Source organism: Marinobacter sp. HL-58, from assembly GCF_001314605.1.
Lineage (GTDB): Bacteria > Pseudomonadota > Gammaproteobacteria > Pseudomonadales > Oleiphilaceae > Marinobacter.
The window spans coordinates 114,347-171,087 of the sequence record NZ_LIHP01000012.1 but is presented as its reverse complement, the minus strand read 5'-3'; the positions used below and the strand labels follow the sequence as shown (position 1 = coordinate 171,087).

Annotated in this window: 52 protein-coding genes (2 of these 52 running past the window's edge); 22 read left to right on the top strand and 30 right to left on the bottom strand. The window is 58.2% G+C overall.

The window, feature by feature from the left end; genetic code table 11:
* The 3 genes in view from eno to HLUCCO03_RS11325 are tightly spaced (at most 33 nt apart) and all read left to right on the top strand, a layout consistent with a single transcriptional unit that may run on beyond the window.
* Positions 1-403, top strand: the 3' portion of a protein-coding gene (gene eno, locus HLUCCO03_RS11335; protein ID WP_027832399.1) for a phosphopyruvate hydratase. The gene continues 899 nt to the left of window position 1, outside the view; the window shows 403 of its 1,302 coding nt (coding positions 900-1,302); its start codon lies off the left edge, out of view; the stop codon is at positions 401-403.
* Between the two features lie 33 nt (positions 404-436).
* Positions 437-1,234: a triose-phosphate isomerase gene (gene tpiA, locus HLUCCO03_RS11330; RefSeq protein WP_027832398.1), complete on the top strand. Its 798-nt coding sequence runs from the start codon at positions 437-439 to the stop codon at positions 1,232-1,234.
* 21 nt (positions 1,235-1,255) lie between these two features.
* The gene (locus HLUCCO03_RS11325; RefSeq protein WP_036197568.1) at positions 1,256-2,878 is read left to right on the top strand and encodes an NADP-dependent glyceraldehyde-3-phosphate dehydrogenase; all 1,623 of its coding nucleotides are present in this window, start codon (positions 1,256-1,258) and stop codon (positions 2,876-2,878) included.
* A gap of 6 nt (positions 2,879-2,884) precedes the next feature.
* Here HLUCCO03_RS11325 and HLUCCO03_RS11320 read toward each other — a convergent pair whose 3' ends face one another.
* From HLUCCO03_RS11320 to HLUCCO03_RS11310, 3 genes are all read right to left on the bottom strand, one after another.
* Positions 2,885-4,135, bottom strand: coding sequence for a substrate-binding protein (locus tag HLUCCO03_RS11320; protein WP_027832396.1), 1,251 nt, complete (start codon positions 4,133-4,135; stop codon positions 2,885-2,887).
* Positions 4,136-4,299: 164 nt separating this feature from the next.
* Complete coding sequence (locus HLUCCO03_RS11315) at positions 4,300-5,187, bottom strand: aldo/keto reductase (RefSeq protein WP_036197565.1); 888 nt, start codon at positions 5,185-5,187, stop codon at positions 4,300-4,302.
* Positions 5,188-5,189: 2 nt separating this feature from the next.
* Positions 5,190-7,016, bottom strand: a complete 1,827-nt coding sequence (locus tag HLUCCO03_RS11310) for an alpha-amylase (RefSeq protein WP_027832394.1) — start codon at positions 7,014-7,016, stop codon at positions 5,190-5,192.
* Between the two features lie 262 nt (positions 7,017-7,278).
* Here HLUCCO03_RS11310 and malE point away from each other — a divergent pair, with 262 nt between their 5' ends.
* The 3 genes from malE to malG all read left to right on the top strand — a co-directional run bounded on the left by malE (position 7,279) and on the right by malG (position 11,035).
* A complete protein-coding gene (gene malE, locus HLUCCO03_RS11305; protein WP_027832393.1) occupies positions 7,279-8,478 on the top strand; it encodes a maltose/maltodextrin ABC transporter substrate-binding protein MalE in 1,200 nt (399 codons plus the stop codon).
* 162 nt (positions 8,479-8,640) lie between these two features.
* On the top strand, positions 8,641-10,134 hold the full coding sequence (gene malF / locus HLUCCO03_RS11300; protein ID WP_081813566.1) for a maltose ABC transporter permease MalF: 1,494 nt from the start codon (positions 8,641-8,643) through the stop codon (positions 10,132-10,134).
* Between the two features lie 10 nt (positions 10,135-10,144).
* Positions 10,145-11,035 (top strand): maltose ABC transporter permease MalG, encoded by an 891-nt coding sequence (gene malG / locus HLUCCO03_RS11295; protein WP_027832391.1) that lies wholly within the window; start codon positions 10,145-10,147, stop codon positions 11,033-11,035.
* Positions 11,036-11,059: 24 nt separating this feature from the next.
* Here the strand turns inward: malG and HLUCCO03_RS11290 are convergent, their stop codons facing one another.
* Genes HLUCCO03_RS11290 through HLUCCO03_RS11280 form a run of 3 tightly spaced genes read right to left on the bottom strand, consistent with a single transcriptional unit; the run spans position 11,060 to position 13,205 of the window.
* Complete coding sequence (locus HLUCCO03_RS11290; protein WP_027832390.1) at positions 11,060-11,704, bottom strand: class I SAM-dependent methyltransferase; 645 nt, start codon at positions 11,702-11,704, stop codon at positions 11,060-11,062.
* Positions 11,685-12,536: a sterol desaturase family protein gene (locus HLUCCO03_RS11285; protein WP_027832389.1), complete on the bottom strand. Its 852-nt coding sequence runs from the start codon at positions 12,534-12,536 to the stop codon at positions 11,685-11,687. The genes HLUCCO03_RS11290 and HLUCCO03_RS11285 overlap by 20 nt, the downstream gene beginning before the upstream one ends.
* A gap of 12 nt (positions 12,537-12,548) precedes the next feature.
* Complete coding sequence (locus HLUCCO03_RS11280) at positions 12,549-13,205, bottom strand: metalloregulator ArsR/SmtB family transcription factor (protein WP_027832388.1); 657 nt, start codon at positions 13,203-13,205, stop codon at positions 12,549-12,551.
* 117 nt (positions 13,206-13,322) lie between these two features.
* On the opposite strand from HLUCCO03_RS11280, the gene HLUCCO03_RS11275 reads away from it, so the two are divergent.
* On the top strand, positions 13,323-13,667 hold the full coding sequence (locus HLUCCO03_RS11275) for a DsrE/DsrF/TusD sulfur relay family protein (RefSeq protein WP_027832387.1): 345 nt from the start codon (positions 13,323-13,325) through the stop codon (positions 13,665-13,667).
* A gap of 34 nt (positions 13,668-13,701) precedes the next feature.
* On the opposite strand, the gene malK is transcribed toward HLUCCO03_RS11275, so the two are convergent.
* The 4 genes from malK to HLUCCO03_RS11255 form a co-directional block, all read right to left on the bottom strand.
* Positions 13,702-14,817 (bottom strand): maltose/maltodextrin ABC transporter ATP-binding protein MalK, encoded by a 1,116-nt coding sequence (gene malK, locus HLUCCO03_RS11270; protein WP_027832386.1) that lies wholly within the window; start codon positions 14,815-14,817, stop codon positions 13,702-13,704.
* Between the two features lie 80 nt (positions 14,818-14,897).
* Positions 14,898-16,511 (bottom strand): alpha-glucosidase, encoded by a 1,614-nt coding sequence (locus HLUCCO03_RS11265; protein ID WP_051603984.1) that lies wholly within the window; start codon positions 16,509-16,511, stop codon positions 14,898-14,900.
* A gap of 249 nt (positions 16,512-16,760) precedes the next feature.
* Entirely contained in the window at positions 16,761-18,122 is a 1,362-nt protein-coding gene (locus HLUCCO03_RS11260; protein ID WP_027832384.1) for a sodium:solute symporter, read from the bottom strand.
* A 92-nt stretch (positions 18,123-18,214) separates the two neighbouring features.
* Positions 18,215-19,936, bottom strand: a complete 1,722-nt coding sequence (locus tag HLUCCO03_RS11255; RefSeq protein ID WP_027832383.1) for a diguanylate cyclase — start codon at positions 19,934-19,936, stop codon at positions 18,215-18,217.
* Positions 19,937-20,088: 152 nt separating this feature from the next.
* Between HLUCCO03_RS11255 and HLUCCO03_RS11250 the strand changes: the two genes are divergently transcribed.
* Both HLUCCO03_RS11250 and HLUCCO03_RS11245 read left to right on the top strand, forming a co-directional pair.
* A complete protein-coding gene (locus tag HLUCCO03_RS11250) occupies positions 20,089-20,409 on the top strand; it encodes a TraR/DksA family transcriptional regulator (RefSeq protein ID WP_027832382.1) in 321 nt (106 codons plus the stop codon).
* 20 nt (positions 20,410-20,429) lie between these two features.
* Positions 20,430-21,893, top strand: a complete 1,464-nt coding sequence (locus HLUCCO03_RS11245; protein WP_027832381.1) for a DASS family sodium-coupled anion symporter — start codon at positions 20,430-20,432, stop codon at positions 21,891-21,893.
* 26 nt (positions 21,894-21,919) lie between these two features.
* Here HLUCCO03_RS11245 and malT read toward each other — a convergent pair whose 3' ends face one another.
* Complete coding sequence (gene malT, locus HLUCCO03_RS11240) at positions 21,920-24,676, bottom strand: HTH-type transcriptional regulator MalT (RefSeq protein ID WP_027832380.1); 2,757 nt, start codon at positions 24,674-24,676, stop codon at positions 21,920-21,922.
* A 252-nt stretch (positions 24,677-24,928) separates the two neighbouring features.
* Here malT and HLUCCO03_RS11235 point away from each other — a divergent pair, with 252 nt between their 5' ends.
* The 4 genes from HLUCCO03_RS11235 to HLUCCO03_RS11220 are packed head-to-tail and all read left to right on the top strand — an operon-like array spanning position 24,929 to position 29,505.
* The gene (locus HLUCCO03_RS11235; RefSeq protein WP_027832379.1) at positions 24,929-25,729 is read left to right on the top strand and encodes a C39 family peptidase; all 801 of its coding nucleotides are present in this window, start codon (positions 24,929-24,931) and stop codon (positions 25,727-25,729) included.
* Between the two features lie 59 nt (positions 25,730-25,788).
* Positions 25,789-26,799: a hypothetical protein gene (locus HLUCCO03_RS11230; protein ID WP_027832378.1), complete on the top strand. Its 1,011-nt coding sequence runs from the start codon at positions 25,789-25,791 to the stop codon at positions 26,797-26,799.
* 37 nt (positions 26,800-26,836) lie between these two features.
* On the top strand, positions 26,837-28,462 hold the full coding sequence (locus HLUCCO03_RS11225; RefSeq protein WP_027832377.1) for an OmpP1/FadL family transporter: 1,626 nt from the start codon (positions 26,837-26,839) through the stop codon (positions 28,460-28,462).
* 35 nt (positions 28,463-28,497) lie between these two features.
* Positions 28,498-29,505, top strand: a complete 1,008-nt coding sequence (locus HLUCCO03_RS11220) for a MalM family protein (RefSeq protein WP_027832376.1) — start codon at positions 28,498-28,500, stop codon at positions 29,503-29,505.
* Here HLUCCO03_RS11220 and HLUCCO03_RS11215 read toward each other — a convergent pair.
* From HLUCCO03_RS11215 to HLUCCO03_RS11205, 3 genes are read right to left on the bottom strand one after another with little or no spacing between them, the layout of a single operon-like run.
* Positions 29,502-30,521: a polysaccharide deacetylase family protein gene (locus HLUCCO03_RS11215; protein WP_027832375.1), complete on the bottom strand. Its 1,020-nt coding sequence runs from the start codon at positions 30,519-30,521 to the stop codon at positions 29,502-29,504. The genes HLUCCO03_RS11220 and HLUCCO03_RS11215 overlap by 4 nt on opposite strands.
* 50 nt (positions 30,522-30,571) lie before the next feature.
* Positions 30,572-31,234 (bottom strand): DNA-J related domain-containing protein, encoded by a 663-nt coding sequence (locus HLUCCO03_RS11210; RefSeq protein WP_027832374.1) that lies wholly within the window; start codon positions 31,232-31,234, stop codon positions 30,572-30,574.
* A 27-nt stretch (positions 31,235-31,261) separates the two neighbouring features.
* On the bottom strand, positions 31,262-31,900 hold the full coding sequence (locus tag HLUCCO03_RS11205) for a TetR/AcrR family transcriptional regulator (protein WP_292016693.1): 639 nt from the start codon (positions 31,898-31,900) through the stop codon (positions 31,262-31,264).
* 80 nt (positions 31,901-31,980) lie between these two features.
* Here HLUCCO03_RS11205 and ttcA point away from each other — a divergent pair, with 80 nt between their 5' ends.
* Positions 31,981-32,892 (top strand): tRNA 2-thiocytidine(32) synthetase TtcA, encoded by a 912-nt coding sequence (ttcA, locus tag HLUCCO03_RS11200; RefSeq protein ID WP_027832372.1) that lies wholly within the window; start codon positions 31,981-31,983, stop codon positions 32,890-32,892.
* 21 nt (positions 32,893-32,913) lie between these two features.
* Here the strand turns inward: ttcA and HLUCCO03_RS11195 are convergent, their stop codons facing one another.
* The 9 genes from HLUCCO03_RS11195 to ccoN form a co-directional block, all read right to left on the bottom strand.
* Positions 32,914-33,612: a sulfite exporter TauE/SafE family protein gene (locus tag HLUCCO03_RS11195; protein WP_027832371.1), complete on the bottom strand. Its 699-nt coding sequence runs from the start codon at positions 33,610-33,612 to the stop codon at positions 32,914-32,916.
* Positions 33,612-33,866 carry a cbb3-type cytochrome oxidase assembly protein CcoS gene (gene ccoS, locus HLUCCO03_RS11190; protein ID WP_036197560.1) on the bottom strand — a complete coding sequence of 85 codons (255 nt, stop codon included), beginning with the start codon at positions 33,864-33,866 and terminating at the stop codon, positions 33,612-33,614. The genes HLUCCO03_RS11195 and ccoS overlap by 1 nt, the downstream gene beginning before the upstream one ends.
* 42 nt (positions 33,867-33,908) lie before the next feature.
* Entirely contained in the window at positions 33,909-36,356 is a 2,448-nt protein-coding gene (locus tag HLUCCO03_RS11185; RefSeq protein WP_027832370.1) for a heavy metal translocating P-type ATPase, read from the bottom strand.
* Complete coding sequence (locus HLUCCO03_RS11180) at positions 36,353-36,868, bottom strand: FixH family protein (protein ID WP_027832369.1); 516 nt, start codon at positions 36,866-36,868, stop codon at positions 36,353-36,355. Before HLUCCO03_RS11180 ends, HLUCCO03_RS11185 begins: the two co-directional genes overlap by 4 nt.
* Before the next feature lie 38 nt (positions 36,869-36,906).
* Entirely contained in the window at positions 36,907-38,340 is a 1,434-nt protein-coding gene (gene ccoG, locus HLUCCO03_RS11175) for a cytochrome c oxidase accessory protein CcoG (RefSeq protein WP_027832368.1), read from the bottom strand.
* Positions 38,341-38,472: 132 nt separating this feature from the next.
* Positions 38,473-39,363, bottom strand: coding sequence for a cytochrome-c oxidase, cbb3-type subunit III (gene ccoP, locus HLUCCO03_RS11170; RefSeq protein WP_027832367.1), 891 nt, complete (start codon positions 39,361-39,363; stop codon positions 38,473-38,475).
* On the bottom strand, positions 39,360-39,545 hold the full coding sequence (locus HLUCCO03_RS11165) for a CcoQ/FixQ family Cbb3-type cytochrome c oxidase assembly chaperone (RefSeq protein ID WP_027832366.1): 186 nt from the start codon (positions 39,543-39,545) through the stop codon (positions 39,360-39,362). Before HLUCCO03_RS11165 ends, ccoP begins: the two co-directional genes overlap by 4 nt.
* A gap of 5 nt (positions 39,546-39,550) precedes the next feature.
* Positions 39,551-40,159, bottom strand: coding sequence for a cytochrome-c oxidase, cbb3-type subunit II (ccoO, locus tag HLUCCO03_RS11160; RefSeq protein ID WP_027832365.1), 609 nt, complete (start codon positions 40,157-40,159; stop codon positions 39,551-39,553).
* 15 nt (positions 40,160-40,174) lie between these two features.
* On the bottom strand, positions 40,175-41,605 hold the full coding sequence (gene ccoN, locus HLUCCO03_RS11155) for a cytochrome-c oxidase, cbb3-type subunit I (protein WP_027832364.1): 1,431 nt from the start codon (positions 41,603-41,605) through the stop codon (positions 40,175-40,177).
* A 233-nt stretch (positions 41,606-41,838) separates the two neighbouring features.
* On the opposite strand from ccoN, the gene HLUCCO03_RS11150 reads away from it, so the two are divergent.
* On the top strand, positions 41,839-42,486 hold the full coding sequence (locus tag HLUCCO03_RS11150) for an alpha/beta fold hydrolase (protein ID WP_051603886.1): 648 nt from the start codon (positions 41,839-41,841) through the stop codon (positions 42,484-42,486).
* Between the two features lies 1 nt (position 42,487).
* Here the strand turns inward: HLUCCO03_RS11150 and HLUCCO03_RS11145 are convergent, their stop codons facing one another.
* Positions 42,488-44,326, bottom strand: coding sequence for a diguanylate cyclase (locus HLUCCO03_RS11145; protein WP_027832362.1), 1,839 nt, complete (start codon positions 44,324-44,326; stop codon positions 42,488-42,490).
* Between the two features lie 113 nt (positions 44,327-44,439).
* On the opposite strand from HLUCCO03_RS11145, the gene rlmM reads away from it, so the two are divergent.
* The gene (gene rlmM / locus HLUCCO03_RS11140; RefSeq protein ID WP_027832361.1) at positions 44,440-45,516 is read left to right on the top strand and encodes a 23S rRNA (cytidine(2498)-2'-O)-methyltransferase RlmM; all 1,077 of its coding nucleotides are present in this window, start codon (positions 44,440-44,442) and stop codon (positions 45,514-45,516) included.
* A gap of 8 nt (positions 45,517-45,524) precedes the next feature.
* Here rlmM and HLUCCO03_RS11135 read toward each other — a convergent pair whose 3' ends face one another.
* Positions 45,525-45,821 (bottom strand): antibiotic biosynthesis monooxygenase, encoded by a 297-nt coding sequence (locus tag HLUCCO03_RS11135; protein ID WP_027832360.1) that lies wholly within the window; start codon positions 45,819-45,821, stop codon positions 45,525-45,527.
* Between the two features lie 88 nt (positions 45,822-45,909).
* Between HLUCCO03_RS11135 and tusA the strand changes: the two genes are divergently transcribed.
* Positions 45,910-46,149 carry a sulfurtransferase TusA gene (tusA, locus tag HLUCCO03_RS11130; RefSeq protein ID WP_027832359.1) on the top strand — a complete coding sequence of 80 codons (240 nt, stop codon included), beginning with the start codon at positions 45,910-45,912 and terminating at the stop codon, positions 46,147-46,149.
* 8 nt (positions 46,150-46,157) lie between these two features.
* On the opposite strand, the gene dsbD is transcribed toward tusA, so the two are convergent.
* Positions 46,158-48,074, bottom strand: coding sequence for a protein-disulfide reductase DsbD (gene dsbD / locus HLUCCO03_RS11125; protein WP_027832358.1), 1,917 nt, complete (start codon positions 48,072-48,074; stop codon positions 46,158-46,160).
* A gap of 151 nt (positions 48,075-48,225) precedes the next feature.
* On the opposite strand from dsbD, the gene HLUCCO03_RS11120 reads away from it, so the two are divergent.
* The 3 genes from HLUCCO03_RS11120 to pdxB are packed head-to-tail and all read left to right on the top strand — an operon-like array spanning position 48,226 to position 51,271.
* A complete protein-coding gene (locus HLUCCO03_RS11120) occupies positions 48,226-48,804 on the top strand; it encodes an elongation factor P hydroxylase (RefSeq protein WP_027832357.1) in 579 nt (192 codons plus the stop codon).
* A gap of 6 nt (positions 48,805-48,810) precedes the next feature.
* On the top strand, positions 48,811-50,097 hold the full coding sequence (locus HLUCCO03_RS11115; protein ID WP_027832356.1) for a DEAD/DEAH box helicase: 1,287 nt from the start codon (positions 48,811-48,813) through the stop codon (positions 50,095-50,097).
* A gap of 19 nt (positions 50,098-50,116) precedes the next feature.
* Complete coding sequence (gene pdxB, locus HLUCCO03_RS11110) at positions 50,117-51,271, top strand: 4-phosphoerythronate dehydrogenase PdxB (RefSeq protein ID WP_027832355.1); 1,155 nt, start codon at positions 50,117-50,119, stop codon at positions 51,269-51,271.
* A gap of 7 nt (positions 51,272-51,278) precedes the next feature.
* Here the strand turns inward: pdxB and htpX are convergent, their stop codons facing one another.
* The 3 genes from htpX to HLUCCO03_RS11095 form a co-directional block, all read right to left on the bottom strand.
* On the bottom strand, positions 51,279-52,160 hold the full coding sequence (htpX, locus tag HLUCCO03_RS11105) for a protease HtpX (RefSeq protein WP_027832354.1): 882 nt from the start codon (positions 52,158-52,160) through the stop codon (positions 51,279-51,281).
* Positions 52,161-52,257: 97 nt separating this feature from the next.
* Complete coding sequence (locus HLUCCO03_RS11100) at positions 52,258-52,719, bottom strand: hypothetical protein (protein WP_027832353.1); 462 nt, start codon at positions 52,717-52,719, stop codon at positions 52,258-52,260.
* A 1-nt stretch (position 52,720) separates the two neighbouring features.
* Complete coding sequence (locus HLUCCO03_RS11095) at positions 52,721-53,935, bottom strand: pyridoxal phosphate-dependent aminotransferase (RefSeq protein ID WP_027832352.1); 1,215 nt, start codon at positions 53,933-53,935, stop codon at positions 52,721-52,723.
* A gap of 215 nt (positions 53,936-54,150) precedes the next feature.
* Here HLUCCO03_RS11095 and HLUCCO03_RS11090 point away from each other — a divergent pair, with 215 nt between their 5' ends.
* Entirely contained in the window at positions 54,151-54,636 is a 486-nt protein-coding gene (locus HLUCCO03_RS11090; protein ID WP_027832351.1) for a glutathione peroxidase, read from the top strand.
* 3 nt (positions 54,637-54,639) lie between these two features.
* Positions 54,640-55,110, top strand: coding sequence for a MarR family winged helix-turn-helix transcriptional regulator (locus HLUCCO03_RS11085; RefSeq protein WP_027832350.1), 471 nt, complete (start codon positions 54,640-54,642; stop codon positions 55,108-55,110).
* On the opposite strand, the gene HLUCCO03_RS11080 is transcribed toward HLUCCO03_RS11085, so the two are convergent.
* Positions 55,070-56,741, bottom strand: partial view of an ATP-binding protein gene (locus HLUCCO03_RS11080; protein WP_027832349.1) — the 3' portion only. It continues 659 nt past the right edge of the window; the window shows 1,672 of its 2,331 coding nt (coding positions 660-2,331); its start codon lies beyond the right edge, outside the window; it ends in the stop codon at positions 55,070-55,072. The genes HLUCCO03_RS11085 and HLUCCO03_RS11080 overlap by 41 nt on opposite strands.

Below are 56,741 nucleotides of genomic sequence, written 5' to 3'. Positions count from 1 at the left end.
GAAGCTGCTTACACACAAACTCGGAGAGCGCGTCCAGTTGGTGGGCGATGACCTGTTTGTGACCAATACGTCGTTGATCGCCGAGGGCATCCGCCAGGAGGTAGCCAATTCCGTGCTGATCAAGTTCAATCAGATCGGGACACTCACGGAAACCTTCGAGGCCATCGGCATGGCCCAGGATGCCGGATACACCGCTGTTATCTCCCACCGCAGTGGCGAAACCGAAGACACCTTTATTGCGGATCTCGCGGTTGCCACCAGGGCCGGCCAGATCAAGACCGGTTCGCTGTGCCGTTCCGACCGGGTGGCCAAGTACAACCGTCTGCTGCGTATCGAGCAGGACCTTGGTGCCCATGCCTTCTACCCGGGTGTTGGCGCGATCCGCTGCGCCCTGGATACCTGACACGGCGCCCCACGGAATTACGGGAGACAGATCATGAGAAAACCGATCCTGATTGCAAACTGGAAGATGAACGGCAGCCTGCATTCAAACCAGGCCCTGCTTGTGCGAATTCTCGCGAAGCTCAGGCCACTGCGGAAAACCATCGATATGGCCATCTGCCCGCCGTTTCCCTATCTGTTCCAGGTGCGGGATTTGCTGGGCTACACCGGGCTGTCACTCGGCGCCCAGAATGCCAGCGTTGCCGCATCCGGGGCGCATACCGGCGAGGTGAGCGCCACCATGCTGCGGGAAATGGGCTGCCGTTACGTTCTGGTCGGACATTCGGAGCGTCGGGCGCTGTACCACGAATCCGATCGCGATGTTGCTGCGCGTTTCCGGCAGGTGCTGTCCGCCGGGATGACACCGGTTCTCTGTGTGGGTGAAACCCTCGGGGAACGTGAGCAGGGCCAAACCATGGCCACCATCGAGCGCCAGTTGCAGGCGGTGATTGATGAGACCGGTATGGCGGACCTGGCTGCGAGCGTAATTGCCTATGAGCCAGTCTGGGCCATTGGTACCGGCAGAACAGCTACACCGGAACAGGTATCGGAAACCCACCGCACGATCCGGCAGTTCCTTGATGGATGCCAGGCCGGTGCCGGGGAGGCTTTGCGCATTGTATATGGCGGCAGTGTCAAGGCAAGCAACGCGGCTGCGCTGTTCCAGTCACCGGAGGTTGATGGTGGGCTGATCGGTGGCGCGTCACTTCAGGCAGACGAGTTCTCGGACATTGGTGCGGCCCTGGCAAGCACTCTTGCCGAGGCGGACTGCGAATGCGACACACTGGATTAACTGGAGGAATTGCTCTTGGATATGGCAACGCGTATGCGTGATTTTTTCCCGGTCATCGGGGATGTTCCGGAAAAATTCCGGCCAGGGAAGGGGCTCACCCTCGACCGCTATCTGGTGTCCGGCCACCTGAAACCCTGGCAGGGTGAGTTTGCCGATGTTGTCAGTCCGGTGTGCCTGCGGGGGGAGAGCCGCGAGCCGGAAACCCTGGTGATTGGTCGCACGCCACTGATGGACAGGAAACACGCACTATCCGCCCTGGATGCGGCGGTGGAGGCTTACGGCCAGGGTAATGGCTACTGGCCCAGGCTGTCCGTCGAGGAAAGAATCGGGCATGTGGACGCATTCCTGGCTGCCATGCGTGAGCAGCGCCGGGAAGTGGTTGAACTTCTCATGTGGGAAATCGGCAAGAGCTATAGCGATTCCTGCAAGGAGTTCGACCGAACCTGTGACTATATCGCCGATACCATTGCAGAACTGAAGGCCCTGGACCGTCGTTCCAACAGGTTCGAACTGGTGGGCGGAGTCGTGGCGCAGATTCGCCGCCTGCCCGTGGGTGTGGCCCTGTGTATGGGGCCGTTCAATTATCCCCTGAACGAGACTTTCACAACGCTGATTCCCGCACTGATCATGGGCAACACCGTGGTGTTCAAACCCGCCAAGTACGGTGTGCTATTGATGGGCCCGCTGCTGAAGGCGTTCCAGGAGTGCTTCCCGCCGGGTGTCATCAATATCATCTTCGGTCGTGGCAGGGACACCGTGGGCCCGCTCATGGAAAGTGGCAAGGTCGACATGTTTGCGTTCATTGGTACCCACCGCGGGGCGGCCGCCCTCAAGCAGATGCATCCCAAGCCGCATCGCCTGAAGGCGGTCCTGGGGCTGGACGCCAATAATCCGGGCATTGTCATGCCCGATGCCGACCTGGACGAGGCGGTCAGCGAGTGCGTTACCGGCGCGCTGTCTTTCAATGGCCAGCGCTGCACCGCGCTGAAACTGCTGTTTGTCCACGCCAGTGTGTCCGATGCCTTTGTCGAGAAGCTCGCGGTTGCCGTGGACGAACTGGTGTCCGGCATGCCCTGGGATCCAGATGTGAAACTGACGCCACTGCCGGAACCCGGCAAAACCGAATACCTTGGTGCCCTGGTGGAGGATGCGGTTGCCGGTGGGGCCAGAATCTGCAACCGGAACGGCGGTGAGGTCTGTGGCACCTATTTCCATCCGGCGGTGTTGTATCCGGTAAACGCCACCATGCGGGTTTTCCGGGAGGAGCAGTTCGGGCCGGTGGTGCCCGTAGTGCGCTACTCCAGCATCAACGAAGTGATTGATCATGTGCAGCAGTCCGACTTCGGGCAGCAATTGAGCATCTTCGGGACCGACCCGGAGCAGGTGGCTCAGCTGGTGGATGTGCTGGCCAACCAGGTAGGCCGGATCAATCTCAATACCCAGTGTCAGCGTGGGCCGGACACGCTTCCGTTCAACGGTCGCAAGGATTCCGCCGAAGGCACCCTGTCGGTCTCCGATGCCCTCAGGGTGTTTTCCATACGCACCACCGTTGCGACCCGGGAAAATGATCGCAACAAGGGCCTGATCAACGAAATTGTAAAAAGCCGGCACTCAGGATTCCTGACCACCGACTACATCCTCTGACACAGGTTAAAGGGTGAGAGGCTGGCCTGCCTCCCGGCGGCGGGCCTCCCATTCTTCCCGGGTCTGGGCTGCCTCATCACCGGGCATGGAGTCGATAATCTCGAAATAATCGCTGGAGTATTCGTCTGCCATGATCTCGTTCCGTGGCTTGATCCGCACCACGTAAACTGTCTGTACGTTCTGGTGATCAAACGCGCGCCAGTGTTGCTCATCCTTCAGGAAAGTGTATCTATGCCCTTCCAGGGCACGAATAACGCTGGAAGTCCTGGTGGTGCCGGCCCTCTCCACCGCATCCTTGTACTGGTAAACAATGCTGTAGGCGGAGGCAGCGGCGGTTGAAGGGCGCATCTCGTAGCGGCTGGAAAAGGCTTCCACGAATTCCTTGCCACGGGCAAAGTCATACTGGTAGGGCGCACTCCATACCCAGGGCGATCCGCCAACCACGCCTTCCATAATGGTGGGGCCTACCTGTCGCGCCATGCCCAGGGTCAGGTTGGGAACCACTACCTGCATCTTTTTCGTCAGGCCCATTTCGTAGGCCACGTTCAGCGCCCGTACCATGTCGTCGCCGAACAGCACCATCATCAATACCTTGGCGTCACTCTTTTCCGCTTCCTCCAGTGCCTTGCGGAAATCGGTAATCAGGGCGCGGGGGAAGGGCGTTTTCACTCCCTTGTGGGTATCGGTGTCATCGGTATTGGTGAACTTCCTGACGGATTCCTCCACGGACCAGCCCCAGGTGTAATCCGCGGTGATGTAGAAGTAGTCGTCATTGGCGTGTTCGGTATTGAGATATTTGCTCAGGACCTTGGCGGTCATCCAGGCATTGTAGGGTTCCCTGAACATATGTTTGTGGCCAGCGGCGCCGGTGGTGGCGTTGGAGTAGGTCAGGGTGCCAAAATAGATTCTGTCGCGATCCCGGGCGGCCTTGCCGGATTCAATGGCCACGGCACTTGAGACACCACCGAACACCATCTCTGCGCCTTCATTATCTATAAGATCAGCCGTGTTTCTGGCGCCTTTGTCCGGTTCACCGGAGGTGTTACGTATCACCAGTTCCACATCACGGCCCATGATGCCTCCGGCCTTGTTGATTTCATCAACGGCCAGAAACGCCCCGAGCCGTTGTTGCAGGCCCTGGTCCTTGTAGCGTCCGGTCTGTGGGTAGTTGAGCCCTATCTTCAGGGTTTCCGCTGCCACTGTTGTGGTTACCAGCAAAGTCATCAAGAGGAAAGCAAAGAGCTTCTTGCACTGCATTGGCGAAAGCCTCCGTGGTCACGCCGGGGCACCAGGGCCCCTGGTCTTGTTTTTATAAAGCAGCAACAGTGTCGTGGGAGACTTCGGAGGCAACAATCGTACTAAAGTGGAAGGTTGTGTAACGATTTGTCAGGCTTTGATGTCGATCAAAAAATGCAGATGCATCAGGCGACAGGTCGGTTACGAACACATTCCAGAAGGCGATACCACAGTGGCCGGGATAGCCTGCTCCGGGTTCCCTGGAGTGCGGAATGAATCCTGTCAGGGTTCATGGATCCAAGCACCGGTACCGGTGTTCCCGGAATCTGGTTCAGCCACGCAATGGCCAGGCCGGTTTCATCCAGCCCTGACTCATCACTGGCTTTGTCAAGAATGGCCTCGGGGATTCGCTGTGACAGGCCTCCGCCGCCGAGGGGGGACCAGGCCAGCCAGCGCAATCCGTCAGCAAGGTGTGCCTCGAGGGTGCCATCGAACAGCGGTGCATTATGAGCCAGGGACAGCTGGCTCTGGTTGCAGACCAATGGCAGCCCGGTGTTCCGGGCCAGCCACCGCCACTGTTCCGGCAGGAAGTTGGATACCCCTATCTGGCGCACCTTGCCGGCTGAAACTGCATTTTCCAGAACGGTGGCAATGTCTTCCGCCTGCAGCAGCGGGTCAGGACGGTGGATCAGAAAGGTATCGATCTGTTCCACGGCCAGCGAGGTCAGCGCCCTGTCGATAGCCCCTTTCAGGTAACTGGCCTCGGCGCGATAATGCTTCACCTGCCATGGCGATTTGTCCAGGCCGGCAGGCACTATGCCTGCCTTGGTGATCACGCGAACACCCCTTGCCAGAGGCGGATGTAACCTGAGCGCCTCCCCGAACAGCCGTTCACCGTCGCCGTTACCATAGATATCGGCATGGTCGAAGACATTGAGGCCCTCATCCAGCCGGGCAGCTATCCAGTCTGCCAGTTTTGCCGGTTTGTTGAGCTCCGGATGATCATGAAGGCGCATCATCCCGAGAATCAGGGGAGTATCCGGGGTGAAACCGGCTGGTCGTGTGGTTTGCACGGTTACTCCTTGCCAAAGGCGATTATCACGCGGTCATCACCATGGGTTCTTGAGAACGCGTAGGGTTCTGTACTGATGCGCTTGTGCTGACCCGCACCAATGGCCGGGTGGCGCTCCCGGAATTGCCCCAGTTTCTTCCAGTGAGACAGTACCGGTGTTGCGGTGCCATCCTCAATATCTGCCCAGTTCATGTCGGAGCGGGTGCCCTGGTGACCATCCGAACCGGTGGGTCCGAACCGGCGCCCGGATTCATCCCCGTAGAATAGCTGACTGGTGCCCGGTGTAAACAGTAATGCGGCCGCCACGCGTTTCTGAAGAACCGGATTGTTATCGGCAGTGTGGCTGAACAGACTGGTATCGTGGGAGGAAATATAACTCATGACATTGAACGGCTGGTCGCTGTTCATTTTTTTTGCATACTCATTGTAGACGGGCTCCATGTCATCCAGACAGTCGGCACCTGCCCGGGCTTCTTCCTGCAGGTCAAAGTTGATCACCGCATCGAATCCGGAATCAAAGTAACTGCTACGGGTAACCGAGTGCGGGAAAACCTCCGCCACCATCCAGAAATCCCTGGCTGGCAGCGCCTGCCCGGGGTTAGTTGCCCGGTAGGTATCCAGGGCCTGCTGGGCTTTTGATTTCAGTTCCTGCCAGGCTTCCGGCTCCACGTGCTTGGCGGTATCCACGCGGAAGCCATCGATGCCGAATTCCCGTACCCAGTCTGTCAGCCAGGTGATCAGGTAATCCCGCACGGTGGCGTTATCAAGCTGTCGGGCGCGGGTGTTTTTCTTCTTGCGGAGGAATGCCGGCAGGTCTACCGCGTTGTCAGATTCGGTCTTGAAGTCCGGCAGGAAGGCCAGCGAGCCCTTCACCGGATCGACAGATGCCTGGGGTGCCGAGTCATAGTCGCCGATGCCGGCCCGAACCCAGTCCTTGCCCCACCAGTTGGCCCAGTCCGGGTGATCGTAGTCGATCAGGGCGTGGTAGGCGTGGAAGTTTTCCCAGGACTCGGGTTGCCAGTCCCCCCACTGGTCCGGCAGGTGTTTGGCAAAGCCTTCCCGGAGGCCTCCGAAGCTGAAGGTTTGCATGTCCTGGAGCGTGGCATAGCCGGGGTGGTTCATGACCACGTCCATCACCACCCGGATACCGCGGTCGTGGGCTTCCTCCACCAGGGTGCGGAATTCTTCGCGGGTGCCGAAGTTGGCGTCGGGCCGGGTGAAGTCCAGGGCGTAGTAGCCGTGATAGGCGTAGTGCTGGAAATCGCCCCGGTCACCACCGCCAACCCAGCCGTGTATCTGTTCGAAGGGTGGGGTGATCCAGACGGCGTTGACCCCCAGCTCTTCCAGGTAATCCAGCTTTTCAGTGAGGCCGGCGAAATCGCCGCCGTGGAAGGTTCCGATTTCGTCCTCCCCGTCGGGCTGGCGGCCGTAGTTCCGGTCGTTGTCAGTGCGTCCATTCGCGAAGCGGTCGGTCACCGTGAAATAGATGGTGGCTCCGGCCCAGTTGAAGCTCTGTTCCGGTGTCTCGGCTGCTTCAAGCAACAACAGGCCCTCGGCTTCCGGGGCCGGAGTCAGGCGTACTTTGCCGTTTTCCACCCGGGCTTTTTCTCCGCTGTAGAAATCCCGCACCCATTCGCCTTCGGCAAAGGTGTCACCCACGGAAACGGTCATCTCCGACCGGGTGGCGGTACACTGGCCATCGTTTGTCGAGGAGGCCGCGTTGTCTGAGGGCGGGGCGGCTGTTTCAAACTGGCCGCTGGCACAGCCGGCGAGGGAGAGGCAGGTCACCAGGCTGGCCACTAATCCGGGGTTTTTTGGAAATTGGTTCATGCAATGAGCTCCGGTTCCATTTATTGTTGTCCTGCCGCAATCAAACCAGACCGGGAGAGCGGGTGGTAGACGGAATTCACTACGCCTGACTACTCCCCCGTTCTACGCCTCAGGGAATGAAAACAGGGCTGATGCCAGCAACGGAAAATTGCAACACAGTTGGGTTACTCGCAATAGAAAGATTTGCGTTCAGCCCGCCCGGCCAACCTCGTGCCAGGGCGGACAACAAGAATAAGGCAAGCACAAGCAGAGGAATTATCTGATGAATCGTCGAACTTTTATCCGTAGCACGTTGGTCGCTTCCATTGTTGCCGCATCTTTTGGTCTGTCCGCACCTGCCCACGCCGAAATCGAGGAGGGCAAACTCCTGATCTGGATCAACGGTGACAAGGGCTACGACGGCCTGCAGGAAGTAGGCGACTGGTTTACCGAAGAAACCGGTATTCCCGTTGAGGTGGCTCACCCGGACAACGCCACCGACAAGTTCCAGCAGTCCGCTGCTACCGGTAACGGCCCGGATATCTTCATCTGGGCCCATGACCGTTTCGGGGAATGGGCCCAGAGTGGCATCATTTCCGAGGTCAGGCCCTCCCAGAGCGTGGTTGATGCCAACTTTGACTTTACCTGGGATGCGGTCACTGTCGACGGCAAGATGTACGGCTACCCCATGGCCGTCGAGTCTATCGGACTGATCTACAACAAGGACCTGGTGCCCGAGCCCCCCACCGCCTTCGAGGATATCCCCGATCTCCACAAGCAGCTGGCCGAGGACGGAAAGCGCGCCATCCTCTGGGACTACAACAACACCTACTTCACCTGGCCGATGATCGCCGCAGCGGGCGGTTACATTTTCGGCCAGAATGACGACGGCACCTATGACGTCAAGGACACCGGAGTGAATAACGAGGGTGCCATGAAGGGGGCCAACATGCTGGCCGCGCTGATTGAAGAGGATGTGATGCCCCGGGGTGCGGATTACAGCGCCATGGAATCCGGCTTCAACAAGGGTGAAGTGGCAATGATGATCAGCGGCCCCTGGGCTTGGGGTAACCTGAAGAAGAGCGGAATCGACTTCGGTGTTACCACGTTGCCAACGGTTGATGGCAAACCCAGCAAACCCATGGTGGGCGTGATGGCGGCGACGCTGAACTCTGCAAGCCCGAACAAGGATCTGGCGGTGGAGTTCCTGGAGAACTACGCGTTGTCGGTGGAAGGTCTGAAGATGGTGAATGACGACGTGCCCCTGGGCGCTGTTGCCAACAGGGAATTCATGGATGAACTGTCGTCCGACCCCAACATTGCGGCAACCTTCGAAAACGCCGAGCTGGGTGAACCCATGCCAAGCGTACCCGCCATGGGTGCGTTCTGGTCCTCCATGGGGCCGGCTCTGCAGAACATAACCTCCGGAAGGCAATCCGTTGAGGACGCCCTGAACTCTGCAGCTCAGCGCATTTCCCGGTAATGCCGGTGCCGGAAAACACTGCCCGTTGAATGGCAGTGTTTTCCGCTGCGCTGACCTGTTGTTGTAATTCTGCCGTTGCCAGCAGCGGCGACGGCTTCAAGCGGGCTGACTACAATGATAACGGAAACCCTGTCCTCCTACGGACCCGAAAGCAGACCTCCAATGATCCGAATGATTCTTAAGTGGGGCGCTCTGGCCGCACTGGTCGCGATGGCGCTCTACCTGATACTGGCGCTTTATGCCCAGCAGGAATTTGTGTTCGCAATGCTGTTTCTGGTGCTGACGGCGTCGGCGGTATTCGTGTTTGTTCACAAAAAGCTCTATGCCCACCGCTATATTTTTCCTGCCGTAGCCGGTATGGGGCTGTTTGTTATTTTTCCGCTCATGTACACCGTCGGTATTGGCTTCACCAATTACAGTGCCAGTAACCTGCTCAGCTACGAGCAGGTTCAGGACAACCTTCTGGAGCGGACTTATCAATCCGATTCCATTCGCTACGACTATCGCATCTACGAAACGGACGCGGGATATGTGATTTACCTGGAAGGTGAGCAGCAGGATCTGGCGACCGCTCCCCTGAAGCTGGACGGCTCGCAAACCCGCGTTGAGGCCTCATCCGTATCCGAAAAACCGGCGGGAGAGCCGCTGGCCATGAGGGACGTGATTCAGCTTCGTTCAGAATTGCGGGAGCTGGACCTGACTACAGAAGACGGCCGCGAGTTGAGCCTGGCCAGCCTGCGGTCCTTCGCCGCCATTCGTGACCAGTTCACCATGCATGAGAACGGCAGTATTACTGACAACCAGGCAGACGTTACCTATTTCCCGGATCACGAAACCGGTTTCTACCGCAGTGCAGACGGTGACAGGTTGTCGCCGGGCTGGACGGTGAATATCGGCTGGGATAATTACCTGAAGGTGGTGTCTGACCCCAGCATTCGCGGGCCCTTTTTCGAGATCTTTGTATGGACGTTGTCTTTCGCGGTAGCCACTGTTGTGTTCACCCTGGCGCTTGGCCTGCTGCTGGCGAACCTGCTGCAGTGGGACCAGATCCGTGGCAAGGGCTTCTACCGCACCATGTTGATCCTGCCCTATGCGGTGCCTGCGTTCATTTCCATTCTGGTCTTCAAAGGCCTGTTCAACCAGAACTTTGGTGAAATCAACCTGGTACTGGAGGGGCTTTTCGGGATGCGTCCGGACTGGTTCAGTGACCCGGCCCTGGCCCGGACCATGATACTGATCGTGAATACCTGGCTGGGCTATCCCTACATGATGCTGCTTTGCATGGGGCTGTTGCAGGCCATCCCCAGGGATCTTTATGAGGCATCCGCAATGGACGGGGCAGGGCCGGTGAACAACCTGTTCAATGTCACCCTCCCGTTGATCATCAAACCATTGATGCCGCTGCTGATTGCCAGCTTTGCGTTCAACTTCAACAACTTCGTCCTGATTGCGCTATTGACCGGTGGTGCGCCCGATATCATCGGCGCCAGCACACCCGCGGGCACTACTGACCTGCTGGTGAGCTACACCTACCGCATTGCGTTCCAGGATTCCGGACAGAACTTTGGCCTGGCGGCCGCTATCGCCACAGCCATCTTCCTGGTGGTTGGCGCCCTGTCGCTGATCAACCTGAAACTGTCCAAAGTAAAAGTATAAGGAGCTACCCATGGCAATGGTTCAACCCCGCTCCACCAGGTATCGCGTTCTGGCATCCCATCTGGGAATGCTGGGGTTCATCGCGATCATTCTTTTCCCGCTGCTGATGGTGATTTCCATCTCCTTTCGCAGCGGCAACTTCGCCTCCGGCAGCCTGCTGCCGGAGAATCCCTCGCTGGAACACTGGTACCTGGCGCTTGGCATTCCCTATACCGGGGAAGATGGCTCCGTTACCCATCCACCATTCCCGGTGCTGCTGTGGCTGTGGAACTCCGTCAAGATTGCCGTGGTCTCCGCCGTGCTGATCCTGGCCCTGTCCACCACCAGTGCCTATGCCTTTGCCCGCATGCGCTTTGCCGGCAAGGGCTTTGTGCTCAAATCCATGCTGATCTTCCAGATGTTCCCACCGGTGCTGTCCCTGGTGGCGCTGTATGCCCTGTTCGACAAGATCGGCAATCACGTCAGCTGGCTGGGGCTGAACACCCATGGCGCGGTGATCGTTGCATCCCTCGGTGGCATGGCCCTGCACATCTGGACCATCAAGGGTTACTTCGATTCCATCGACCGCTCCCTGGAAGAGGCGGCCATCGTGGACGGAGCCACCACCTGGCAGGCGTTCCGTTACATCCTGCTGCCTCTGTCGGTGCCCATCCTGGTGGTGGTGTTCATCCTTGCGTTCATTATGACCATTATGGAATACCCGATGGCCTCGGTGCTGCTGGTGGACACGGACAAACTGACCCTGGCCGTTGGCGCCCAGCAGTACCTGTACGAGCAGAATTACCTGTGGGGCGATTTTGCCGCTGCGGCCGTACTCTCCGGGCTGCCTATCACGCTCATATTCCTGTACTGCCAGAAATGGATTGTTGGCGGGCTTACTGCCGGTGGCGTCAAGGGGTAAGGCGTTGGCTATCTCGTCCAGTTGTCACGCTTTGTCCCCGGCGACCAGCAAGAATCCACCAAGGGGACATCGGTGTGGCAGGCATGCTTCAAGGGTTCGACTGACAAGGCCGCCACCCGGAAGCCAGATCGCGGTTCGGAAACGGATGTTCCGGACCGCAAGCGAATCCAGTGCGTCAAGAAGTTCCCCGCGTGTGTGCCAGTGCGCTCCCTTATAGGCGCCCTGGTGGCTGCCCCGGCCCTTTTGGCGCCAGAGCAGACTGTGACGGTTCAGCAGGCCCAACACGAACCTGCCCCGGGTAACCCGAACAATCTCACTCAACGCTTGCGACCATTCCGGTACGAAACAAAGCGCGGTTACAGACATCACCCGGTCAAAGCTGCCGTCCGCAAACGGTAACTGAAGGGCATTGGCAGGCAGGTAACAGGTTCTTGAATCCTGGCTCCGGGCATATGCCAGGGCTTCATTATCTACATCCACACCGGTCACCGAGGGAGATTGAGGCAAGCCCGCTATCCGACGGGTAAACCAGCCCGTGCCGCAGCCAACATCCAGTACCTTGTCCCCTTGCTGGCAGTCCAGTTCAGACGCTAACAGTCTGAATTCTGTCTCGCCTATCCACCGGCCGCGGCCACTGGCATACCAATGATCATACTGCTCCGGTGTCATGATGAGGGCCTATTGGTTTCGGGGGCCTTTCGGTGTGACGGAAAGGCTGTATCAGCATCTGATCCAGCCGCAGGTCGTGTTCCGTGCGGAAATCTTCAATTCCGATCGTCATCCCCAGATGCCCCTTTTCAGGCTGGGCGCGGTAGGTTCGGAAAAGCCGGTCCCACCAGGGCACGCTGAAGCCGAAGTTGCTGTCCGTTTCACGCTGAATGGCTGAGTGATGGACCCGGTGCATGTCCGGTGTGACCAGAAGCAATCGTAACCAGCGATCGACCCTTTGCGGAAGACGGACATTCCCGTGATTGAACAGCGACGTTGCATTCAGGAGCACCTCAAACACAACCACCGCCAGTGCAGGGGCACCAATGATTACTACAACCGCCATTTTGATGGCCATGGACAGCAGAATCTCAAACGGATGGAAGCGCAGCCCGGTGGTTACGTCGAATTCCAGATCCGCGTGATGCATGCGGTGCAGTCGCCACAGCCAGGGGACGGCGTGGAAGATCCGGTGCTGGAAATAGATGGCCAGGTCCAGCAGTAGAATGGCTAGAACCACCGTTACCCAGCCGGGCATTGAGACCAGGTTCAGCAGCCCCCACCCGTGTTCGGACGCAAAGAGCGCCGCGCCAACGGCAGCCAGAGGGAAGAGCAGACGAACAGCCAGGGTGTCCAGAACTACGATGGCAAGATTGCCGGGCCAGCGTACCGAGCGCTTGATGGTTTGAGGGCGCCTTGTGGCAAGGATTTCCCAGACCGCCATCACGCACAGCACCGAGACAAACCCCAGGATCCGTATAGCCGGTTCATTGGCCAGTATGAATTCGGACATGAATCGCCCTCCTCAATGGACCGGCAGGCCTGCGGCCTTCCATTCCGGAAATCCCTCGTCAAACCGGCGCACCCGGAAGCCAAGCTTGCGCAGCCGCTCTACCGCTTCATGGGACATTACGCAGTAGGGGCCGCGGCAATAGGCGACGATTTCCCGGTCCCGTGGCAACGCATCCAGCATGGTTTCCAGCTCGTCCAGGGGAATGTTGATGGCATCCGGCAGATGGCCTGCCTGATACTCTTCCTGGGGCCGTACATCCAGCAAGGCGACCGAGCCTTCCCGCAAGCCCGCAAGGAGATCATCCCGGGAGACCGCTTCCAGGCTGCCGCCCGGATCATCAGAGCCAAAGAGCTGGCTGATCAGGCGTTCCATCTCCGCCAGATTGGTTTCGGCCACCTCCCGCAGCAGGGTCATGAGCGTCACGATGCGTTCGTCCGTGAGCCGGTAGATCACCTGCTTGCCGGAGCGGGTTGCGGTAACCAGCCCGGCCCTGCGCAGGTGTTGCAGGTGTGCCGAGGCATTACCCACCGTTAGTTCCGTGTTGTTCGCCAGGGTTTCCACCGACGCCTCCGACTGGGCCAGCCGCTCCAGCAGCGCCAGCCGGTGCCCGCTACCCAGGGCCTTGCCAACCTGGGCCAGGGTGTCCAGAAGATCTTGCCGGGATGCCATATTGCTACCTCATATCAATCAGGTGATGGGCTCACGCTTGACAGCCCAACTCTTTCCATTATTCTAATAAACAATAGAATGTTTGCAAGTGAATTCGTTCAATTAAGGAGTCACACCATGAAAGCCCTGATCCTGATTAACGACCCACCCTATGGAACCGAACGCCTTTACAACGGCTTGCGCATGGCCCATGCCCTGATCAAGAAGGACTGCGAGGTTACTGTGTTTCTGATGGGGGATGCGGTGTCAGGCGCCAAGGCCGGCCAGAAAACTCCGGACGGTTTCTATAACGCCGAACGTATGGTCAAGCGAGTGACCCTGAAGGGCGACGTCCTGCTGTGCGGTACCTGCATGGATGCCCGGGGTATTGCCGAGGAGGAAGTGGTCAAGGGCGCCCGGCGCAGCACCATGGATGAGCTGGCGGACGTGACCCTTGACGCTGACAAAGTGCTGGTGTTCTGAACTTCATTTCTGAACTGGTAGCTTTCAGGCCCGATCAGAAATCAATACAGGGTTCACGGTACAGGCGAGGGCAGGCATTGCCATCCTGACGGAACAGGTGGCATTTGATGGCGTTGAAACCCAGGGTCACCCGGGTGCCTTCCTGGACAGGATCACTGCCGTCAGTGCGCATGGTGATCACGCCATCCACGCCATTGACGTCCATGTGTACCAGGGTCTGGTAACCCAGCCGTTCAACCACAGTAACTTCACCATCCATGTACATATCCGCCTCGTCACCGGTGGTCAGGTGCTCGGGGCGGACACCCAGGCTGACCGTGTCACCGGCGGACAGCCCGTGGCCGTTGATGGGAAGTTCCAGAGAGTGTTTGCCGGGCAGGGTCACGGTAACGGACTGGCTGCTGGCTTGGTCCACAATACAGTCAATGAAGTTCATCTTCGGTGAGCCGATAAACCCTGCCACAAAGCGGGTGGCCGGGTAATGGTAAAGCTCCATGGGTTTGCCCACCTGGGCGATGGTGCCATTGTCCAGGGCGACGATCTTGTCGGCCATGGTCATGGCTTCCACCTGGTCATGGGTAACGTACACCATGGTGGCGTCCAGGCGTTTGTGCAGGCGCGAGATTTCGATGCGCATCTGCACCCGCAGCGAAGCGTCGAGGTTGGACAGCGGCTCATCGAACAGGAATACCGTGGGCTCGCGGACGATGGTGCGGCCGATGGCGACCCGCTGACGCTGCCCGCCGGACAGGTCCTTGGGTTTGCGTTCCAGCAGGTTGTCGAGCTGGAGCAGCCTGGCGGCATCGCTGACGCGGCGGTCGATCTCGGATTTGTGGGTTTTGGCCAGCTTGAGGCCGAAGGCCATGTTTTCCGCCACGTTCATGTGGGGGTACAGGGCATAGGACTGGAACACCATGCCCACTTCCCGTTCCTTGGGCGGCAGGTTGTTCACCTTGTCGTTGCCAATGAAGAGGTCGCCGGAGGTGATGTCCTCAAGCCCCGCGATCATTCGCAGCAGGGTGGATTTGCCGCAGCCGGAAGGGCCGACAAAAACCACAAATTCACCGTCCTCGATATCCAGGTTTACATTGCGGGTTACCTGGGTTTCGTCATAACTCTTGCAGATGTTTCGTAATGTGACGCTGGCCATAACGTGTGTCTTCTTGTTTGATCAGTGAAAGCTCATAAGCCCCGTGACGTGCTACCGGCCCCGTTTTTCATCGCCGGGTATCAGAGTGTCGCAATTTCAACGCCCCATGGTTGCAACGCCAGTTTGCTGCCGTCCCAGCGGCCGCCGACAAAATCAGGAGTGCCTGGCACTGGTCGCCCTGAAGCGGGTGCGGTAATGCGAGCCGGCTTGTCCGTCAGATTCAGTGCCACCAGCAGGGTTCGATCCCTGTAGCTGCGGGTGTAAACCAGTGTGCCCTCCGGGCTCTCAAGGAATTCGATATCACCCCTGAGCAGTTCCGGTTGCCGGGCTCGCCATCCCAGAAAGGCCCGGTACGCCTGCAGGATGGAATTTTCCACTTCATGCTGAACCGCAACCGCCGCATTGTAGTGATCATCATAAACCGGCAGCCAGGGGCGCGCATCGGAGAAACCGCCGTGGGTTTCCCGGTGGTGCCAGACCATCGGTGTACGGCAACCGTCCCGCCCCTTGTACTCCGGCCAGAAGTTGATGCCATAGGGGTCGACCAGATCATGATATTCCAGCTCGGCCTCGGTCAGGCCAAGTTCCTCGCCCTGGTAGATACAGACGCTTCCGCGCAGGGTCAGCAACATTGCCATATACGCCTTCAGCTGTTGGGCTGAACCGGCTTGCCAGCGGCTTGCTACGCGAGCCACGTCGTGGTTGCCGATGGCCCAGCAGGGCCAGCCGTCGGTCAGTTTCTTCTCGATGGAATCCACTGTCTTTCTGAAAAAGTCGGCACCATGCTGCTCCGTGAGCAGATCGAAAGAATAGGCCATATGCAGTTTGTCGCCGCCACCCGTGTACTCTGCCATGGTCTGCAGGGAATTGTCGTCGCCGATTTCCCCCACGGTTGTGGTCCCCGGGTACTGGTCCAGCAGGGCACGAAGGCGTTTCAGGAATGCCAGGTTCTCCGGACGGGTCTTGTCGTACCTGTGGAACTGGTAGGCGTAGGGGTTTTCCTTGCGCACACCGATGGAGCCTTCGGCAACCGCGTCACTGGGAGGGTTGTCCCGAAGCTTCGGGTCATGGAAACAGAAGTTGATGGCATCCAGCCGGAAACCGTCCACACCCCGATCCAGCCAGAATTTCACGTCGGACAGTACCTGTTCCACTACCTCGGGGTTATGGAAATTCAGATCCGGCTGACTGGTCAGGAAGTTGTGCAGGTAGTATTGCTTGCGCCGGCTGTCCCAGGCCCAGGCTGAGCCGCCGAAGACTGACAGCCAGTTGTTGGGGGGCGAACCGTCTTTTTTGGGGTCTGCCCAAACGTACCAGTCCGATTTCGGGTTGTCGCGGCTGGAGCGGCTTTCGACAAACCACCGGTGCTGGTCCGAAGAGTGGCTCAGAACCTGATCGATCATGATCTTCAGGTCGCGTTTGTGGGCCTCTGCGATCAGTTCATCGAAATCTTCAAGGGTGCCGAAGATCGGGTCCACATCCCGATAGTCGGCAACGTCGTAGCCGAAATCCTTCATGGGCGATGTAAAGAAGGGCGACAGCCAGATCGCATCAACATTCAGGCTGGCGATGTAATCCAGTTTGGCGGTAACCCCGGGCAAATCACCGATACCATCGCCATTGGAATCGTTGAAGCTGCGTGGATAAACTTGGTAAATGACGGCGCCACGCCACCAGTCCGGGTTTTTGATCATCATGCCTCGCTTACACCCTGGTGGTGAAAGGTTGTTATTGTCGGGAACGGAAGATTTCCGTGGTAATCGCTTTCATGCATAGTGCGATCAAGCCACGGCCCGTTCATCCTCCTGCCGGAGTTTTTGTTGGCGTAGTCCGGGGGATGAGGGGGGCGTAGAGGGGCGGAGACAGGAATCAGGTAAGAGGCAGTACTTCTTTTTCAGGCGATGGCATTGCCAGCTCGGCTGAGGCGACCGGGCAGGGGGCGGCTATCGCCTCCCTGCAGCCACCACCAGCAAGCTGACCAGGGTGGACCCGACAAGCGCGCCGGCAAACGGCAGCAGGGTCGGGATGCCACCGGGAAAACTGGCCAGTTCAACGCCGGCCATCAGGCTGCCACCGGTGACCCAGCCAGGAACAATCGCCCCTGCCAGGCCGGCCAGGCCGCCGAAGACTGCAGCCGTGGTAGTCATTCGTTTCCAGAGGCCCATCAATACTGGAATAACGGCGGTGGCACACAGCAGGTCGGCAATCAGGAACAGCCTCAGTACCGAAACACCCTGCAGCGAGATAATCACCACAGGGATCATCAGGATCACTGTGATCCATCGCGCCGAGGTTATGGACAATCCCTGTTTCTCGGTAACTGCCAGGGAAGCCAGGGCATTCTGCAGGGTGTCCACAGACGAGGCCACCAGCGTCAACGCGAGTACCAGAGCGGGAATGGTGAGCCAGGCCGGGGCACCGGAAAGCAGGGCAAAGAACGGGATCGGGGGTGAGCCCAGGTCCGTTCCACTCATGGCAGCAGCAATGCCGAGGGCACCCACAACCGCAACGACGGCGATGGTAATAACGCCGCCAAACAGGGCACCCTGGCGCAACGCGGACGTATCGCGGGCAGACCAGAGGCGTTGCCAGTAACCCTGATGAAACAGGTTGGCGGCCGTCACCGCGATCACCAGCGTCAGGGCCACACCCAGGGCACTGCCGACAGGCGCCGCCGGAGCGCTGGCGGTGTCCAGTTCTGGCAGCCGCTCCAGCGCGACAAAGCCAACGATCGCCAGCAAGCCGATCAGCAGAAACGCCTGCCACTGGTCAGTGACGATACTGGCGCGCAATCCGCCCCAGGCCGTGTAGATCAATGTGGCGATGGCCACTCCCAGCACCGCCACATTGCCGTTTACCCCGGACAGCAGGGAAGTGATAGCGCCGATGGCGGTCAGTTCCGCGGTCAGGAAACACAGCATGTAAAGCACTGAAATCAGGGAGACGTAGCGGCGAACCGCATTGCCGTAACAGGACTGGGCAAACTCGCCGATACTGCGGCCCTGGGGCAGGTAACGGCGGATAGCCGGGCCGCAGAAAGCAAACACGATAAAGGGCAGGGCGGCTCCCAGCGCGTATCCCGCAAGGGCGACCGGTCCCACCAGAGCGCCCACTTCCGGAGGCGCAAACAGTATCCAGCCGCCCATTCCAGAAGCCAGGAATGATAATCCCAGGGCCCGCGCGCCCTGGCTGTTGCGGGCAGTCACATAATCGTCCAGACCTCCATCCGCCAGCCGCGCCCGCAGTCCCAGCCAGGTAAAAAGGATCAGGGCAGCCGCCAGGGCAGTGACTGTTGTGTAAAGCATGGTGGGGGATCTCCGCCGGTCGTGAAGCCCGGAATATTGACACATTCCGGGCTTCACCGCGATATGCGCTCATCTGCAACGGGCAAATCCGGTCAGGCGGTGGCAGAGGGCTCAGGCTGGAACAGGCGATACTGATTGCGGCCATCATGCTTGGCGCGATACATGGCAATGTCGGCAGCTTGCAGCAGGTCACTGGCGCTGGTGCCGTCCTCCGGATAGAGGCTTACCCCGATGCTGGCGCCGATATTTACCCGCTCGCCACCCACAAGGTATGGTTCGCTCGCGATGCTCAGGAGACGGCGGGCAACACAATGCACATCGTCGATATTGTCCATCTCCGGTAGCAATATAATGAACTCGTCGCCCCCCAGCCTTGCAAGGGTATCGTCTTCCCGCAGGCAGTCCTGTACCCGATGGGTAAACTGCAGCAGCAGCTCATCCCCCATGGCATGGCCGAGCGTGTCATTGATCTGTTTGAAGTGATCCAGATCCATGAACATGACGGCCAGCAGCATTTCCTTGCGGTGAGCATGGCGAATGGCATGTTCCAGCCGGTCTTCCAGCAGGCGCCGGTTTGGAACGCCCGTAAGGGCATCGTAGTAGGCCAGCTGGCGGATCTGTTCCTCGTTCCTGCGGTTCTGGGTGATGTCGGTAAACAGTCCGGCATAATGGGTTGTCTCGCCGGCATCGTTGGTGATGGCCGTGATGGTCAGCAGTTCCAGGTACAGTTCGCCGGTTTTACGACGGTTCCAGATCTCGCCGCGCCAGTACCCGTGAGTGGTGAGTGAATGCCACATCCTCTGATAGAAGTCCGCGTCGTGGCGGCCGGATGACAGTATCTCCGGTGTTTTCCCGATCACCTCCTCGGGGCTATAACCGGTGAGATGGGTAAAAGCCGGGTTGACGAACTCTATGGTGACGTTAGCGTCGGTCACCATGATGCCCTCGAATGATGACTCAATAACCCGCTCCGCCAGTTGCAGTGTCCTGCGTGATTTCGCAAGCGCCTCGTCCCGCTGTTCCAGCGCTGTGCGTAAATCCTCCAGATACAGCTGTTCCGCCCCGGAAAGCATGTCGTGGTAGCCGATCAGGCCAATGACCTCGTTATGATTATTGGTGACAGCCAGATGCCTGATGTGTTTCTCCAGGAGGAGATCCCTGGCATGAATCAGTGGCTGGTTTTCATGCACTGAAAGCAGGGGGCGCGTGGCAAGCTGTGACGCGGGAATCCTGCCCCCGTGGCGTGCGATAAAGCGCACAATATCGCGTTCAGTGAGTATTCCCGGGCCGCTGTCGCAGGTCACAACAACGGCATCGGTGTGCTGGTCGTGCATCTGGCGGGCAACCTCTGAAACAGATTGCGTACCATCAACCACAACCGCCGGACAGGGGATAACAGTCTTGACTTCCCTCAGCCTCAGGTATGGTTCCAGCCCCTGATTCAGTGCCATATCAGTCTGGGAGAGAATGCCGATGGGGGCATCCTGGTCGTCTACCACCAGAAAGTGTCGCCGGCCCTGTTCGCGAAACTCGATGGCCGCCGCGCCGATCTCCATGGAATGGGGCAGGGTGGCAACGGGCGCACTCATCACGGATGCCACGGGTTGTTGCAGGACGGCGGCGTCTGAAAAGTCCACAGCCAGTGCATCATGCTCGGTCCAGATACCCGCAACCTGTCCACCATCGGTGATCAGGATGGAGCTGACCGACTGGTCCGCCATGCGCGCTGCAGCCTGCGCGATGGTGGTGTCGGGCGAGCACTGGAGCAGCATGCCGCTGTGCATGATGCGGGAAATGGGAAACTGCTGCCCCATTGGGTCTCCTTGACTTGGAAGTTGGCACTTGATTGGCGGTATTGTGGCCCGGATCAGGTCGGTCAATTTTGACAAGCATCAAATGCCTGTCAGGCTTATGCTTTACTCTATGCGGTAATTATCCGGGGATACCCCCGGCACTGGAGGTCCTTATGAGTAATCGCAAGTCAGAACTCGAAACCCTGCGTGCCGACCTGAAGGCAAGGCTGGCAAAGTACGAGGCCCATCAGCATCGTCAGGATGGTGCCCTGGAGAAAGATTTCGAAGAACAGGCGGTCCAGACTCAGAATGATGAGGTTGTGGATTCACTGGAAACTGAAACCCGCAATGAACTGGTCCAGATAGAGCATGCCCTGGAACGCCTGGCCAATGGCCTGGGGGATGAATGCGAGCGCTGTGGCGAAGACATCGACCCGCGGCGGCTGCAGGTATTACCCTACACCACCGTATGCGTAAAGTGTGCGGAAGACTGATTCAGTAAAGAGGAGGCTTGATGTCGGCAGCTGCCAGTTCTGACAATAAACCCGAGGGACTGCCACGGAGCAGGGCCATTGGCTTGATTCTGGGGTCCCTGTTCCTGCTTATGACCCTGGTTATCCCTGCTCCCGAAGGGATGGGGGCAGAAGCCTGGGCCGCACTGGGGCTTATGCTGCTTATGGCCACCTGGTGGTCCACGGAAGCGATCCCGATACCGGCGACAGCGCTGGTTCCGATCGTGCTGATACCGGCACTCGGGCTAGGCAGCATCAAGGACGCGACAACCCCTTATGCCAATCCCATCATTTTCCTGTTTCTGGGTGGCTTTACACTGGGGCTGGCCATGCAGCGGTGGAATCTGCACCGGCGTATCGCTTTACTGACGCTGCGGGGTATGGGTGACAAACCACGCCGCCAGATTGCCGGGTTCATGATTGCAACAGCCTTTCTGAGCATGTGGGTCAGCAACACCGCGACTTCCATCATGATGCTTCCCATTGGCCTGTCCGTGATCGCCATGATGGACTCATCCAACCAGGACGGTATCCGGCGTTATGCCACCGCCTTGCTGCTGGCCATCGCCTACTCTGCCAGCATAGGTGGAATCGCCACGCTTATTGGCACCCCTCCCAACGCGCTGTTGGCCGCCTACCTGAGTGAGAATCAGGGCATATCGGTGGGTTTTGGCCAATGGATGCTGCTGGGGGTACCGGTTTCGCTGACGATGCTGTTGTTGGCCTGGTGGTGGCTTACCCGCAAGGATTTCGAGCTGGGTAGCCAGGCCGGCAGTGGTGAGATGATAAGGGACGAACTGAAAGCCCTGGGCCCTCTGCAGAAGGCGGAGAAACTGGTGGCGCTGGTGTTTGTGGTAACCGCCGCCGCCTGGATTTTCAGGCCATTGCTGGCCGACAGCCTGATGCCCTGGCTCAGTGATACCGGGATCGCCATTGCCGCCGCCATCGCCATGTTTCTGATTCCCGTCGACCTGAAAGAGCGCGAGTTCGTTCTTGACTGGGAGACCGCCCAGGGCATTCCCTGGGGCGTCCTGTTGCTGTTCGGTGGTGGTCTGGCGATGGCCGGGGTGATCAGCAGCTCCGGGCTGGCGGAATGGATTGCGGAAAGCCTGTCGGTGGCGGGTCATCTGCCTGCTCTGGCGATGATCGCCCTGGTTGTCGGGGTTATCATTTTCCTGACCGAGGTAACCAGCAACACAGCTACAGCGGCTGCCTTTCTCCCGCTGCTGGGGGCGCTGGCCATGTCCCAGGACATGGCCGTGCTGTTACTGACGGTGCCGGCGGCCATTGCCGCCAGTTGCGCCTTCATGATGCCGGTGGCAACGCCACCCAACGCTATTGTGTTCTCCAGTGGCCACATGAGAATCCAGGATATGATCAGGGCAGGCTTTGCCCTGAACATACTCGGCATCGTCGTGGTGACGGCACTTACCTACCTGCTGCTGGGATTGGTATTCACCATGTGACGGGGCCCGCTGCCAAGGCCCCGGCGTCACTCGCCCTGGATCTTGCTGAGCAGGTCCTTGGCCAGTTCAATGGCCTCGGACCGGTGGCTGATATTCTGCTTCTGGTACAGGCTGCGAATGTGGGTCTTGACGGTTGTCGAGGCCACTTTCAGGTGCTCGGCAATCTGGTCATTGGAGAGCCCGGCGTGAATCAGGCTCAGTATCTGCCACTCCCGGCGTGTGAGTGGTGAAGTCCGGATCAGCTCGGGTACATCGGGGCGGTCAATGATATCCTGAATGATGGCTTCATCCAGTGATATGCGAATAGCGCGGCTGAAATCCCGTTGCTGCTGCGCCAGCTGGATGAGTCTTTCCGCCCGTTGCAGTTCCATGCCGTCGATGGCTTCGTCATTGATCAGCGCCTTCAGTATCACAATCAATACCTTGCCCATGCGCAGGAAGCTACCCACGGCACCGGTGGTACTGGCCAGCTGGAGCGCGGTCACCATGTGCCGGAGTGCATTCTCCCTGTCGTCGGTGTTCCAGTACAGCAATGCCAGGGCAATGTGGTTGCGATTCAGGTCGGTTTTCAGGCCAACCTGTTCCGCCACCGTCTGCAAACCTGACAACAGCGGCTGTGCCTTGCTGTAAAGCCCCAGGCTCATGTAGGCCCGGGCCCGGTTGCGGCCATTACACTGGTTGAAATGATTGGTGGCGGAATCGGGGTCCACCGGTGGTGCAATGGTGAGCCAGCGCTGGATGGCGTCATGGTCCCTGACGGCATCCCAGTAGGCGAGCATGGTGGCGTGGGCATTGGCAACCCAGTCCAGATGATAATCGCCCGAAGCCAGCATTTTCTGGATCTTGGCAATGTAGTCGGCACAGAGGCTCTGGCTCCCACGGGCATGGGCAACCTTGGCCAGGGAGGTGTAGCTCTGCACGTACCAGCGCTCGCCCTGGGCCTCCAGAATCTCGATACCCTGCAGGGCACAGCGCTCGGCGTTTTCCAGATGGTGCCATTCCCACATGATCTGGCTGCGGATCCGGAACAGGAATTCCAGAATCGGAAGGTGGTTGAGATTGTTTTCTTCGGCGTACTGGAAGCCACGTTCCTGGATGTTGTACGCCTTCTGCAGTAACCCCATGGCAACACTGATTTCGGACTGCTGGCACAATGCCCAGATCACGTTCTGGTGCGCCTGGTGAGCACGGGCCAGATGTTCGGTTTCCTGCATGCGGACCAGGGCTTCTTCGAGCTCGCCCTGCACGAACAGTGCCTCCCCGATGACGGAGGCAGCGGCTACGCGGGATGTGGGAAGGTAGCGGGCCTCCTGGTCTATGGCTTCCCTCGCCAGTACCAGTGCCCGTTCACCGTCACCATAATTCATCGCAACCTGGGCGCGGATGGCACTGAATTCGGCATATACAGCCCGCTGTGTGTCTTCAGTCATGGATGCTGCCAGTCTTGCTTCGGCAGCCGACAGCCAGTTCTCCACCTCATCGAACTGGTATTGTCCCTGGGCCACCCAGGCCCGGAGCAGGGTCAGTGTCGGGTCCCGGGCAATAACATCCTGGGGCAGGGCATCAAGGCAGCGCTGCAGAAGCATGAACTGGCCTTCGGTGAAGAATTTCTGGCCGTGGACTGTCAGTACCCGGGTAATTCGCTCCGGGTCGTCGGCTTCGATGGCGTGCCTGGCCGCTTCTTCCGCGTGGTCCAGCTCCAGCCAGGCGTCGCAGGCACGCTGATGCAACTGCTGCCGGTTCTCCTCTGTTGTGCAATTCAGCAAATGCCGCAGGTAAACCGAAAATAACGGATGGTAGCGAAACCACAGGGCGGAGTTGTCTACGGGGTTGATAAACAGCCCCATGGCAAGCAAGCCACTGAGTAGCGCCTGGCCGTTGCTGTCATCCATTACCCGCATGACCATCCTGGCATTGAAGCGGTCCAGAATGCTGGTGCGCAGCAGGAATTTCCGCTGCTGGTCCGTCAGGCCGTGGCCAACCAGTTCGTCGAAATAGTCGAAAATATGCTGATTGCCGAATTCGAGCTGATCCACAAAATCATTGAATTCAATGCTGGTCACTGCCGAAGCGGACAGAAGCTGAAGCGCAGACACCCAGCCTTCAACCCGCCTGACGGCCCTCTCAATACTTTCACGGGAAATCTCGAACGGTAGGCGGCTGTCAAAATACTGCTGCGCCTCATCAGCACCGAAAGCCAGATCCCGGGATGTGATTTCAGACATCCGCCCCTGCATGCGCAACTGGGCAACGCCGATGGGCGGCACGGTCCGGGTAATCAGTACCAGTGTCAGGCTGGCCGGCTGATGCCTCAGCAGAAAACGCAGGGCGTCATGGATCTCCGGGTTGCTGATCAGGTGGTAGTCGTCCAGAACCAGGTACACCGGGCCCTCGTCCAGTGGCAGTTCTGCCAGCAGATCGGTGAGGAAGCTCTCGGAATTGTCGTAACCCTGTTCCTGCAGTTTGCGAAGAGTAGCAGCACAGCTGCCGGGCACGGCTACTTCCAGTGCTTTGGCCAGGTAGCCCGCGAATCGGGCCGGGTCATTGTCGCCTGCTTCCAGCCGGTACCAGGCTGTGGTTGCCTCCGGAACGTCGAGGCGGTCTGCCACGGTGGTGGTCTTGCCGTAACCCGCCGGGGCGTGAACCAGCAGCAGGCTTACCGGCTCCAGATCATGGAGAAGGTCGTTGAACTTCTCCCGGTGCAGCAAGGCGGGTGGTGGCTGCGGGCTCTGGTTTTTGGCGGCAATGAACGTCAGTTGTCCCGGATTCAGTGTTGTTGTCATCAGGATCTTCAGTAATTGGTATCAGACAGTGGCAAGGGATGTGATACCGGCTTTCATCTTCGGCGTCAACTTCTCCGCGCTGTGTCCTGGCGGGCATGAACCAGTTCTCAAAACGGGTAGGGAGGACCCCTTCTGCACCGGCAGATTTGAGGCACAGTTATCTTTAAGGAGGTAGCGATTTCGGTATCTTACCGTAACAAGATGTAACTCGGGAAACGTCATGTCTAATAATAACAGGGACTTCGTCTGACCATGCTGCTGGTACTCGCCGGATCCATTCTCACTTTCACCATGGCCCAGGAGGCAGTCGAGGTTGAGCCTTATCAGCAGGGGACCGTCGTGATTGAGCAGGATTTCGACACCAGCCCGGTCGAGCTGAGAACCGACACGCGTGTGGAGCCACTGGTAGAACAGCAGTTTCGCAATATTGTGCGGCAGGCCTATGACTACAGCTGTGGCAGTGCGGCGCTGACCACCGTGCTCAATTACTACCTGGGCCGGAACCTGGGTGAGAGGCAAGTGATGGAAGGCCTGCTTCATTATGGCGAAAGTGAGCGCATTGTTCAGCGCCGGGCGTTCTCGATGCTGGACATGAAGCGCCTGGTAACCGCCCTGGGTTACCCGTCCGGTGGCTTCCGCGCCACCATCGATGATCTGATCGACCTTGATCACCCGGCCATCGTTCCCATTCAGCACGCCGGGTTCAAGCACTTCGTGGTACTCAGAACCATCCGCGACGGGCGCGTGTACCTGGCAGACCCGGCGGTTGGCAACATCTCCTTCACGCTCGACCAGTTCGAGGAAAAGTGGGACGACAATGTTCTCTTTATCGTCTTCCCGGGCAGTGACAAACCACTGGATTACCTCGAGCTGAAAGAAGAGGACCTGCGGTTCGTGGATGACCAGACGATGACATTACTGGCCCTGCAGAAGATTCCCGAATTTCACGAATCTACGGAACGACGGATCCGGAACATGCTGGAACGTCAGAAAAACAATCCGGACGGCAGTGTCGAGAATACCCGAAAGCAGCTGTTCTATCGTCGCAATTAACGTGCGTTGGCGCAAAGCCGGGGCGCAGCAACCACTACAAGTAAAATAAGGGAGTCAGGATGAATCGTTGGTTAGTGCGAGGTTTTATCCTTTTTTCCGTGACTGGCCTTTACTCAACCATGGCAATGTCACAGGAAGGAAACGTAGACCAGGCCAGGGAAGCACTCTCAAAGCAGGAGGGCGATGAAGACTCGTCAAAGCAACTGGAAGAGGTGTTCCAGTCCGCCGAGACCAGTTATTCGCTCCAGAAGAAGGGAACCCATTCCCTGAATTATTCCTTCGATTACTCCTACACGGGTGACCAGCGACTGGACCTGGCGATCACTGATGGCTCGGTACGGAATCTGGACGTGGTTCCTTCTGCGACCCACAACTTCACCAACGCATTCTCCTACGATTACGGTTTGCTGGATAACCTGACGATAGGCACCCGTATTCCACTGGTCGTGAAGCACGACACCCAGGACGAGCTCAGTGTCTACGATTTCGGCGATATTTCAGCTACCGCACGCTGGCAGCCGTTTGCCTACGTTCCGGGGAAGATGTCGACCACGTTATTCGGTACGTTCACGTCGAAAACCGGTGTGAGCCCCTATGAGATAGACATCGACGAACAGCTTTCGACGGGCAACGGTTATTACTCCCTGGCCGGTGGCCTGAGCTTCTCCAAGGTTCTTGACCCGGTAGTGGTATTCGGTTCCACCAGCGCCACTTACAACCTGCCTGAAACCGGTCTGCAACAGGTTCGGGGCGGTCGTGTCCTGGAGGAGGTCGAGCCGGGCTTCGGGTTATCCGCCTCGGGCGGTTTCGCCTATTCACTTTCCTACGACATCTCTCTGAGCATTTCGGCGCAGTTGAGTTACAGCGACGAAACCATGCTCGTCTTCAGTGATGGGTCCGAGGCGGTTGCCCAGGATCAGATGAGTGGCTTCCTCAGCATGTCACTGGGTACCCGTGTAAGCGATACCACTATCGTCAATACCAGTATTGGTATCGGCCTGACCGAAGACGCCCCGGACTTTTCGTTGGGTGTGTCCCTGCCCATCCGATTCTCAGGTCTCAAAGAGTGAGTTCAGCCTCTGACGTTCTACGGGAAGGGAAGATTTCATGGGTATAAGCAGCCACAAAAAACGGATTGCCGGTGCCATCATGGCGGCCTCGGTGACCTGTGGTGTCGAGGCGCAGCTGGCACAGAACCTGACAATCCACCCCAAAGCGCTGGCCTTGGGGAACGCGGTGACGGCAGATCCTCCGGGCCTCATGGCTATCCACTACAATCCGGCAGGCCTGACCAAGCTTGACGGTCGCCAGCTTGAAGTGAATCTGATGAGTGTCTACCTGGACATTGATGCGGATTTCCATGCCCCGGAGGGCTATGAGATCTTCGGCATTGATGGCCTGGAGACGGATCCACTGACGGGTAAACAGCGGGATCCCGTTGCCAACAAGCACAGTCATACCAATAACGTTGCGCTCTATGTGCCAGGGGTTGGCATTCTCAGGGCCCCGCCGGGGCCGGCGGTTGCTCCGTCAGCCGGCATCAGCATCAACCCTCCGGGGTCCAAGCTGACCTTTGGTAATGCCTTCTATCTGCCGCTTGCAGCCGGTTTCTACCGTGACAAGGAAGATCCCGGCCGCTATATGCCACAGGCAACGGCGCTCCAGCGTACAACCTATCTGTCACCAACCGTCGGTTACCAGATCAATGACGAATGGGCGGTGGGTGCCGGTATTCATCTGTCCCACATGGGTATAGCCGCGGACCAGTACATGCGCGCTCCCAACATGCTGCTGGGTGTTGCAGAAGTACTTCAGGATGCCTTCAACTGTGAAAGCGGCGACGAGCCTCTGCAGCCGTGGCTTGCACTTTGCGGCGGTAATGTCGGCCCCTGGGACGATATTGGCGCGCTCAGTATCAATGTTCAGGAAACCCTGTCGCCCACCTATGCGCTGGGTGTCATGTGGGAACCGACGGACTGGTTCAGCTGGGGTGCCAGCTATACCTCCGAAGCCGACATGAATCTAAAGGGTACTTTTGAAATCGAGTATACCGACGACTGGTCCGGCTTCTGGCAGAGCGTGAACGGGTCGGTTCTGGGTGCCATTACCTCGGCCATACTCAGCCTTCCATCCGGCGCACCAAGGGAGGCAGGTAACGTATCCATGGATCTGACCTATCCCCAGCATTTCCAGACCGGCATCAGCGTGGATGTTCATCCGAAGCTGACAGTCAATGTGGACGTGGGATGGACCGACTACAAACAGTGGGACGCGTTCGTATTCCGGTTTGATCGCAGGTTGGAATTCCTCAACGCCGCGAAGATTCTCTCGCCGGACAACGCCACTTCCGAGACCCTGAGATTGCCTCTTGGGTTTACCGACCAGTGGAACTGGGGTTTTGGCCTGGAATTCCATGCTTCCTCACGGCTGGATCTCCGGGCAGGGGTGGAAATACGGGACTCGGTCATACCGGATGATCAGCGCAGCATCATGGCGCCGTTTGGTGGTGCCAACCTGTACAGCGTGGGGATAGGTTATCAGTGGGACAAGGACACAGAAATCGATATGAACCTGAGCTACCTTCAGTCCATTGAAACGATTCCTGCCAATGGAAGCTGTAACCTGAACTGTGACAACATAACCAATATCATCTATAACCCGTATGCGGGGCTGGATGTTAAAACTTCCCTGCGGGTTGCGATGGCGGGGCTCAGTTTCCGCACCAAATTCTGACGCGAAAGCGCCTGCAAACAGGGTAATCAGCCCCGATGTATAGATGCCATTTTCTGGTTGTCATATGCCTGGTCGCCACGATCGCAGGTTGCCAGTCCTCCGGCCCTGACTCATCCGGCGCCCGCGACGGTTATTTCACCTGGGTGGATGACCAGGGGCAGGTGCGGCATACCCCGATACCGAAAACGTCCGGTGATGACGATGAGTCGTCCTCTGATACAGCGGAGGACGACGCATCAGAGACTGCTGACGACGAGTTCAATCTGGAGAACTACCCGGACGGCAACCAGCTGGAGAAAGACGGATATGTCCGGCCCGGCGAACCACAGCCCTATTTCACCTGGCGGGATGCCGAGGGTAATGTCCGTGCCAGCTATTATCAGCCGGATACCAGATCCGCAGTCGAAAAAGGCCGGGTCAAACCGCCGGTCCAGCTGACCGAGGCCAGTATTTACCAGGCCGGAGAGGCAACGGCTGAAACCGATCTGCCCGAAGGGGCCGACCCACAAGCCCGGGCGGTTCTGGGAATGGAGCCGGGCGCAGAGTCCTTTTTCACGCAATGGTCGCGCCAGTGTTGCCGGGATATGGACAGGTCCGAGCCGGAGGTGTGGCAGCAGGGCCGCGAGTTCGGCATTAACCTGAACCGGAAATCCAGCGTTTATTCCTTCAGCACGGGCGACAGTCCCTACCGGCTGGTCAGATTACCTTCGGCGGATCTGCACAGGGATTTTATTCTTCAGCTCCGATCGTTTGCCAAAGATGGCGTCTTTGTGCCCTCTGTCGCTTTTCTGGATGAGTCATTTGAGCCCTTGCGAATAGTGACCGACCTGGTAGCGGAATATGTCCCGGAGTCCTGGCACAGTCATGGCTACCTGAACGCTTATATTCCGGTATTTCCCGGGCGGGGAGAGCGCTGGATGGTGATTTTCACCCGTGACGAGGATCTGGCCGGCCAAACGGTTATCGAAGGCAAATACGGGCCTGAGGCAATTCCTCACACCCGTACCGGTGAGCTGGGCCTGTCACGGGAAGAGGGGCACTAGTCCTCCGGCCTGCTCAGGTCGAGCCATTGCTGGGACAGCCAGTAAAAACTGCCATCCGACACGGGATGGGTGCAGTTATAACGAAAACGGCGGCTGTTGAATCTGTCCGGCGCTTTCAGGGTCAGTTCATCCCCGGATACATCGAAATCAACCCGCCCCTGTCCGGACGCAAAGCAGGTGAGCCTGTCGACGCTGATGGAATCGGGTACGGTGAAAGTCAGTGTAGGTGGATTTTCATCAATGACACCGTCAGGAAGCTGATTGGCATCCACGGGCAAAGCCTTGCTCCGCAGTTTGTCTTTCAGGCCGTTGAGTTGCCCGTAAGCGTTGGCCATGGGAAAGCGGGGCAGGCGGGTGGCACCAGAGGTTTCGCCGATGGCACCGGACTGCTGGCCAAAGCCCAGCCATCCTCGCTCCTCGATTTTGCGCTCCAGGGCTTCGTCAAACTCGCCATAGGGATAGGCAAACATCGGAACGTCAGTGCCCAGCCTGTCTTCGAGGGTGTCCTGGGCCTTGTCCAGGCTCCGTTCCACACGCTGAGTCCAGTCACTTTCATTTTCGTCAGGACGCCTGGCCAGATGGCCGTGGTCTTCACTGTGGTTGGCGATGGTCACGCCGTCGTTGTCACGCACTTCTTCAAGCTGTTCCCAGGTCATGTATCCCTGACTGCCAATCGCATCGGTATTGACGAAAATCGTATAGGGGTAGCCCCGTTTTTCCAGTTCCGGCACCGCAGTGTCGTAAACCGATTCGTAGGCGTCGTCGAAAGTGATGGCAATCTGCTTGCGATCATTCAGTTTGCCATCCAGCGCATCACGGGTTCCGGATTCCAGGGGCACAACGTCGATTTCCAGTTCCTCGATCATCTCCAGCTGTTCCGCAAACAGCGAGACAGACGTGCTTGTGGAAGCGGGCGTTGAATCGCTGACATGATGGTACTGAAGCACCACCAGATCGGCTTTCGCGCTTATGGCAAGGCCCGCGAGCCATAGCACCAGAAATAATCGGGTCGTCATTCGTTTTGCCATAGTATGGTCCTCTGTGATCCGCATCGTCGTCGTAAGGGTCAGGTCCTGAAGTGTGCCTTCAGCACCGCAAAGGCGCGGTTAAGATGCTGAATGGCTTCGGTTTCTCCGCCCCGGTCCGGGTGGGCACGCATCACCGCTCTGCGAAACCGGTACTTTACCTCTTCAAATCCTTCCGGAATAGTGTCAAAGCCCAGAGTGGTTGCTGCATCCCGGGCTTCTGAAAGCCCGGGTTGGTAACCGGAGCGTCCCGCCCAGAAATCATCCATCATCCGGTTTATGGACTCTTCCGGCATCCTGTACCTGGACAGATCCAGGTAAAAGTTTCTCAGTTCGTCCGCATGGTCCGGAACACCGGTGCCGCCAACCACAGTGGTCTGCCGGAGGCGGATGACCAGCGGCGAGATGGTGAGGGTTTCGCCGCCGCCTGCCAGTTGGTCACGGAGACGGTAAAGCACATGGAACAGGAGGAAATGAACCGGATAGAGCTTATCCGGTTCTGCGAAATTGACCGTGCCGATCAATTCCCAGGGCTTCTTTTGCAGGGTCTTGATCAGCCCAAGCTCGTTGATACCGGCCGGGTTCTGCCGGAGGATGTGCTCGGTGGCGACCAGCAGGTGCTGAATCTGGAAATCCAGTTTTTCGTCCTGGTCGCCGGAGTCGGGAGCTTGATTTGCATCTGTGGCCAGGTCAGGTTGAGTCATTCCGTTATGGTAGGTGACCGGGCGCTGTTACGGAAGAGGGGCTTCCAGTCTCAGCCCGTTGAGAAACAGGTTGGTTGCAAAGCGGGTGGCTTTCCTGGCTTCTGCTTCAGCCTTATCGGGGTGCTTGTGAGCGCGTTGGGCAAGGCGCAGGCTGAGCTCGTAGCCGACGCCGAAGAAAGCGGCGCAGAGGTATTCCTGATCGATGTCCGGCAGCAGCCCATGTTCAACGGCGCTTCTGACGTCCTCTTCGAGTGACAGCATGGTAAGGCCGAGAATGTCGGCGCCGAACTGCTCCCGAATGGCGTGGTCATTACGGTGAGCCAGTTCATACACCAGTGGATCACTGGCCGTGGCTTGGAACAATGCCAGGTAGGCGGAGTAAATGAATTCGTCCGCTGACCGGGCTGCTTTTCTGGTTTCCGTAAGGTTGTGGTTGAGCTGGCCCAGGAAATCCGTCAACAGGGCAGCGAAGATGTCCTGCTTGCTGGAAAAATAATTATAGAAGGTGCCTGCGGCGAGGCCGGTGCGGCGAACAATATCGCGGATGGTGGAGTTGTCGTAACCACGGGCCCGGAAACACTCCCGGGCCGCATCGAGTATCGCCCTGCGGTTACGAATACGATTGAATTCCCGCTTGCCGGGCGTTTCCTTTTTTGTCGCTGACATATCCATGTCTGTATCCTGTCCCTGGAACATTTGCACGCGTATAATCCAACGCTCACTGACCCTATGAACGACGTATTTCTATGCCCGAAGCAATCACTGCCAACTCTGATTCTGTCCCGGCCTCTGACGCAGAGCGCAGGCAGAAACTGGAATTCAACAAGCTGCAGAAACGCCTGCGCCGGGAAATGGGGCAGGCAATTGCTGATTTCTCGATGATTGAAGCCGGCGATAAAGTCATGTGCTGCCTTTCCGGCGGCAAGGACTCTTACGCCATGCTCGATATTCTGCTGAACCTTCAGAAAAGTGCGCCGGTGCACTTTGAACTGATTGCCGTGAACCTGGACCAGAAACAACCCGGGTTCCCGGAAGAGGTCTTGCCGGAGTATCTGTCTGCACTCGGTATCGAGTATCACATCATCGAGAAGGACACATACAGTATTGTTAAGGAAAAAGTGCCGGAAGGGAAGACCACCTGCGGACTTTGCTCCCGCCTGCGCCGCGGAATTCTCTATAATTTTGCGGAGGAACACGGTGTCACCAAGATTGCCCTGGGCCACCACCGGGATGACCTGCTGGAAACCCTGTTCCTGAACATGTTCTATGGTGGCAAGCTCAAGTCCATGCCGCCGGTACTGCACAGTGATGATGGCCGCAATACCGTCATCCGGCCCCTGGCCTATAGCCGTGAGAAAGACATTGCCCGGTATGCCCGAATGAGGGAGTTCCCGATCATTCCATGCAACCTCTGTGGCTCCCAGGAGAATCTGCAGCGCCAGGTGATCAAGGACATGTTCCAGACCTGGGATAAACAGCACCCCGGACGGCTGGAAACCATGTTTCGCGCCATGTGCAACGTGGAGCCGTCCCATCTTGCCGATACATCACTGTATGATTTCCGCGAAGGCGTTCGGCAATCAGCCAGCGGGCCGGCGGCTGTCGGAACCGCTGAGCCGGAATCGGATTTCGGGAGGCTGGACGTACTCAATCTCTGACACCCCGGGCCCCGGGTGTGTCTATCCGTGCCCTGAATGCATCATCGCCATAAGGGGCAGGGTCCAGATCCCGAAACCGATCAGCAGCAGCCCGGCAACCTGCCGGAAATGTTTATGCTCCCGCAACTTGCGGATCCAGGTAGCCGCATATCCGGTTGCCAGCATGGAGGGCAGGGTCCCCAGGCCAAAGAACAGCATGGTTGCGGCGGCACTGCCAACACTGGGTTGCAACGCGGCCCACCCCAGCGTGCTGTAGACCAGGCCGCAGGGCAGCCATCCCCAGAGCGCTCCAAGTGCCAGTGCCTGCCCGACATGGTGCACCGGCAGCACGCGTTTGGTCAGCGGCGACAGGCGCTTCCAGACCGGGCCACCGATGCGTTCCACATATCGGATTCCCTGCCACCACTGGCCCATGGAAAGCCCCATCAGAATCAGCAAAATACCGGCAAGGGTTCGCAGAACCGGGCCAAGTTGTGTCCAGTAACCGGTGGCACTGGTACTGAGCAGGGCGACCAGCGCTGCAATGAGGGCATAGCTGCCGATGCGGCCACCATTGAAGGCCAGCAGCATGGTTGTCTGGCGAAGGCGGAAGCCTTTGCCGACGGGAAGTGCCATGGACAGGGAAGCACTGATACCACCGCACATGCTCAGGCAGTGTGTGCTGCCCAGTAATCCGATCAGGAAGGCGCTGGAATAACTCAGGTACAGTTCTTCACTCATCAGGACGTCTGGTCGTCTCCGGCGCTGTTGTCGTCGTTCTTGCTGCCGGAAGCCCGGTGACTGCGTGAGGCTGCCTCCTGCCCCGGTTGCTTTGCATCGTCCGGTATTTTGTCCTTGTCATCATCATAGAGAATGCGATGGGCGGGGCCGTCCAGATCGTCGTACTGGCCGTTTTTCACCGCCCAGGAGAACAGGACAATGCCCAAGGCGACAAGTATCAGCATGACCGGTACGAGGATCATTACGATTTTCATGATGTTACCTCAAGCATTAAAGGTGATTCCTTTCCCACGGTATCAGGACGTTGCCTCGGCGCCAACCGCCGGTACAGGGCGCTCTGCGGTCGCAGGGGTTCGTCCCAGTCTCAGGGCATTGAGCACCACCACCAGCGAGCTCAGGGACATGCCGATGGCTGCCAGCCAGGGTGGTACCAGCCCGGCGGCGGCCAGGGGCAGGGCACACAGGTTGTAACCGAGCGCCCAGGCCATGTTCTGGCGAATGATTCGGCGGGTACGTCCTGCCGTATCAAGGGCTTCGGCCAGCTGTGTCAGTTGTCCGTTAAGCAGCACGGCGTCTGCCCTGAGTTGTGTCAGATCCGCGGCACTGCCCATGGCGACGGATACCCCGGCGCCGGCCATGGAGGGCAGATCGTTGAGGCCGTCGCCCACCATCATGATATGCCGGCCTTCCTCTCTTAACCTTTCCAGTACCCGGAGCTTGTCCTCGGGTGATGCCTGGCCGATGGCTTCATCAATACCCAGGATCCGGGCAATCTCGTCCACATGGCCCGAGCGGTCCCCGCTGAGCAGGATGGTGCGCAGACCGGCCTTTTGCAGTGTTTGTACCGCTTCCTTTGCTTCTGGCCTGGGCTCGTCATCCAGTATGAAACGGGCCAGCCACTGATTGTCGGTTGCCAGCCAGATTTCCATGCCCCGGTGATCGTCGCTGACTGGGGGCGGCTGGCCGACATTGTCCTGAACAAATTCCCTGTGGCCGATAAAAAAACGTTGCCCGTCGAGTTCGCCGGACAAACCGCCACCCAGGTGGTTCTGAACGTCCCTGGCAGAGTCACTTCGCAGGTGGTGGAATACTCTGGCAACAGGATGTTCCGAGTGTTTTTCCAGGCTAGCCGCCATTTCCAGGCATTGTTGCTTGTCGCGGTTTCCGAACACATGGGTGTCCACCAGGCTCAGCTCACCACGGGTAAGGGTTCCGGTCTTGTCGAAAATCACTGTGTCGATGTTGTTAAGCGACTCCAGGGTATGCCCCCGTGTGGGCAGAAGACCGAGCTTGCGCAGCCGCATGGTGGCCGATGTAATAGCGGTAGGAGTGGCCAGGGAAAGGGCGCAGGGGCAGGTCACCACAAGTACCGACAGGGTGATGTCGAAAGCGTTGTCTGCCCCGGCCAGCCACCAGCCGATCCAGATCAAGGGTGCCAGGATCAGCACGCGACTGACGAAGACCCCGGCGATGCGATCCGCCATCAACGCAACGGGCGGTTTCTCCGACTGAACCCGGTCAAGTATGCGAAGAATACCGGACAGGCGGGTCTGTGCTCCCGCACGAAGTACTTCCACCTCGATCGGGTTCTCACCGTTGACGCTGCCGGCATGCACCTCGTCACCTGGATTCCGGGTTTCCGGCAGATACTCCCCGGTCAGGGCCGCTTCGTTCAGGGTTGAGTGCCCGCTGACGATCACCCCGTCGGCAGGCAGTGTTTCCCCTGGTCTGATCCTGATCAGATCACCGGCGGCAAGATCATGGCTCGGAACAATTTCCGTTTCGTTACCCTTCAGGCGGCTGGCGACCATGGGCTGGAAGCCTGCGAGGGCATTGCCGGTCAGGCCGGCCCGGTATCGTGCCTGCATCTCGATGTATCGACCCAACTGGAGGAAGAACGTGAACATGCAGACCGATTCAAAATACACCTCTTCACCACCAAACATGGTGACCCAGGCGCTGGCGACATAGGCCAGGCCAATGGCCGTTGCCACCGGCACGTCCATGGTCAGGTGTCTGCTGCGAATATCACGCAGGGCATTGGTGAAGAAGGGTCGGGCACTGTAGAGCACAACGGGAGTTGCCACCAGAAGACTGAACCAGCGAAAGAAGCTGATGAATTCCGGGGTAAGTTCGCTGACCAGTTCAAAATACAGCGGGAATGCCAGCATCATGGTCTGGAAAGAGCCGATACCGGCAACGGCGAGGCGAATCAAGGCCGACCGGTGCTCGGCTTTCAGCGCCTGTTCCGCTTCATCCGCCTGGTAGGGGCGGGCCCGGTACCCGAGCTCATGGATCGCGATCAGCAGGTCGCTGAGTCTGGCCTGATCCGGGTTCCACAGCAGGCGGGCCCGCTGGGTGCTGTGATTGACAGAGAAGGAAATTACCCCTGGCTGTCTGGCCATGTGGTTTTCCAGCAACCAGATGCAGGCAGCGCAGGTGATGTCGCTGATCAGCAGGGTCGCTTCCTGGCCTGCTTTAACCGGCGACACAAAGGATTTCTGCACCAGCGGGTGGTCCAGCTCCCTTATGCGGTTAAGCTCGGAACCGGTCAGCTCCCTCGGTGTAACAGCCGGTTCAGTGCGAAACTGATAGAAACCGTCAAGACCCTCTGCGCGTATGGTTTCGCAAACGGCCTTGCAGCCCTGGCAGCAGAAGTGGCGTAACTCGCCTTCAAGCTCAAGCGTGATAGCAGGCCGGCCGGGTGCCGGCTCGCCACAGTGAAAGCAGTCCAAGGGGCTCACCCGCGGTCTTCAGCGCCCGCGCCAAGAGTCAGACGACGTTCTGATGGCAGATTGGACTCACCCTTGAGTCTCCAGTCGTTATCCGGCCCGCGCAGATCAAAGTACCAGCGACCCTCGATGGGCTGATTCAGGTCTGCCACGTACTGGCCCTCACCCACCGCCCGGAACTGTATGGTGCGATCGCGCTCGGCGATGGTCGGGTGAAACAGGTTGAGAATCAGGTAAGGGAAATCAGCGCTGCCGTCACTGGTATCGACGGAAAGGCTTATTTCCCGGTCCTCAAAAGCCATGCTGGCCCTGAGCCCGAGGTCTTTTGCTGCTTCGTCCCGGGCGATTTCCATATTGATGCCGCGGCCTTCCTTTGAATAATCATCGGTGACCATGGCGTTGTCTGTGTTGAGTGCCACGGTAATGGCAATCGTGCACCAGATGATAGCGGCGCCCGGGAAAATCATCAGGAACAGTAGCCAGGGCTGACGGTACCAGGGGCCTGTGGATGTGTTCTCAGTCATGGTTGTATCTCTCAGTGCTGGATCCCGTTACCCGGGAGTCAGCGGTTAGGACCGACAAAACGGCTTTCAGTTTCAAGAATCAGGTCTTCGTCCGATTCTGATTCAATTCGGAACACAATGGCATTGTTGCTTTCCGTGATGGTCTCCGGATCAACATCCACCACGGTCGGCACAGACCGGTTCTCTCCGCTTTCAACGGTCACAGTGTCTTCGGTCAGCACTCTGATGCCTTCCAGGCCGGAAGCCGAAATGGTAAAGGTGTGAGGCACTTCCGTCATATTGGCGATTTTCAGGGTGTAGCTGTTTTCAATGCGGCCATCCCCGTTGTAGCCGAAGGGGGCTCCGCGGTCTTTCAGCACATCCAGCTCGGCGGGTACCCGTGTCATGATGGTTACGGTAATGGCCGCCATCATGGCCAGCAGTACCAGCCCGTAACCGAAGGTGCGTGGACGCAGTAATTTCGAGGGTTTGCCTTCAAGCTCGTTTTCAGTGGTATAGCGGATAAGCCCGCGAGGATAGTTCATCTTGTCCATGACCTCATCACAGGCGTCGATGCACAGGGCGCAGCCGATACACTCGTACTGGAGGCCATCGCGAATATCGATACCGGTGGGGCAGACCTGCACACACTGGCCGCAATCGATACAGTCGCCCAAACCGAGCTCCGCTGGATCAACACCCTTCTTGCGGCTGCCCCGGGGCTCACCCCGGTTAGGATCATAGGAAACCACCCGGGTATTCGGGTCGAACATGACGGACTGGAACCGGGCATACGGGCACATGTACAGGCACACCTGCTCACGCATCCAGCCGGCATTCAGATAAGTGGCAACGGTAAAGAACACTACCCAGAAATAGGCCCAGCCATTGGCCTGCAGGGTAAACAGGTCGGTAATAAGCTCACGGATGGGATAGAAATAGCCTACAAAGGTCAGGCCGGTGGCAAGGGCAATCAGCAGCCAGGCCGTGTGCTTTGCCGACTTCTTGGCAATTTTCTCCGCCGAGCGGGGCGCCTTGTCCAGTTTCATGCGCTTGTTGCGGCTGCCCTCAATGCGCTCCTCCACCCACATGAAGATAAAGGTCCAGACCGTCTGGGGGCAGGTATAACCGCACCAGACCCTGCCAAACAGGGTCGTGATGAAGAACAGGCCAAAGGCGCAGATGATCAGCATCCCGGACAACAGAATGAAGTCCTGGGGATAGAAGGTGGCTCCGTACAGGTGAAATTCACGGGCGGGCAGGTCAAAGTGAATCAGCGGCTGGCCATCCACGGTTATCCAGACAAACAGAAAATACATGCCCATCAGGGCCGTCAGACTGACATTGCGGATGCGCTGGAAGAAGCCTTTGACTTCTTTCACGTAGATTTTCTTGCGGCTGGCGTATAGCTCGACAGTTCCGGTGTTCTTGTTTTTGTTATCGGAGGCGTCAGAGGACGGGTCAACCTGTTTGACCGGAATCTCACTGCTCATCGTTAACCTCCCGATGATGTGGCGCCCGAATCACAGGGGGCTGTGGGGCGAAGGATCTTCTCAAGCCTGTGCCCGCGTGAGCAGACACAGGGTTGAGCAGACCAGGCCGGGGCTTTTGCCCCGGCCGGATACTCAGTTGGACAGGCTGTACACGTAGGCCGCCAGAATCTGGATCTGGTCGTCAGACAGACGGTCGCTCTGGGCGGGCATCTGGTTCTTACGGCCATTCACCACCGTTTCCCGGATCCAGTCGTACGTGGAGCCGTAAAGCCAGGTGTTGTCGGTCAGGTTCGGTGCACCGAGGGACTGGTTGCCCTTGCCGTCATCACCGTGACAGGAAGAGCAGGCCTGGGCGTAGACCTCTTCACCCTTTTCGGCAGCTTCGGCGTCTTCTTCGCGGTCGCTGTAGCTCAGCACGAAATTGACAACCTGGTCGACCTGTTCGTTGGTCATGTTCGGCATGGTGCCCTTGGCGGGCATGTTGCCATTCCGACCGTCATGAAGAGTGGTCAGGATCGAATCAGGGTCACCACCATACAGCCAGTCGTCGTCGGTCAGGTTCGGAAAGCCGAGAGAACCCCGGCCTGCGGAACCGTGGCAAACAGCGCAGTTGTTGGCAAACAGGCGCTGGCCCATTTTCATGGCATCATCATTTTCTGCCAGGTCTTCCACCGGCATATCACCAAACTCGGCGTAGAGCTCGCCATATTCGGCTTCAGCCTTCTGAACTTCGGCTTCCCACTGGTTGGTGGAGGTCCATCCCAGCAGGCCTTTGAAGTTACCCAGGCCCGGGTAGAGCGCCAGATAGCCAAGTGCAAAGATACAGGTGGCAAGGAACAGATAGAACCACCACTTGGGCAGTGGATTGTCGTACTCCTCAATGCCATCAAAGGAATGGCCCATAGTTCTGTCGGTTTCAGTATCAGACGTCTGGCTCTTGCGGGTTGCATAAAGCAGCCACCAGCATCCAAACACAGTACCCAGCACGATCACGCTGATCCAGATGCTCCAGAAGGTACTCATCGTTTTTTCTCCGTTTTTTCCTGTTCAAGAGTACGCTTTTCCACTTCATCATCGTCGAAGGGCAGGTGTGCTGCCTCTTCATTGGCTTTCTTCCGGTGAGAGCTGTAGGCCCACCAGATAATGCCGAAGAACATGAACATAATGATCAGTGTTTGAATGCCGCGTAACTCGTTAAGATCCATGGGAATCACCGTTTCTCTGAAATCACGGTACCCAGCTGCTGCAGGTACGCGACCAGTGCTTCGATTTCAAATTTGTCCCGCACTTCATCCGTCGCCTCTGCAATCTGCTCATCGCTGTAGGGAACACCCAGGGTTTGCAGTGTCTTCATCTTGGCTTCGGTATTGGTGTGGTCTATACGGTCCTCGAACAGCCAGGGGAAAGCCGGCATGTTGGATTCCGGTACCACGCTGCGCGGATCGTACAGGTGCTGTCGTTGCCAGGCGTCGGAATAACGGCCACCGACACGGGCAAGATCAGGACCGGTACGCTTGGAGCCCCACAGGAACGGACGGTCGTAAACGAACTCGCCCGCAACGGAGTAGTGGCCATAGCGCTCGGTTTCGGCACGGAACGGACGGATCTGCTGGGTGTGGCAGACATGGCAGCCTTCACGGACATAGATGTCCCTGCCTTCCAGTTCCAGGGCCGACAGGGGTTCCAGACCTTCAACCGGTTCATTGGTCTCTTCAATGAAGAACAACGGGACGACTTCGGCCAGGAAACCACCACTGATGGTCAGGATGATCAGTACGACCATGATCCCCAGGTTCTTTTCAACTATTTCGTGTTTCATCAATATTGTCTCCCGTTACGCCGCTTGCGCTGCTGTATTGTCCTGAGCAACGGCCTGTTTCTGACGCACGGTCATGTAAACGTTGTATGCCATTACCAGCATACCGGCCAGGAAGATCACGCCACCGAGGAAGCGCACAAAGTAACCCGGGTAGGACGCCTCGAGTGCCTCTACAAAGCTGTAGGTCAGGGTGCCGTCTTCGTTTACGGCACGCCACATGAGGCCCTGCATGATGCCGTTAACCCACATGGCAACGATGTAAAGCACGGTGCCGACCGTGGCCAGCCAGAAGTGCACGTTGATCATGGCCGTGCTGTACATGGCCTGAAGGCCCCACAGCTTCGGAACCAGGTGATATACCGCACCGATACTGATCATGGCAACCCAGCCCAGGGCACCGGAGTGAACGTGACCAATGGTCCAGTCAGTGTTGTGGGACAGGGCATTCACTGTCTTGATGGACATCATCGGCCCCTCGAAGGTCGACATGCCGTAGAACGACAGGGATACCACGAGGAATCGCAGGATCGGGTCGGTACGCAGCTTGTGCCAGGCACCTGACAGGGTCATCATGCCGTTGATCATGCCGCCCCAGGAGGGTGCAAGCAGAATCAGTGACATCACCATGCCCGCAGTCTGGGCCCAGTCAGGCAGTGCTGAATAGTGCAGGTGGTGCCCGCCGGCCCATACATAGGTGGCGATCAGCGCCCAGAAGTGCACGATTGACAGGCGATACGAGTAGACCGGGCGATTGGCCTGCTTGGGCACGAAATAGTACATCATGCCCAGGAAGCCTGCGGTCAGGAAGAAACCAACCGCGTTGTGGCCGTACCACCACTGGATCATGGCGTCGGTCACACCGGCGTAGGCCGAATAGGATTTGAATGCCGTTGCCGGCAGCGCCATGCTGTTACCGATGTGCAGTACCGCAACAGTGATGATGAATGCGCCGTAGAACCAGTTTGCGACATAGATGTGCGGAGTACTGCGCTTCATGACCGTGCCGAAGAACACCAGTGCGTAACATACCCACACGATTGTGATCGCAATATCGATCGGCCATTCGAGCTCAGCGTATTCCTTGGTAGTTGTCAGCCCCATTGGCAGGGTAATGGCCGCGGCCACGATGATCGCCTGCCAGCCCCAGAAGGTGAACGCCGCCAGGCCATCCGAGAACAGGCGGGCCTGACAGGTGCGTTGCACTACATAGTAGGCTGTTGCGAACAGTGCACTTCCACCAAAGCCGAAGATGACGGCGTTGGTATGCAACGGCCGCAAACGGCCGAAATGTGTCCAGGGCAGGTCGAGATTGAGGGCGGGCCAGACCAGTTGTGCTGCAATCAGCACGCCCAGGGCCATACCTACAATCCCCCATACCACTGTCATAATGGCAAACTGCCTTACCACCTTGTAGTTGTATGTCAGGTTTGCATTTACTGTGCTCATAGCCTTACCAATGGGTTTAGAGTGGGAAATATGCGGGCGCAAGTATGGAGAAAGCATTAGCTATTTGCAATGACACAGATCAACTCGGCAGCCCTGTCAAATGCGTCTAAATCAGTAACATGGCGAATATATTAGAGTATTTCTGAAAGCTACAGGGCGGCCGGGAAACATGGATCCGTGGATGCCCTGACATTTAATCATAGTCACGATCCGCAGATATGGTGAATCCTGTAATGTTTTACAAGTCTGAATCGCTGAAAGGAAACCTTGCACCAACGCTTTTGCTGGCGCACGGAGCCGGAGCGCCGGCGGATTCAATGTTCATGGAAAGGCTGGCGTCTGCCCTTGCGGAAGAGGGAGTCACAACGCTGCGGTTCGAGTTTCCCTATATGCAGAAACGCCGGCAGGACGGCCGCAAACGGCCACCCGACCGTCAACCTGTATTGCTGGAGTCCTTCCGCGAGGCTGTCAACGCGGTTATGGCCGAGCCGGGGAGCAACTCCGTTTTTGTTGGTGGCAAGTCAATGGGCGGCCGCATGGCCAGCCTGATGATTGCCCAGGAAGATCTTCATCCGGCAATTTGCGGTGCTGTCTGCTTCGGGTACCCGTTTCATCCTCCGGGCAAGGGTGATCGCTGGCGCACAGATCACTTCCGGGATCTGCAGCGCCCAGTGCAGATTATCCAGGGCACACGGGACCCGTTTGGCAAAAGGCCCGAGGTAGAGGAGAAAGGTGTGGATTCAATAAAGTCTGTCAGCCTGTCATGGCTTGAGGGGGGCGATCACGACTACCGCCCCCTGGCACGGCAACCGGAGAATCACGAACAGATGATTCGCCAGGCCGCGCGCCTGGCTGCGGACTTCATGCGCCGTTGTTCCTGAATCAGGAGAGCTCCGGCTCCGACTGGTCCACGCGATTTCGGCCGGCGGCTTTTGCCGTGTAAAGGGCTTCATCCGCTCTACGGAAAAGTTCCTTTTCGTCCTCTCCCGGGGCCAGTGTTGCGGTGCCCGCGCTCATGGTCAGGGATACCGTTTCTCCGTTGATGGTGGTCAGGCGTGTACTGGCCAGATCTTCCAGAATCTGCTCACAGAGCCTGCGGGCGCCTGCGGCACCGGTGCCCGGCAACAAGATGGCAAACTCCTCGCCTCCGAAGCGGATTGCCACGTCTCGTGGGCGCTTTACGTGACGCCTGAGGATATCGGCAATGTGCTGCAGGCACTGGTCTCCGAAATCGTGCCCCCAGTCATCATTAACGGCCTTGAAATGATCGGCATCGAGCAGCGCGATGGTCAGCGGCTGGCCACTGCGCCGGGATTCAGCGCATAACTCCGGTAACAGGTTATCCAGATGGCGCCTGTTGTGCAGGCCGGTCAGCGCATCGTTGAGGCTGAGTGTGGCCAGCTGTCGGTTGGCCCTTTCCAGTTCTCTCATGGTGTTGCGCAGTTGGGCCGTCCGTTCATGAACCTTCAGTTCAAGGTTGGTGCGGGCGTTCTGCTCCACGTCCAGCAGTTTCTGATTCAACAGGCGCCAGCGCTGTACCATGGCGTAGTTGAGCAGAATCACCTGGGCGCCCACGGCAACCTGCATGAAAATCTCGCGGGCCAGGAAGTCGGCGAGGTAACCGAAGGCCGCCAGGGCGTATACGAAGGCCCCGACCAGCATGCCGGACCAGGCCATCACGTACCACTTGGCAGGCATGTATCCCTGGCGCCAGCGAATCAGCCCGATCACGAACAGGCTGCCAATGATAACCAGCGCAACGGAGGTGATCAGCACGATGGATTTGTTGTAGGGCAGCAGGAAAGCCAGTGCCAGCAGGCCAAGGCTGGTTACGGTCAGCCCCCTGAGAACCGCGTCCGCTCGGGAGTCGGGTGGGATTTCCAGGAACGACCGGCCGAACAGCGTCATCGCCAGGGAGCTGACGGCCATCAACAGGGGAATGGAGGTGTTGGCAAATCCCGTGCTGTCCGGCCAGAAATACTGGTTGGCGAAACCGCCCATGGCGAAGAGAAAAAGACCCAGCGAGGCCATGTAAAAGGCGTTGTAGAAGTAGTATGCGGTGCCGGAACTGAAGAACAGCAACAGATTGAACGCGGCAAACACAAGCAGAGCACCATAGAAAAGACCATGGAGCAGCGTCAGATGATTGCTCTGGGCAATGGCTGCTTCCGGTGTTTCCAGTGACAGGGGAACATTGAGGGCGCCGCTGCTGTGTATCCGCAGGGTAATGGTCTGGCTTTCATTGCCCCCAAGCGTGACGGGCAGCAGGAAATACCGGTAATCTATGCCCCGCGACATGAACGGGGACTGGTCGCCGGTGGTAATGGCCGCAGCTCCGTCATTGCCGGAATGCCAGAAAGTAACCTCATCCAGCAGTGGATAATTGAGCTTCAGATACCAGAGCTGTCGTGTGTCGCCGGAATTACGCACGTTGAGTCGCACCCAATAAACCGCGTCGGTGTGACTGAATACCAAATCATGGCCGTTGGCGGACTGCCAGCCCGCGTCTGCCGGCAGCTCATCCGGTGTCCTGGCTTCATGAGCAGGCTCACCGGGTGGCGCGCTGAGATAGCAGACATGCTCCATCAGTGACGCCCGCTGTTGCGGGCTGCTGGCGTCCAGCGTCGGGCAGCGATCAGGCGCCGGACGGTCGGCCACGGCCACACCAGTGGCAAGCAATAGCGCAACGAACGATACAAGACAACGCAGGTACGGCAACATCGGGTAATTTCCTGCCAGCACAAAGCCAGGTAGTGTAGTCAATTGCGGGCTGTGTAGATGTTAAACAGATTCAAATTTGAGGGTTCCCGAAACGGGCCCGGTTCAGGTGACCGATGGAACAACTGATTGCCTTTTGTCGGCCGGGCTTCGAAACGGAAGCCGGCCGGGAGCTGACGGATACGGCAGCAGCAAGTGGTACCTATGGCTACTTCGAGCCGGTAAATTCCAGGGGGTTGGTGGTATTCAATCTCCCCGGCCCGACAACAGCCAACGCGTTGCTGGAAACGCTGTCCATTCACGCGCTGGTTTTTGTAAGGGACTGGTTTGTGGTTCTGGCCGAACTGGCATTGCCGGCTGCAGACCGCGTGGGCGCCGTCATTGAAGGCCTGAAGTTGGTGGATGCCGAATTCCCGGCCTATGCACGCGTGGAAATCCGCTTGCCTGAGAATAACAGCGATCCGGATCTTGGCAATTTTGCCCGCAAATGGGTATCCCCGCTCTCCAGGGGCCTGCGGGGAGCAGGTCTGTTACAGCCTGATCCCGGGGCTGAATCCCCGGCCCGGCTTGAGTTGCTGCTGCTTGGGTTCGAAAGGGTGATTGTCGGCGTCAGCGTGGCTGGTAATCGAGCCCGCTTTGTCAGTGGCATTCCCCGCCTGCGCCTGCCAGCCTCGGCGCCAAGCCGCTCGGCACTCAAACTGGAAGAAGCCTGGAAAGTGTTTTTGCCTGCAGACAGGGAGCTGGACTATCTGGGGGGAGGCAAGCAGGCAGTGGATCTTGGTGCAGCCCCGGGTGGCTGGACCTGGCAACTGGTCAGGCGGGGCATGATGGTCACAGCGGTTGATAACGGCCCCATGAACGAAGAGCTGATGGCTTCAGGGCACGTTGAACACATAGAAGCCGACGGATATCAGTGGCGGCCCAGGCGAGGAGTGGACTGGATGGTCTGCGATATTGTGGATCACCCCCGCAGAACTGCGGCCCTGGCCGTGGACTGGCTGAATCAGAAGCTGTGCCGCTATACGGTCTTCAACCTCAAACTTCCGATGAAAAAGCGGTATGACGAGTGGTTGATTTGCCGGGATATTCTGCAGCAGGGGCTGGCCCGTACCGAAATGAACTTCCGTATCAGGGCTCGCCACCTTTATCATGACCGTGAGGAGATCACCTGCTTTGTCGAACGTCTGGACTGAATGCCCGGCTACGACGGCCAGTTACTGTGCTGAAGCACGGTGATGACTTCATCCCGATCCATCATGGGAATCAGTTCGGCCATCAGCTCTCGGCGTTCTTCGGACAGGTACCAGCGTTGCCAGTCTGCCTCGGAGCGCCAGTTGGCAAGAGTGAACCGGTGGTTCGGGTCATGGGCATCGACCAGCGTTTCGCCGGAGACGAATCCCGGAGCGCTCACGGCATTCTGAAGAACCTTGCGGGATCTTTCCTCATAAGCGGGTTCGAGTGATTCGGCAATATGGCGTTCTATCAGCACCCGGATCATTGTCTACCTCGTATTGTTTTGGCATCTATAAACAGTAATTTAGCAGGTATTTTTCAAATTTCAGGTGGAATTTCAGGAGGACAGACCATTGGCACAGCCGGACTACGATGCAGAGCTTGATGCCCGGGGGCTGTTTTGCCCGGAGCCGGTGATGATGTTGCACAACCGGATCGTTGAAATCAGCCCGGGAGCCGTGCTGAAAGTGGTGGCAACAGACCCCTCCACAACCCGGGATATTCCGAGGTTCTGTCAATTCCTCGATCATGAGCTGGTGCACAGCGGCGAAGATGGCAAGGAATTCGTCTTCTTTATCCGCCGGGGCCGCTGAGCAGGGGCTCAGGACCCGCCGGAGCTGCCAACGGCATCAAGATGGCCCATGAACTGGTCGCGGTCCATTTCGCCGAGGACCCGGGCAGTTTCAATTTCGGTACCCTTGCCGTTGTAGAACAGGATGGCGGGTGGCCCGAACAGGCCGAGTTCGTCCAGCAGGGCCTGTTGCTCCGGTGTGTTGTCGGTCATGTCCAGTTGCAGGAGTTTATAGGGTTCCAGCGCCTGAATGACCGTGCTGTCACTGAAAACATTGCGTTCCATGACCTTGCAGGAGATGCACCAGTCAGCGTAAAAATCGAGCATGACCGGCGTGCCATCCCGGCTTGCCTGTCTCAGTTCATCGCGAATGTCCGCGGGAGAGTCCAGCCTGAGAAAATCCGCATGATCAGTTTCTGCCCCGGCTGATTCACCTTGCGATACGGGCTGGCTGGAAGCCGTGAACGCGGCGAGGGGCTTGAGCGGATCGTTGGCTCCGGACACCGCGCCGGCAAGCAATGCGAGACCATAGGCAAACATGACCAGTCCCATGCCCTTGCGGGTGCGTTCCCAGCCGGCCTTTGCCGCATCAAAGGCTCCCAGCTGAACACCTGTGATCGCCACCAGCAGCCCCCACAGGGTCAGTGCCAGCCATCCCGGTACCATTCTTTCCACCAGCCAGATGGCGACGGCCAGCAGCATGACCCCATAGAAGGCTTTTACAACATTCATCCAGGGGCCAGTCGATGGCAGCAATTTGCGACCACCAACGGCTACCAGCATCAGCGGAATACCCATGCCCAGCCCGAGCGCAAACAGGGCAATACCACCGACCACCGCGTCCTGGGTCGTGCTGATATAGAGCAGGCTGCCGGCAAGCGGTGCCGACACGCACGGGGAAACAATCAGTGCCGAGAGAGCACCAATCCCGAAAATACTGGCGACACGGGTCCCGGTGAGGCGGTGGCTGGCATTGTCAAGCGGCTCGCGGATAAATCTCGGCAACTGGATTTCAAACAGATTGAACATGGACAGGGCAAACAGCACGAATAACGTTGCGAAAACACCCAGTACCCAGGGTGATTGCAAGTGGGCCTGCAGGTTGAAACTGGCTCCGAGCAGGCCGGTTATGACACCGGCCGCGGCATAGGTGAGGGCCATCCCCAGTACATAACTGCCCGAGAGCAGCAGTGCATGCCCGGTTGTACTGGTATTGCGGGATGAAACCAGCGACGAAATGATCGGTACCATGGGCAGCACACAGGGTGTGAATGTCAGCCCCAGGCCAAGCAGCAGGAAGAGCCCGGCGATAAACAGCGTGGACTGATTGGCAAGGAATCCCGCCAGACCGGTTGCAGTGGTGGTATCTTCAGGTGGCTTCTGGCTGGCGCCGGAAGAGCCGGATGCGCCTGTCGCCCCCCCGCTGCCGGTTTCGGCTGATTCCTGGCCATCGTCGGCACTGGCGTAATAAAGCACATCCTGTGTCTGGGGTGGATAACAAAGACCGGCATTGGCACAGCCCTGGTAAGTCACCTGCAACTCGGCTTCGTTAACACCCTCGGGAAGCTTTACCGGAACCCTGGCCTCGACCGGTTCATAAAATACCGTGACCTTGCCAAAGAACTCATCCTCGGTATCGGTGCCGGTGTAGGAGAATTCCGGCTCGCCCAGTTCCACGCCCTCTGTATCGCTGGTGACGTTGACACGCCCCTGGTACAGGTAGTGGTCGGGCGCGATGTCCCAGGACAGCACAACCGCGTCAGTATCGTTGGTATAGCTGAAGGGCAGGGCTTCATCAACGGGCAGGAAATCATCGTTTCCGCCAAACAGGGAGTTGCCTGCGCCGGTGGTAACGGCCGAGAATACGGACAATGCAAGAAAAAGGAAGATGCGGCTCAAAACCCTGCTCGGGGCAATACTGCTTGAGGTTGTTGTGCTGCAGGTCATAGTCGATACGGTACCGTGGGTTGGATACGGGTTGTCGGACGCCGAATCGGGAAAGGTTGAGACGGCGGCGCTTCAGGTTGCAATGGACACAGTTGCCAGGCAAAAGTTCCCTCTGGTATTGAACGGTCTAAAGTCGCACAATACCCGTCCCATGAGACATGATCCAGACGATCTTATCATGCTGTTCAATGGCCTGTTCCGGGAAGAATACCGGACTGTTCTGGTCAGGGGCGGCGATGAACCCGAGTATCTGCCGGCAACGGAGCCTGAAGGCTTCGCACAGGTTATCTTTGCCCACGGCTATTATGCCAGTGCACTGCATGAAATCAGCCACTGGTGCATTGCTGGTGAGCACCGGCGCAGACTCCGGGATTTTGGTTACTGGTACTGCCCCGATGGTCGCAGCGTGGAACAGCAGCGAGCCTTTGAACAGGCGGAAATCAAACCCCAGGCTCTGGAATGGCTGTTTTCGGTTGCAGCGGGCGCCCGGTTTCACATCAGCGTCGACAATCTCGCCGGTAGTGGAGCATGGGATGAGCCTGCCTTTCGCAGGAATGTGACGGTGCAGGCCGATGATTACCTGGAATATGGCTTGCCCGCGCGCGCAGGCCGTTTTTTTGACACCCTCAGGACATTTTATGGAACCGCGGCTGACTTCAATCAAGCCTGGGAAAAAGAGACCAGGCGCCTGATGCCCGAACGTTCCGCCACAGAAATCGAGGTAGATTGAATCAATATGACATCTGACACGCCCGAAGCCAGCAAAACACTATTCAAGGATCTGAACCTGGATCAGCGAGTGCTTGATGCCATCACCGATATCGGTTTTGAACATTGCACGCCAATCCAGGCGGAAACCCTGCCGTTCACACTGGCCTGCCAGGACCTGATCGGCCAGGCACAGACAGGGACCGGTAAAACCGCTGCCTTCCTGATTACCGCCATACAGAGCATGCTGGAAACCCCGATTCCGGAAGCTGACCGGTTTGCCTCGGAACCCCGGGTGCTGGCCCTGGCACCTACCCGGGAGCTGGCCATGCAGATCGCCAAGGATGCAGAGAAGCTTTGTGGCTATACCGGGCACAATGTGGTGATCGTGGTTGGCGGCATGAACTACGACAAGCAGCGCGACCAGTTGCAGAACGAAATTGTCGATATCCTGGTGGCAACGCCGGGGCGGTTGATTGATTTCCTGGGTTCCCAGGACGTCTTCCTGGACCAGCTGGACATTCTTATTCTGGATGAGGCTGACCGGATGCTGGACATGGGCTTCATTCCCGATGTCAAACGCATCATCCGCAAATGCACCCCGAAGGAAGAACGCCAGACCCTGCTGTTCAGTGCCACCTTCAACCAGGATGTGCTCAACCTCGCCTCCATGTGGACGCGTAACGCCGAGTTTGTCGAGATCGAGCCGGAACAGAAAACCGCCGAGCGGGTGAAGCAAACGGTCTACCTGGTGGGCGAAGACGAGAAGCTGCCAGTGCTGGTGAATTACCTGCAGCGCCCGGAAGTGGAAAAGGCCCTGGTGTTTGCCAATCGCCGTGACCAGTGCCGTGATCTTGAAGAAGACCTTCGCAACCAGGGCGTCAAGGTGGCCCTTATGTCCGGCGAAATTGCCCAGAACAAACGGTTGAAAACCCTGGAACAATTCAAGAATGGCAGTATCCAGGTACTGGTGGCCACCGACGTGGCAGGGCGTGGTATTCACGTTGACGGGGTAACTCACGTTTTCAACTATAATCTTCCGGATAATGCCGAGGATTACGTGCACCGGATCGGGCGTACCGGGCGCGCAGGCAAGCATGGCGTTTCCGTAAGCTTCGCCAGTGAGGATGACGCCTTTTCATTGCCGGCCATAGAATCCTACATCAGCCAGAAACTCGCCACCGCCGTGCCTGACGAAGAGCTGATGACCCCGCTTGCCAAACCGCCGATTACCCGTAAACGGGGTGCCCGGCGTCCCCAGGGCAACCGTAGTCAGGGCAGTCGTGGCGGCAACCAGCGCCAGCGCAGGAACTGAAGGGGCAGGAATCAGCATCATGCGGATTGTAGCGGACGAAAACATACCTTTACTGGATTCCTTCTTTGCAGACATCGGCGAGATTCGCCGTGTGTCCGGCCGTGCAATGTCAGCCGCCGATGTGCAGAATGCCGATATTCTGCTGGTTCGCTCCGTTACCAGGGTCAACCAGGCATTGCTGGAAGGCAGCCGCGTGCGCTTCGTGGGAACCTGCACCATTGGCACGGATCATGTGGACCAGCAATGGCTCGCGTCCAATGGCATTTCGTTCTCGGCAGCACCCGGCTGTAATGCCAACAGCGTGGTCGAATACGTGCTCTCGGTGATTTCCCTGCATGCCGAGAGGCGTGGTGTCGCAGACTGGTCAAAATTCAGCGTGGGTATTGTCGGTGCCGGCAATGTCGGTGGAGAACTGGCACACAAGCTGGAGCGTCTTGGTTTCGATGTGTTGTGCTGCGACCCGCCACGGGCCGAGCGTGAAGGCGACGACGGCCCGGAATTTGTCTCCCTGGATCAGGTCATGGCCTGCGATGTGGTAACGCTCCATACCCCCCTGATCCGGGAAGGGGATCATGCCACGCTGCATATGTTGGGGCAGGAACGCTTGCAGACGCTGCGGGAGCACCAGTTACTGATCAATACCAGTCGCGGTGAGGTGATCGATGCCGCTGCGCTGGTGTCGCGTCTGGACGAGCCCAACGCGCCAACCGTCGTCCTGGATGTCTGGGAGCATGAGCCGCGCATCCACGCCGACCTGCTGGACAGGGTATGGCTTGCCACACCACATATTGCGGGCTATAGCCTGGAAGGCAAGGTGCAGGGCAGCGAAATGGTGTACCAGGCATTGAGCCGCTTCATGGGGCTTCCCATCCGCAAGAAGGCGGGCCAGTTTCTGCCGGAACCGGCGCTGAACAAGTTGTCCTTCACCAGCGCGGCAGAGGAAATGGACTCGGCGAATATTGCCATGCGTTCCTGTTACGACCCCCGCCGGGATGATGCCCGTATGCGTCTGGCAATGGCGTTACCGGCCGAGGAACGCGGGCCGGCATTTGACCGGTTGCGCCGGGACTATCCGGTACGGCGGGAGTTTTCCAGCGTCAAGATCCAGCTCAAGGGCACCAGCAAGTCCATGCAGGATACTTTCCGGACCCTTGGCTTCAAGCTGAAGCTCTAGCTTCTGCTTACAGCTGCGCTTTCTGCAGCGCCTCGATCCGGCTTTCCAGGGGAGGATGGGTCATGAACAGGGCGCTGAGCCCGGCCCTGGCTCCCCGGTTGATGCCGAATGCCTGAAGGCTTTCCGGCATCTGATCCGGCACTTCACTTTCCTGCTTCAGCCGAGCCAGGGCGCTGATCATGGCAGCACGACCCGCGAGCTGAGCACCGGCAATATCGGCCCGATACTCCCGACGACGGGAGAACCAGAAGACGATCGTACTGGCAAGGATGCCCAGCACAATTTCCGCCGCAATACTGACGACGAAAAAGCCGATACCGTGGCCGCTCTCGTTCTTGAACACAACGCGGTCGACGAACGAGCCGATCACACGGGATGCGAAAATCACGAAGGTGTTCACCACCCCCTGGATCAGGGCCAGGGTCACCATGTCCCCGTTGGCCACGTGGCCGATTTCATGGCCCAGAACCGCCCGGATTTCATCCTTATTGAACCGATGTAAGAGCCCCTCACTCACCGCCACCAGGGAATCATTCTTGTTCCAGCCAGTGGCAAAGGCATTGGACTGGGATGCCGGAAAGATTGCCACTTCCGGCATGCCGATACCGGCATTCTTGGCCAGCTCCCGCACAGTGTCCACGAGCCACCGTTCAGCCGGGGTGCGAGGCGACTCGATCACTTTGGCCTTGGTGCTCCATTTGGCCATGGGCTTGGAAATCAGCAGCGAGACGATCGCGCCGGCAAAGCCGAATACGGCCGCAAAGGCCAGTAGCGAGCCATACTGGATACCGTTCTGGGCGAGGTAGCTGTCGACACCCAGCAGCTTCAACGTAAAGCTGGCAACCAGAATGACAGCCAGGTTGGTCGCAAGAAACAGCAGAATACGCATCTTGAATTCCTTGTTGATTCATCATCCGCAGGCAGCGGTTTGCATCTGCGAATTATTATGTGGCCAGTGTCGTCATGTTCAACAGGCTTACGGCGATTTAATAATCGGACCCGTCGCGGAAGAAGGCCGCCTGCATCACGTGGCTGATCCTTGCGGAACTGCCACTTCGAAGTGCGGTACGGAGCAGATGGATGTGGGTGGAAAAATCTTCGCGGATAGCCGGTGGCAGGTTTTCAGCGTTGTCGGCGGCTTGCTGCTCCTGCAGAACCTGGCTGGCCGGCGAGCTCATGCGCACAAAGGCCTGCTGGGTCAGCACTGCCTGGTCGAGCGCTTCCTGCCGGATTGTGTCCACGTATCGTAGCAGGCCCTCTTCCGCCAGCCACAGCAATGTGCCGAAGCATGCCATGTGCCGTTTGCTGTGCAGGCCGAACTCATCCGGCTCATCGGGGCCCGCTATGTCTTCCACGAACAGGTTCACCCTGCGGGGAAATGCATTGTAGAGCTGCACCAGGGCGATTGCGGCATCCTTGTAGAATTCTTCAATATGGATATCCGCCATGCTACACCTGGTAGGATGACAGGAAGTGTGCCAGGCGCTTCATGGCGTCCTCCAGGGTATCCTCCCGTGGCAGGAACACCACGCGCAGGTGCTGTTTGTCATCAATGTTGAAAGCCGAGCCCTGGACCAGCAGGATGCGTTCCTGCAGCAGCAGATCCAGCACCAGTTTTTCGTCATTGACGATGGGGAAGCGTTTCGGGTCCAGCTTCGGGAACAGGTACAGAGCCCCCTTCGGCTTGACGCAACTGACCCCTGGGATGTCATTGAGCAGATTCCAGGCCGTTTCCCGCTGCTCGAACAGCCGGCCACCGGGGGCCACCAGGTCATCGATGGACTGATACCCGCCCAGGGCAGTCTGGATAGCAAGCTGGGCGGGAACATTGGCGCACAGGCGCATGTTGGAGAGCATCTCGATACCCTCGATCAGATCCCGGGCCCGGTGTTTGGCACCGCTGATAATCATCCAGCCGGAACGGTAGCCGGCGGCGCGGTAGTTCTTGGACAACCCGTTGTAGGTAAAAAACAGCACATCGTCCGCCAGTGAAGCGGTAGGGATGTGCTCGGTGCCGTCGTAGAGGATCTTGTCGTAAATCTCGTCCGACAGCACGATCAGGTTGTGCTGCCGGGCCAGTTCCACCACCTGCTCCAGCAATTCGCGGGAATAGACCGCACCTGTCGGGTTGTTGGGGTTGATCAGCACGATGGCCCGCGTCCGGCGGGTGATTTTCTTGCGGATATCGTCAATGTCCGGGAACCAGTCCTGGGCCTCATCACAGCGGTAATGGACCGGCTTGCCACTGGAGAGGGTAACGGCTGCGGTCCACAGCGGGTAATCCGGTGCCGGAATCAGGACTTCATCGCCGGTATTCAGCAAGGCCTGCATGGACATGACAATCATTTCGCTGACGCCGTTACCCAGGAAAATATCGTCGATATCCACCTTGTCGATGCCCCGTTGCTGGCAATAGTGCATGACAGCCTTGCGGGCAGAGAACAGGCCCTTCGATTCCACATAACCCTGGGCCAGGTGCATGTTGTAGATGACGTCCTGCTGGATTTCCTCCGGTACATCCAGTTCAAAGGCGGCCGGATTACCGATGTTCAGCTTGAGCACCCGGTGGCCTTCTTCCTCAAGGCGACGGGCTTCCCGCAGAACCACGCCACGAATCTCGTAACACACGTTATCCAGTTTGGCGGATTTGAGATAGTTCTGCATAAGCCCGGTGTTTCCTCAATAAAAGACATAAGGCTGTATTCTAGCGGAGCAAAGGCCGGCGACAACAGACCAATTGTGATGAATTGTGGCACAGAAGCGGAGATTTAACGCCCGTTGCTCACAGATTCCATGAACTGGAGCCGTCAACCACCATGATCTGGTTGTAAAGTAAATTGTGAGCAATATAATAGTGGAAAATAAAGTGGAGCAGCGTTATGAGTAGCGAAAGTATCTATGATTTCAGTGCAACCGACATCCGTGGTGAGGAACACTCTCTGGAAGAGTATCGCGGCAAGGTGTTGCTGATCGTCAATACCGCCAGCAAATGCGGCTTCACTCCGCAGTTCGAGGGGTTGCAATCCCTCTATTCGGAGCTGAAGGACAAAGGGTTTGAGGTTCTGGGGTTTCCCTGCAACCAGTTCCGCAACCAGGACCCGGAAGACGACAAGGCCATCAGCGAGTTTTGCAGTCTGAATTATGGCGTGGATTTCCCGATGTTTGCGAAGATTGAGGTTAACGGCCCCAATGCACATCCTCTGTTCGGGTATCTGAAGCGCGAGGCCAGGGGCCTGCTTGGTTCGGAAGCCGTAAAGTGGAACTTCACCAAGTTCCTGGTCAACCGTGATGGCGAAGTGGTTAATCGATACCCGCCAACCACCAAACCGTCTGCCATTCGCGCAGACATCGAAAAGCTGCTGTAGGCCATGACCAACAAAGATGATGCACTGGCGCTGGATAACCAGCTCTGTTTCGCACTTTATGCCGCCAACCGGGCGGTGACTGCCCGCTATCGTCCCCTGCTGGCGGAACTCAACCTGACCTATCCCCAGTATCTTGTGTTACTGGTGCTATGGGAGGCGAACCGGGAGAAGAAAACGGTGAGGGTATCGGACCTGGGCAAGCGGTTAAGGCTGGACTCCGGCACCCTGACGCCCCTGCTTAAGCGCCTGGCGGAACGGGGGCTCATTACCCGCCAGCGGGATACCGAGGATGAGCGGGTTGTTACTGTGACCCTTACCGGGGAAGGGGTCGCCCTGCGCCAGCGGGCCAGTGACGTGCCTGGCCGGCTGTTGTGTGGAACGGGGATAGACCAGAAGCGCATGATGGCTCTTCGTGACGAACTGCGCTCGGTCCTCAGTCTTCTTGAGGCCCAGGGGGAGCCCAGCGGTCAATAATCGACTTCAGGTCGGCGCGGTTGTATGGCTTGGTGATGTAATCGTTCATGCCCGATTCCAGGCAATCGTCCCGGTCCCCCTGCATGACATTGGCGGTAACGGCTATAACCGGCAGCGAGTGCCATTCCGGGTTCTCGCGGATCTTCCGGGTGGCTTCGTAGCCATCCATCACGGGCATCTGGCAGTCCATCAGCACAATATCGAAAGTGCCTGACTTCAGGGCCTCCAGCGCACGCTTGCCGTTTTCCGCCAGGGTAACCTTGTGGCCGAGTTTCCGGAGCATGCTGCTGGCCACCACCTGGTTAACCTGGTTGTCTTCCACCAGCAACAGATTCAGCGGCCTGGTCTCGGCCTGGTCTGTGTCTGTGCCTGCGTCGTCGCTTGTGGCGGCCTGCTTCAGCCCGGCGGCCGCACAGAGTGTGCGGAGCAGCTGGTTCCTCCGCAGAGGCATGGCCAGGATCTGTTGATTGCCGGTTGCCTTGGCGGAGCCGTTCCTGTCCACCAGAATTACCCCCACACCAGACCATTGGGTGGCCATCTCCCTGCCGGCGTCGTCACCCTCTGCGGTCGTCATCAGAATTCCGCCGCCGTTGCGGGCCGCATCACGCACCGGAATACTCCAGGCCCTGAGCTGGCTTTCTATGGGCAGGCGGTGGGGGTGTTCCTGAGGTATGTCGATATCCACGCCAGCGGTTCTGATCACTTCCGGAATGTCCGGTGTCGATGAACCGGCTTTCTCCTGATCATGCACTGGCAGAGGCAGGTTCACGGTAAAGTGTGTGCCCCGGCGCTCTTCCGAGTCCACCAGGATCTGGCCGTGCATGCGTTCCACCAGCTGCCGGCACAGGGTCAGGCCCAGCCCGGTGCCGCCATACAGCCGTGTAGTGTCGGTGTCTGCCTGGGAGAAAGGCGAAAAGATCTTGTGCAATCCTTCCCGGGACATGCCGATACCGGTGTCAATCACATCAATCCGTAAGTTACCGTTGAAATGACTGGCGCGGATGCGAACGCTGCCCTGTTCGGTAAACTTGATGGCATTACTGAGCAGGTTGTTGAGGATCTGGCGGGTGCGGGTCGGGTCTCCGAGGAAGGTTTCCGGCAGGTCGCACTCGATATCCGTCACAACGTCGATATTCTTGCGACGGGCCTGCTGGGCATGGAGCGTTGCGCATTCCTCGATCAGGCTCCGGACACTGAAGGGAATATTCTCGAGGCTGAGTTTGCCGGCCTCCACCTTGGAGATGTCGAGGATGTCGTTGAGCAAACCAAGCAGGCTTTGCCCCGCGTTCAGGGCGATCTCCAGCCGGTTCCGCTGTGTCGGTTCCAGTTCACCTTCCAGGGCCAGGCCGAGCATGCCCAGCACTCCGTTGAGCGGTGTGCGGATCTCGTGGCTCATGCTGGCCAGGAAGTTGGCCCTGGACCGGGCCCGGCGCACGGCATCTTCCTTGGCGCGCACCAGTGCGCGGTTGCCTCGCTGCAGGGCCTCGTTCTTCTCCGAGATCTCCCGGGTACGATCATCCACTTCCTGTTCCAGCTGAGTGGAGTAGTTCTTGATGGCGCTCTCCGCATTTCGCAGCTGGGCAAGGCTGGCGTCCATGGTCTCCAGATGCTGATTGATGATACCCACCATC

Bases quoted from the DNA above. Each gene is read 5' to 3' on its own strand.
- HLUCCO03_RS11210 (WP_027832374.1), bottom strand. From the start codon at position 31,234: ATGACTCAACCTGACCTGGCCACAGATGCAAATCAAGCTCCCGACTCC.
- HLUCCO03_RS11320 (WP_027832396.1), bottom strand. From the start codon at position 4,135: ATGCAGTGCAAGAAGCTCTTTGCTTTCCTCTTGATGACTTTGCTGGTA.
- malF (WP_081813566.1), top strand. From the start codon at position 8,641: ATGATCCGAATGATTCTTAAGTGGGGCGCTCTGGCCGCACTGGTCGCG.
- malE (WP_027832393.1), top strand. From the start codon at position 7,279: ATGAATCGTCGAACTTTTATCCGTAGCACGTTGGTCGCTTCCATTGTT.
- HLUCCO03_RS11205 (WP_292016693.1), bottom strand. From the start codon at position 31,900: ATGTCAGCGACAAAAAAGGAAACGCCCGGCAAGCGGGAATTCAATCGT.
- HLUCCO03_RS11290 (WP_027832390.1), bottom strand. From the start codon at position 11,704: ATGACACCGGAGCAGTATGATCATTGGTATGCCAGTGGCCGCGGCCGG.
- HLUCCO03_RS11250 (WP_027832382.1), top strand. From the start codon at position 20,089: ATGAGTAATCGCAAGTCAGAACTCGAAACCCTGCGTGCCGACCTGAAG.
- HLUCCO03_RS11325 (WP_036197568.1), top strand. From the start codon at position 1,256: ATGGCAACGCGTATGCGTGATTTTTTCCCGGTCATCGGGGATGTTCCG.
- HLUCCO03_RS11090 (WP_027832351.1), top strand. From the start codon at position 54,151: ATGAGTAGCGAAAGTATCTATGATTTCAGTGCAACCGACATCCGTGGT.
- malT (WP_027832380.1), bottom strand. From the start codon at position 24,676: ATGACAACAACACTGAATCCGGGACAACTGACGTTCATTGCCGCCAAA.
- HLUCCO03_RS11235 (WP_027832379.1), top strand. From the start codon at position 24,929: ATGCTGCTGGTACTCGCCGGATCCATTCTCACTTTCACCATGGCCCAG.
- HLUCCO03_RS11150 (WP_051603886.1), top strand. From the start codon at position 41,839: ATGTTTTACAAGTCTGAATCGCTGAAAGGAAACCTTGCACCAACGCTT.
- ccoO (WP_027832365.1), bottom strand. From the start codon at position 40,159: ATGAAACACGAAATAGTTGAAAAGAACCTGGGGATCATGGTCGTACTG.
- dsbD (WP_027832358.1), bottom strand. From the start codon at position 48,074: ATGACCTGCAGCACAACAACCTCAAGCAGTATTGCCCCGAGCAGGGTT.
- HLUCCO03_RS11285 (WP_027832389.1), bottom strand. From the start codon at position 12,536: ATGTCCGAATTCATACTGGCCAATGAACCGGCTATACGGATCCTGGGG.
- HLUCCO03_RS11215 (WP_027832375.1), bottom strand. From the start codon at position 30,521: ATGACGACCCGATTATTTCTGGTGCTATGGCTCGCGGGCCTTGCCATA.
- htpX (WP_027832354.1), bottom strand. From the start codon at position 52,160: ATGCGTATTCTGCTGTTTCTTGCGACCAACCTGGCTGTCATTCTGGTT.
- HLUCCO03_RS11195 (WP_027832371.1), bottom strand. From the start codon at position 33,612: ATGAGTGAAGAACTGTACCTGAGTTATTCCAGCGCCTTCCTGATCGGA.
- HLUCCO03_RS11280 (WP_027832388.1), bottom strand. From the start codon at position 13,205: ATGGCATCCCGGCAAGATCTTCTGGACACCCTGGCCCAGGTTGGCAAG.
- pdxB (WP_027832355.1), top strand. From the start codon at position 50,117: ATGCGGATTGTAGCGGACGAAAACATACCTTTACTGGATTCCTTCTTT.
- HLUCCO03_RS11255 (WP_027832383.1), bottom strand. From the start codon at position 19,936: ATGGGGCAGCAGTTTCCCATTTCCCGCATCATGCACAGCGGCATGCTG.
- HLUCCO03_RS11220 (WP_027832376.1), top strand. From the start codon at position 28,498: ATGTATAGATGCCATTTTCTGGTTGTCATATGCCTGGTCGCCACGATC.
- HLUCCO03_RS11165 (WP_027832366.1), bottom strand. From the start codon at position 39,545: ATGGATCTTAACGAGTTACGCGGCATTCAAACACTGATCATTATGTTC.
- HLUCCO03_RS11115 (WP_027832356.1), top strand. From the start codon at position 48,811: ATGACATCTGACACGCCCGAAGCCAGCAAAACACTATTCAAGGATCTG.
- ttcA (WP_027832372.1), top strand. From the start codon at position 31,981: ATGCCCGAAGCAATCACTGCCAACTCTGATTCTGTCCCGGCCTCTGAC.
- HLUCCO03_RS11230 (WP_027832378.1), top strand. From the start codon at position 25,789: ATGAATCGTTGGTTAGTGCGAGGTTTTATCCTTTTTTCCGTGACTGGC.
- HLUCCO03_RS11145 (WP_027832362.1), bottom strand. From the start codon at position 44,326: ATGTTGCCGTACCTGCGTTGTCTTGTATCGTTCGTTGCGCTATTGCTT.
- HLUCCO03_RS11260 (WP_027832384.1), bottom strand. From the start codon at position 18,122: ATGCTTTACACAACAGTCACTGCCCTGGCGGCTGCCCTGATCCTTTTT.
- ccoS (WP_036197560.1), bottom strand. From the start codon at position 33,866: ATGAAAATCGTAATGATCCTCGTACCGGTCATGCTGATACTTGTCGCC.
- HLUCCO03_RS11095 (WP_027832352.1), bottom strand. From the start codon at position 53,935: ATGCAGAACTATCTCAAATCCGCCAAACTGGATAACGTGTGTTACGAG.
- HLUCCO03_RS11265 (WP_051603984.1), bottom strand. From the start codon at position 16,511: ATGATCAAAAACCCGGACTGGTGGCGTGGCGCCGTCATTTACCAAGTT.
- tpiA (WP_027832398.1), top strand. From the start codon at position 437: ATGAGAAAACCGATCCTGATTGCAAACTGGAAGATGAACGGCAGCCTG.
- malK (WP_027832386.1), bottom strand. From the start codon at position 14,817: ATGGCCAGCGTCACATTACGAAACATCTGCAAGAGTTATGACGAAACC.
- ccoP (WP_027832367.1), bottom strand. From the start codon at position 39,363: ATGAGTACCTTCTGGAGCATCTGGATCAGCGTGATCGTGCTGGGTACT.
- HLUCCO03_RS11085 (WP_027832350.1), top strand. From the start codon at position 54,640: ATGACCAACAAAGATGATGCACTGGCGCTGGATAACCAGCTCTGTTTC.
- ccoG (WP_027832368.1), bottom strand. From the start codon at position 38,340: ATGAGCAGTGAGATTCCGGTCAAACAGGTTGACCCGTCCTCTGACGCC.
- HLUCCO03_RS11120 (WP_027832357.1), top strand. From the start codon at position 48,226: ATGAGACATGATCCAGACGATCTTATCATGCTGTTCAATGGCCTGTTC.
- HLUCCO03_RS11245 (WP_027832381.1), top strand. From the start codon at position 20,430: ATGTCGGCAGCTGCCAGTTCTGACAATAAACCCGAGGGACTGCCACGG.
- HLUCCO03_RS11275 (WP_027832387.1), top strand. From the start codon at position 13,323: ATGAAAGCCCTGATCCTGATTAACGACCCACCCTATGGAACCGAACGC.
- HLUCCO03_RS11225 (WP_027832377.1), top strand. From the start codon at position 26,837: ATGGGTATAAGCAGCCACAAAAAACGGATTGCCGGTGCCATCATGGCG.
- HLUCCO03_RS11100 (WP_027832353.1), bottom strand. From the start codon at position 52,719: ATGGCGGATATCCATATTGAAGAATTCTACAAGGATGCCGCAATCGCC.
- rlmM (WP_027832361.1), top strand. From the start codon at position 44,440: ATGGAACAACTGATTGCCTTTTGTCGGCCGGGCTTCGAAACGGAAGCC.
- malG (WP_027832391.1), top strand. From the start codon at position 10,145: ATGGCAATGGTTCAACCCCGCTCCACCAGGTATCGCGTTCTGGCATCC.
- HLUCCO03_RS11180 (WP_027832369.1), bottom strand. From the start codon at position 36,868: ATGACTGAGAACACATCCACAGGCCCCTGGTACCGTCAGCCCTGGCTA.
- HLUCCO03_RS11310 (WP_027832394.1), bottom strand. From the start codon at position 7,016: ATGAACCAATTTCCAAAAAACCCCGGATTAGTGGCCAGCCTGGTGACC.
- HLUCCO03_RS11135 (WP_027832360.1), bottom strand. From the start codon at position 45,821: ATGATCCGGGTGCTGATAGAACGCCATATTGCCGAATCACTCGAACCC.
- ccoN (WP_027832364.1), bottom strand. From the start codon at position 41,605: ATGAGCACAGTAAATGCAAACCTGACATACAACTACAAGGTGGTAAGG.